Consider the following 56,913-nt stretch of genomic DNA (forward strand, 5'->3'; position numbering starts at 1 on the left):
CGGCGAACGCGTGACCGACGGTGCCGAGCATGGGGGCGTCCGTGATCGAGTCCGAGTAGGCGTAGCTGGCGTCGAGGTCGTATCCCTCCTCCTGGGCGAGCTCGCGGATGGCCGACGCCTTGTTCTCCCCGTAGGCGTAGAAGTCGATCTCGCCGGTGTACCGGCCGTCGAGCACGTTCATCCGGGTGGCGATGACGTGGTCCGCGCCGAGGATCGCGGCGATCGGCTCGACCACCTCGGCACCCGATGCCGACACCACCACCACGTCCCGGCCGGCCGCGTGGTGCTCCTCGATGAGTGCGACCGCCTCCGCGTACACCGTCGGGTCGATCGACTCGTGCAGCGTCTCGGCGACGATCGCCGACACCTGCGACACGTCCCAGCCGGCGACCATCCGTGACAGCTGTGCGCGCAGGCGCTCGGTCTGGTCCTCGTCGGCACCGCCGAGCAGGTAGAGCAGCTGCGCGTAGGCGGTCCGCACGACGGAACGGCGCGTGAGCAGGCCCTCGGCGAGGAACGGGCGGGAGAAGGCCGTGGCCGACGAGGTCGCGATGATCGTCTTGTCGAGGTCGAAGAACGCGGCCTCGCGCGACCGATCCTCGTGCGGCGGATCCACGTCCATGCTGCTCCGGGCGGTCGTCGTCGGGGTGCCGTGCGGCTCGCGGCGAGCCTAGTGGCCGACGCCCACACGATGGCGAGCCGCCCCCAGCCCAGCAATCCTCGGTCGGTTTCCCCAGATCCACTCCGCGCAGCCGGCCGGCCCGTCGGTCGCAGCCATATTCGTCGTGCGCCGGCGGCCAGGTCGGACCCCGACGGAAGGTGACCCGATGACCCCCCTCACGGGCGCTCCCTCCGCCTCATCGACCTGGCCGTCGGTTGCCACCGCCCCTCGCCGCGCGCTCGTGCTCGGCGTGGTGGCGGGGCGGGGAGGCGGCGGTGCCTCGACGCTCGCGGCCGCGCTCGCCCGCCAGCTCGCGCGCCGGACCGCGACCGCCCTGGTGGACCTCGACCGCGCCTCGGGCGGCATCGACGTCCTGCTGGGGCTCGAGGGTGCCGACGGGGTGCGGTGGCCGGACCTCGCAGACGCGCGCGGGGAGGTCTCGGGGGTGGACGTGCTGGCGCTGCTGCCCCGGTGGGGATCGTGCGCGGTGCTCAGCGCCGACCGTTCCCGCCCCGGGCCGCCCGAGCCCGCCGTCGTCGCCGACGTCCTGCACGCCCTGACCCTGGCAGCCGGCGCGCTCGTGCTGGACCTGGACCGCGCCGCGGTCGTCGCGGGTGAGTCGCTCGTGGAGGCGTGCGACGCGGTTCTCGTCGTGGCACCGCGGGACCTGCGCACGGTCGCCGGGATCCTCGCGATGCGCCCGCACCTCGGTGACGGGGTGGCGGCGTCGCTGGTCGTGCGCGGTCCGGCCCCGGGTGGACTCGGCTCCGCCGAGCTGGCCGAGGCGGTCGACCTGCCCGTCCTGGCCAGGCTGCCCACGGACCGGCGGGTGCTCGCCGCCCTGGAACGAGGTGGAGTGCCCACCGGCGGCCGGACCAGCCGTGCGGCCGCCCGGATCGTCGCGACCCTTGAGCGGGGCGTGCGGTGACGGCGCTCGTGCGGGGCGTCGGCCCGGACTTCCTCGACGCCGTCCGGACGAGGCTGGGCGCGTCAGGGTCCGGGGAGGGGCTCGGGGTCGTCGTCGAGGCGGCGGCTCGAGACGTCGGCGCAGTGCTCGGGTCCAGCGCGCTCAGCGCGGTGACCAGGACGGTGCGCGACGAGCTCTTCGGTGCGGGTCGGCTGCAGGCGTTCCTCGACGACCCCGAGGTCACCGACGTCCTGGTCAACGGGCCGCGCGACGTGTGGGTGGAGCGGGCCGGACGGCTGACCCGGGCAGACGTGGACCTGGGCGGAGTCGACGACGTCCGCGCGCTCGCGGTCCGGCTGGCGGCAGCGGGGGGCCAACGCCTGGACGACGCCTCGCCCGCGGTCGACGCCCGGCTGCCGGACGGGACCCGATTGCACGCCGTGCTCCCGCCGCTCGCGGAGAGCTGTGCCCTGATCAGCCTGCGGGTGGTGCGGTCGCGCGCGTTCACCATCGAGCAGCTGGTGGCGTCCGGCACCCTCGCGCCCGCCCTCGTGCCCGTGGTCCGGGCGCTGGTGTCCACGCGGGCCAACCTGCTGATCTCGGGCGCCACGGGGTCGGGCAAGACCACTCTGCTGGCGGCGCTGCTGTCGCTGGTCCCGCCCGACGAACGGCTCGTGGTGGTCGAGGAGGCGGGTGAGCTCGCACCGGCGCACCCGCACGTCGTCCGGCTGCTGGCGCGGCATGCGAACGTCGACGGTGCGGGGCGGGTGGACCTGGCGGCCCTGGTGCGGCACGCCCTGCGGATGCGCCCCGACCGGATCGTCCTCGGCGAGTGCCGCGGCGCCGAGGTGCGCGAGGTCCTCGCCGCCCTGAACACCGGGCACGACGGCGGGTGCGCGACCGTGCACGCGAACGCGGCCGCCGACGTGCCCGCCCGGCTCGAGGCGCTGGCGGCGTTGGCGGGGATGAGTCGTGAGGCCGTCGCCGCGCAGGCCTCGAGCGCGTTCGACGCGGTCCTGCACCTGCGCAGGGCCGACCGCCGGTACGTGGCGGAGGTCGGGGTCGTCCGCCGGGCGGGCTCCGGTGACCTCGAGGTGGCGTGCGCGCTGCGGGTCGAACCGACGGGTGTGACGACGGCGGGACCGGCGTGGCCGGTGCTGGCCGCCCGCCTCGGGTTGCCCGTGGGGCCTGCGGTGACCGGAGGAGGCCGATGAACGCGCCCGTCCGGGTGGCGGTCCGGCGCACCCGTGCCGGGGCGGGCCGATGACCGTGGCGGTGGGTGTGCTCGTCGCGCTGGCCGTTGCTGTGGTGGCGGGTCAGGGCGGTCGTCGGACTCGCGCGCGGGGTCAGCCCGGCACCCGGGGCGCGTGGGTGGGTGCGCCTCGGTCGGGCGGCACCCTGTCGGAGCTGCTCCTGGGCGTCTCGGCGCAGCTGCGCGCGGGAGCGGCCCCGGCGCAGGCCTGGTCGCGCGCGCTCGGCACGGTCGCGGACGGTCCGGTGCCGACCGTCGGAGCGCTCCTGACGGTCGCCTCCCGACCGCGCCGGTGGTCGTTCCGTGGCCGTGCACCCGACGGGGACGTCCAGCGGGTGCACGCCGTGGTCGCGGCGGCGCGCCTGTCCGACGAGCTGGGGGCGCCGCTGGCCGGAGTGCTCGACCGCATCGCGTCCGCCGTCGCTGCGGACGAGGAGGCCGAGGGGGCGCGGCGGGCGGCTCTTGCCGGACCGCGGTCGACCGCGCAGGTCCTCGCGTGGCTCCCGCTGCTCGGCGTGGTGCTCGGCGCGCTGCTGGGAGGCGACCCGGTGGGCGTGATGCTCTCGGGCGGGCTCGGCACCACCTCGGCGCTGCTCGGCGTGGTGCTCCTGCTCGTGGGGCGCTGGTGGACGTCCGCGCTGCTGTCCCGAGCCGGCCGAGCGGGAGAGGCACAGCCTGCCAGGGGCCGCGCGCGGGTGGCCTGCCGGTGACGCCGCTGGTGCTCGGCGTGGTCGTCGCGGTGGCGGTCGGTGCCGCGACGAGCCCGTGGCGGTGGAGCCGGACCCGGCTGGCGTCGAGGACTCCCCGACGCGCGCCCCGGGCGGCGGAGCACGCCGCCCCGCTGGACGCGGTGCTGCTGCTCGACCTGGTCGACGTCGCGATCGGCACCGGGGCCTCCGTGCCGCGTGCCCTCGGCGCGGTCGGCGCCGCCGTCGGCGGGGACCGGGGCGACGCCCTGACGCGCGGTTCGACTGCCCTCCTGCTCGGGGCGTCGTGGGAGTCGGCGTGGTCGGGCTCGCCCGTCGACGACCTCGTCGGTGTGCTCGAGCCCAGCTGGAGCACGGGGTCCGCGCCCGGTCCTGCGCTGCGCGGCCGGGCTGACCAGCGTCGGCGGGACCGGCGCGCTCGCACCGCGGCCGCCGCGGGTTCGCTGGGCGTGCAGCTCGTCCTCCCGCTCGGGCTCTGCTTCCTGCCGGCGTTCGTCCTGCTCGGCCTGGTGCCGCTGCTCCTGAGCCTGGCCGGGGACCTGCTCGGCTGACGGCCGCGGCGCACCTCCTCGTCGACGCGTCCACAACCCATCGGGTCGGAGTCGACGTCCACGGATCAGCAACCGGCCGCCCCGCAGCCGCCGGGCGGCGCCGAGGCTGGCGTGGCGCCGCACAGCTCGCGGCGCTCCCGGAGAGGAGAGGTCATGACCGACGACACCACCACCGCCACGAGGCCCCCGCACCCGCACGACGAGGACGACCCGACGCCCGGGGGTGCAGCAGTGGGGCCGGTCCCCGCGCCGGTGATCGACGGGTGCGGGGCTCCGCCGCCGGCGGACCTGATCGCGTCGGTGCGCCGGCCGGCGGTGCTCCCGCGCTCGGTCGTCGCCTGGCACGCCCGCGGCCGGCACGCTCGCGCGGAGCTGGCCGAGGCCGGGATGGCGACCGCCGAGTACGCGATCGCGACGCTCGCGGCCGTCGGCTTCGCGGGTCTGCTCGTGGTCATCCTCAAGGGGAACGAGGTGAAGGGCCTGCTGATGGGCATCATCCGGCAGGCGCTGTCGCTGTGACGTCCGCGGGCCAGCGCGACCGGGGGAGCGTCACGGCCGAGCTCGCGGTCGGGCTGCCCGCGGTCGTCGTCCTGCTGGTCGCACTGCTCACGGTCGCCTCGGCGGCGGTCGAGCAGACCCGGTGCACCGACGCGGCACGCGCAGGTGCCCGCTCGGCGGCGCTCGGGGAGCCCGATGGGAACGTTGTGGCGACCGCGCGGCGGCTCGCCGGTGACGGTGCCGCGGTGGCGGTGAGCCGGTCGGAGGGCTGGGTGACGGTGACGGTCTCGGACGCGGTCGGGTCCTGGCAGGGCACACCGCTGCGGGCGCACGCGACCGCGGTCTCGCGTGCCGAACCGTGACGCGGCCACGCACTCACCCGGAGCGGAGAACGTGCCTCGCGCCGGCCCTGGCTCGTGTGCACCGAACTGTGAGGCTGCCACGCAGGTGGCTGGCGTCGGCGGTGCCCCGTGCGCGCCGAGGCGGTGACCGCGGGTCGGGGACGGTCCTGCTGCTGGCGCTCGTCGCGGTGCTGCTGGTCGTGGCGGCCCTGCTCGGACTGCTGGCCGCCGCGCAGCTGGCCCGGGGGCGTGCACAGACCGCCGCGGACCTGGGTGCGCTCGCGGGTGCGACGCAGCTGCTGGCAGGCGGGACCGTCGACCCGTGCGCGGTGGCCGGTCAGGCGGTGCGCCGGAACGGGGGGACGCTCGCTGCATGCACCGACGACGGGCAGGGCGTGCTGACCGTGGGTGTCGTCGTGCGGTCCGCGACCGGGACCGCCTCCGCCTGGGCTCGCGCTGGTCCGGCGTCCGCCCGGTCGTGACGGATCACGGCCGTCTCGGCGGGAACGGGTCGGCGCGGCGACCCAAGGCCGCCGTCAGAGGGGAGTGGCGACCCAGGGCCGCCATCAGAGGGAGTGGCGACCTGGGCGGTGCGACTCGCCGTCAGGCCGCCGGGGCGTGGGAGAGGACCACGTCGAGCAGCCGGACCGCCGCGGCCTTGTCCAGGGGGTTGTTGGCGTTGCCGCACTTCGGCGACTGCACGCAGGCGGGGCAGCCGGTGAGGCACCGGCAGGCGGCGATCGCGTCGCGCGTGGCCCGCAGCCAGGTCGCGCCGAGCGTGAAGCCGCGCTCCGCGAAGCCGGCACCGCCGGGGTAGGCGTCGTGCACGAACACGGTGGCGTGCTCGGTGTCCACGTGCAGCGCGGTCGACAGGCCGCCGAGGTCCCACCGGTCGCACGTCGCGAGCAGGGGCAGGAGGCCGATCGACGCGTGCTCGGCGGCGTGCAGGGCGCCGGGCGTGGCCTCCACGGTGACGCCGGCCGCCAAGAGCACCTCCGCGGGGGCCGTCCACCAGACGGCGGTGGTGCGCAGCGTGCGGGCGGGCAGGTCCAGCTCTTCGGTGCCGAGCACCTGCAGGTCGGGGATCCGCTTGCGCTGGTAGCCGAGCACCTGGGTGGTCACGTCGACCGACCCGAACCCCCAGGTCACGGGACCCCAGGGCACCTCGGCGTCGACCGACTGGATCTCGGTCGTCGTGACCCAGCGCGCCCAGGTGCCGTAGTCCACGTCGCGACGGGTCACCAGGGCGATGCCGTCCTCGAGCTGGAGCTCGTCGACGACGAACGTGGCGCCCTGGTGCACGTAGACCGCGCCGTCGTGCACGGTGGAGTCCGCGGAGGCGGCGTCGACCGTGCCCAGCAGCCGCCCGGTGACCGACTCGACCACGCGGACGGGGTCACCGCCGGACCCGCGCAGGTCGGTGAGGCGGCTGGCCGGCTCGTTGTGCGTCCAGTACCACCCGGACGGCCGGCGGCGCAGGGTCCCGCGCTCGACCAGCTCGCCCAGCAGGTCGGCGGTGCGCGGCCCGAACAGGTCCAGCTCCTCGGTGCGCAGGGGCAGCTCGGCCGCGGCGGCGCACAGGTGCGGGGCCAGGACGTAGGGATTGGTGGTGTCGAAGACCGTGGCCTCGACCGGGGTGTCGAAGATCGCCTCGGCGTGGTGCACCAGGAACGTGTCCAGGGGGTCCTCGCGGGCCACCAGGACCACCAGCCCGTCCGTGCCGGCGCGCCCCGCGCGTCCCGCCTGCTGCCAGAGCGACACCCGGGTGCCCGGCCAGCCGGCGATGAGCACGGCGTCGAGCCCCGAGATGTCGACGCCGAGCTCGAGGGCGTTCGTCGTCGCCAGTGCGCGCAGCGCGCCCGACCGGATGGCGGACTCGAGCGCGCGCCGCTCCTCGGGCAGGTAGCCGCCGCGGTACGCGGACACCGACGCCGCCAGCGTGGGGTCGATCTCCAGCAGGTGGGCGCGGGTGGTGGCCGCCACCGACTCGGCTCCCCGGCGCGAGCGGGTGAACGCCAGAGAGCGCGCCCCGGCGGCGGTGAGGTCGGCGAGCAGGTCCGCGATCTCCGCGGTCGCGGTCCGCCGCGGACGGTCGGACTGCTCCGCGACGATCCGGTCTCCGGTGCCGAGGGGGCCGGACCCCTCGCCCGGCGCGGGGTTGCCGATGCCGGGGAGGACGGCGGAGAGCAGCTCCGACAGCACGACCGGCTCCGCACCACCCGGACCAGATGGGACGGCTAAGGGATCCATGGCGCTGTCCGTGGTCCTCCCGGGTGACGCGGGCGACCCGTCCCCCCAGACGTCGTCGGGCGCTGGGACGCTCAGGTCGTCCGGCCCGCGGGTCACGTGCCGGGGCAGCGCCAGCGGCGTTGCCCACGGGTCGTCCTCCGGCAGCAGCGCGGACCACGGGGCCTCCGTGCCGGGCAGCTCCGGCGGCTGCCACAGGACGAACGTCTTGCGGCCGGCGGGGGAGGCGTCGTCGGTCACGGCGGTGACCTCGGACGGGTCCACGCCGATGAGCCGTGCGGCGCTCGCGGCCGGGTCGGAGGTGGTCGCGGACGCCAGCAGGAAGGTCGGCGTCGCGCCGTAGGAGGCGGCGAGCCGGCGCAGCCGTCGCAGGACCAGCCCGACGTGTGCGCCGAAGACGCCACGGAACGCGTGGCACTCGTCGACCACCACGTACCGCAGCGACCCGAGCAGGCGCGCCCACCGGCGGTGCTGGGGGAGCAGGGCGAAGTGCAGGAAGTCGGGGTTGGTGAGCACGACGTCGGCGTGCTCCTGCACCCAGCGGCGCTCCTCCAGCGAGGTGTCGCCGTCACAGGTGGCCACCCGGAGGTCGCGGGTGCGCGCGGCGACGAGCAGCCGGTCGAGCGCGGCGAGCTGGTCGGCGGCCAGGGCCTTGGTCGGGCAGAGGTAGAGCGTGGTCGCGCGGCGGGTCACCGACTCGATGCGGCCCGGGTCGAGCAGGGAGCCCGCGGCGGCGGACCGGGCCGTCGACAGGGCGGGCAGCCAGAACGCGAGGGACTTGCCCGAGCCGGTCGACGTGGCCAGGACCGTGTGCCGGCCGGACCATGCGGCGTCGGCCGCCTCGGCCTGGTGCAGCCAGGGCCGGTCCACCCCGAGCGAGCGGTAGCCGTGGACCAGGTCGGCGTCGGCCCAGGACGGCCAGTCCGCCTGCACACCCGGGCGGGACGGGAGGTGCCGCACGTGCGTCATGCGGTCGGTGCGGCGTCCCGCGGCGAGCAGCACGTCGAGCAGCTCACCGGGTTCCACCACCTCACCATCCTCGCACCGGGCGCAGGTCGGGCAGGATCGGGGGCATGGCGGCGCGGATCGACCTCAACTGCGACCTCGGCGAGGAGCTCGATGCCTGGGAGGCGGGTGTCGACGGCCTCGACGCGCTCCTGCTCGACGTGGTGACCAGCGCGAACGTCGCGTGCGGCTTCCACGCGGGCGACGAGCGGATCATGGCCGCCGTCTGCCGGGCGGCGGCCGCGCGCGGGGTCGCGGTCGGTGCGCACGTGTCCTACCTGGACCGCGAGAACTTCGGCCGCCGCTTCGTGGACGTGCCGGCCGAGGTGCTGCTGGAGCAGGTGTCGGAGCAGGTCGAGCTGCTGCGGGCGATCGCACGTCGCGAAGGGACGCGCGTGGCCTACGTCAAGCCGCACGGCGCGCTCTACAACGCGGTCGTCCACCACGAGGAGCACGCCCGGTCGGTCGTCGAGGCGCTCGGGGACCTGCCGGTGCTGGGCCTGCCCGGGTCCGCGGTCCTGGACATCGCCGCCCGGGCCGGTCGACGCGCGGTCGCGGAGGCCTTCGCGGACCGCGGCTACCGCGCGGACGGGACGCTGGTGCCTCGGTCCGAGCCGGGGGCGCTGGTGACCGACGCCGACGAGGTCGCCGCCCGGGTGGTCCGGCTGGCGCAGGACGGGGTGGTGCGCGCGGTCGACGGGTCGGACGTGCGGGTGGTCGCGGAGTCGGTGTGCGTGCACTCCGACACCCCCGGGGCCGCCGTGCTGGCGCGGAGGGTCAGGGCGGAGCTGCGGGCCAACGGGGTGACGGTCGCACCGTTCGCCGGATGAGCACCCAACGAATCGGGCCCCCCGTCCGTCATGGTCGATGTCGGGCCGATCGACCGACGCACCTCGAGCACTGAGAGCGGGCGCCGCGCGTGGACTGGCAGGACGTGCTGGAGGAGCTGGTCCGTGAGCGCGGACCGGCGCTGCTGCGGTACGGCTACCTGCTGACCGGGGACGCTGCGGACGCCCAGGAGCTGGTGCAGGACGCCCTCGTGTCGGTGCTCGCCCGCAAGGCCACGCTCCGGGTGCCCGCAGCGGTGGAGGGCTACGTCCGCCAGACGATGCTCTCGTCCTACATCGACGGGTACCGCCGCCGGCGGAGATGGCTGAGCGTCCGGCACCTGCTGGCGTCGCCGGAGGTCGCCGACGACCCCCGGCACGGCGTCGACACGCGGCGGGACGTCGTCGCCGCGCTGGCCGGGCTGCCTCCGCGCGTCCGCGCGTGCGTGGTGCTCCGCTACTTCGAGGACCTCACGGTCGCGGAGATCGCCGACCGGCTGCAGATCTCCGACGGCGCCGTGAAGCGCTACCTCAGCGACGGCGTGCACGGGCTCGAGCGCGTGCTCGGCCCGGTCGCCCCCGACGCACCCTCCGAGTCCCACCTGATCGCCACCAGGAGCACCCGATGAGCCTCGACCTGTCCTCCGCGCTGCGCGAGGCCGCCGACCACGCCCCGCTGGGCACGCTCGAGCCGTCGGTGCTCGGTCGCCGGATCCGCCGCCGTCGCGTGACGCGCACCGCGGCACGGACCGCCGGCGGCGTCGGACTGGCGGGCGTGCTCGCTGTCACGGCGACGCAGGCGCCCGGCCTGCTCGACCGGTACTCGCGGGCGGTGCCCGGTCACGCGGAGGCGACGGGTCTTCCCGCCGACCAGGTGGCGGTCAGCCTGCCGGGCGCCGACCCGGACGCGGCACCGGGCACCTGCGGCTGGACCGTGCACGCACCCATCACCGCCTCGCCCTACGAGCTGGGCGTGGCGCTCGGGAGCTACCCGCAGCAGACCTTCTCGTCGATGCCGGTGTACGTCTCGCTGCGGATCACCGAGGCCGTGGCGGAGCCGAGCGCCGTTCGGCTGGTGGCGGCTCGCGACGGCGTCGTCGTGGCAGCGGCGCTCGACACGATCATGTGGGGATCGGACCGGCTCGGTCCGTCGTCGGTCTCGGGCGGAGACTTCCTGAGCCTCCTGTCCTGCGGCGGTCCGGACGGGGGCAAGGCGCTGCCGGACGGCGACTACGAGGTGTACGCGGTCTCCGCCGATCCCGACAGCGGCACTGTGGTCGCGCTCAGCCCGGCTGAGCCGCTGGTCGTCGCCGGCAACGCCCGGGAGCCGTGGTGCGGCGCCGACGAGTCGGTGGTCCCCGGCAGCGACGGGCCGGTCGACCTCTCGGGTTCCGTCACCGCCGACGGGGCCGTGGACCTCCGGGTGACGTGGTCAGGAGCGGGGGAGGCGCAGCTGCTCGACCAGCGGATCCTGCTCGTCGACGAGGCGACCCGGCGGATCGTCGCAGACTCTCGCGCTCCCGCCGACGAGGAGTCCCGGGTGGGGGCCACGCTCGCGCGCGGCGAGCCGGCTGCGTTCTCCGTGTCGGACGGCCCGGACGGTTGCGGCGACGGTCCGCCGCCGTCGGGGACCTATCGCGCGGTCGCCGTCGTGACCGTCGCGCCGCCCGCCGCGACGGAGCTGACGACGAACGCGGTCGCGGTGACGGAGCTGGTCGGGACCGTCATCGTCCCGTAGGTCCGGCAAGATCGGGCGCATGACCGACGCGCGCGGGCCGCGGGTGCTCCCCTACGGGGACGACGCCGTCCTGGTCGAGCTCGCGGATCTCGCCGAGGTCCGGGCGCTGGACGACGCGGTGCGCGCCGCACGGACCACCGACGCGGACGCGGCAGCGATCGTGGACCAGGTGCCGGCAGCACGCACGCTCCTGCTGCGGGTCCGCGACGGCGCCGACCCCGGGAGCCTGCCGGTCGAGCGCTGGTGGGCCGGGCGCTCCGAGACCGCGAAGGAGACGGCGATCGTCGAGGTCGTCCTCGACGTGGTCTACGACGGCGCCGACCTTGCCGACGTCGCACGACTGACGGGCCTGACGGTCGAGGACGTGGTCGCGCGGCACACCGGCGTGCGGTACACCGTGGCGTTCGGCGGGTTCATGCCGGGCTTCGCGTACCTGGTCGGGCTCGACCCGCTGCTGCGGGTGCCACGGCTGGACAGCCCGCGCGAGCGCGTCCCGGCCGGCTCGGTGGCCATCGCCGACGAGTTCAGCGCGGTGTACCCGGCCGCGACCCCCGGCGGGTGGCGGTTGCTGGGCCGGTGCGAGGTCGAGCTGTTCGACGTGGCGCGCGAGATCCCGGCCCTGCTGCAGCCCGGCACGCGCGTGCGGTTCGTGGCGTCATGACGAGTGCGCTGGAGGTCGTCGAGCCGGGACTGCTCACGCTCGTCGAGGACCTGGGGCGGCCCGGCTGGGCGCACATCGGCGTCGGCCGGTCCGGGGCGGCCGACGCGGGCGCGCTGCGGCTGGCCAACCGGCTCGTCGCCAACGACGAGGGTGCAGCCGGGCTCGAGGTCCTGCTGGGTGGGCTGCGGGTGCGCGCCCGCGGGGACCTGACCGTGGCGCTGACCGGCGGGCGCGGGCCCGCGTGGGTCGACGGTCGGCCCGTCGGGCACGAGGCCGTGCTCGAGCTGCGCGACGGGTCGGAGCTGCGGCTCGGCACGGTGGAGCTCGGGCTGCGGACGTACGTGGCCGTGCGCGGCGGGATCGACGTGCCGCCCGTGCTGGGGTCGCGCAGCGCCGACCAGCTGGCCGGCCTCGGGCCCGCGCCGCTGGCCGCCGGGGTCGTGCTGCCGGTGGGACCCGCGCCCCGGGAGTGGCCGCTGGTCGACGTCGCCCCGGTCCGCCCGGAACGGCTGGTGCTCCCGATCGTGGCGGGACCGCACGCCGACTGGTTCGACGACGCGCTGGCCCGCCTGTGCGGGTCGCACGAGTACCGCGTGACGCCGGCGACGAACCGCGTGGCCGTGCGGCTCGACGGGCCGGCCATCCGGCGGACCCACCAGTACGACGGACGCGAGCTCCCGTCCGAGGGGCTGGTGGTCGGCGCCGTGCAGGTTCCGCCCGACGGCCGGCCCGTCGTGTTCGGCGTCGACCACCCCGTGACGGGGGGCTACCCGGTGGTCGCGGTGGTCCGTCGGCACGCCCACGGCAGGCTCGGACAGCTGCGTCCCGGCGACCCGGTGCGCTTCGTCAGAGGCTGACGCGAGACCGACGGGAGCGACACGCCGAGACTTCGCCCGGCCGACCGCGATCACCGCACGGGGCCGCTCCGGCGACTGGGACCAAAGGCCCACCCCGAGCCCGGCCGCGGGCATAGAAATCTCTACATCTAGTCCTCAACGACCACCTCGACCACAGCATGTTGTGGTGGCGGTCGGAGGCGCCTCATCGTGGAGTCGGGAGCAGGGCATGTCGGAGAAGGTCGTCGTGGACGTCGGTTCGTCGATCGAGGAGTACCTCGACCGCAGTGACTGGCGCGTGTCCGCCAACGCGAACCAGGGCTACTCGCTGGGCGGTCTGATCCTGCAGACGAGCGGCAAGGTCGTCGCCAACTACTGGCTCAGCCACGTCTACCCGCCCGAGGTCGGCACGGCGCACCGCGAGGGCGACATCCACGTGCACGACCTCGACATGCTCTCCGGCTACTGCGCCGGCTGGTCGCTGCGGAACCTGCTCCAGGAGGGCCTCAACGGCGTCCCGGGCAAGGTCGACGCGCGCCCGCCGCGCCACTTCAGCGCCGCGGTCGGCCAGATCGTCAACTTCCTGGGCACCATGCAGAACGAGTGGGCGGGAGCGCAGGCGTTCAGCTCGTTCGACACCTACCTCGCGCCGTACGTGCGGCTCGACGGCCTGACCTACGCGCAGGTGCTCCAGTGCATCCAGGAGCTGGTCTACAACCTCAACGTGCCGTCGCGGTGGGGCACGCAGACGCCGTTCACCAACCTCACGTTCGACTGGGTGTGCCCGGACGACCTGCGCGACGAGGTCCCGTTCGTCGCCGAGCAGCCGTGCGACTTCACGTACGGCGACCTGCAGGTCGAGATGGACATGATCAACCGCGCGTACATCGAGATCATGACCACGGGGGACGCGTCGGGCCGCGTGTTCACGTTCCCGATCCCCACGTACAACATCACGAAGGACTTCGACTGGGACAGCGAGAACGCCGAGGCGCTGTTCGCGATGACCGCCAAGTACGGACTGCCGTACTTCCAGAACTTCCTCAACTCCGAGCTGAACCCCGGCGACGTCCGCTCGATGTGCTGCCGGCTGCAGCTGGACCTGCGCGAGCTGCTCAAGCGGGGCAACGGCCTGTTCGGCTCGGCGGAGCAGACCGGCTCCATCGGCGTCGTGACCATCAACTGCGGCCGGCTCGGCTACGTGCACAAGGGCGACGAGGCCGGCCTGCTCGCGCAGCTCGACCGCCTGATCGACCTGGCGTGCACGTCCCTGGAGCTCAAGCGCGAGCTCATCCAGCGCCTGATCGACGACGGCCTGTTCCCGTACACCCGCCGCTACCTCGGCACCCTCGAGAACCATTTCTCGACGATCGGCGTCAACGGCCTGCACGAGATGGTCCGGAACTTCACGGGCGACGAGTACGGCATCGTCGACCCTCGCGGCCACGAGCTGGTCATCCGCCTGCTCGACCACGTCCGCACGCGGATGGTGGAGCTGCAGGAGGCGACCGGGCACCTCTACAACCTGGAGGCGACGCCCGCGGAGGGCGCCACCTACCGGTTCGCCAAGGAGGACCGCCGCCGGTTCCCCGGGATCCTGCAGGCCGGAACCGACAGCCACCCGTACTACACGAACTCCTCGCAGCTGCCGGTCGGGTTCACCGACGACCCGTTCGAGGCGCTGACCCGCCAGGACGAGCTGCAGACCAAGTACACGGGCGGCACGGTGCTGCACCTCTACATGGCCGAGCGGCTCTCCACCGCCGACGCCTGCCGCGAGCTGGTCAAGCGCGCGCTGTCGACCTTCCGCCTGCCGTACCTGACGGTGACGCCGACGTTCTCGATCTGCCCGAACCACGGGTACCTCGCGGGCGAGCACCAGACGTGCACCACGTGCGGGATGACGTGCGAGGTGTGGACCCGCGTCATGGGCTACCACCGGCCGGTGAGCTCGTTCAACATCGGCAAGCAGGGCGAGCACGCCGAGCGCACGCCGTTCCGAGAGCCGGCGCTCGTGTGAAGGAGATCGCCGTCGCCGGTCTGGTCCCGCTGTCGTCGTGCGACTGGCCGGGAAAGCTCGTCGCGACCGTCTTCCTGCAGGGCTGCCCGTGGCGGTGCACCTACTGCCACAACGCGTCGATCCTCGATCCGCGCGAGCCCGGCCAGGTCCCGTGGGAGGACGTGCTCGACCTGCTGAGCCGGCGGCACGGGCTGCTCGACGGCCTGGTGTTCTCGGGCGGGGAGCCGACGATGCAGTTCGCGCTGCGCGACGCCGCGGTGCAGGTCCACGACGCCGGGTTCGGCGTGGGCCTGCACACGTCCGGCGCCTACCCGCGACGGCTCGAGGCCGTGCTCCCGCACGTCGACTGGGTGGGGCTGGACGTGAAGGCACCCGCGCGGCTGTACCGAGCGATCACGCAGGTCGGCGGGCCGCGGACCAGCGCGGATGCCGCGTTCGCCTCGCTGCGGCTGGTGCTGGGCGCGGGGGTCGACGTGCAGGTGCGCACCACGGTCGACCCGACGGTCCTGAGCGACGCCGACGTGGCGGAGCTCGGGGCCGTCCTGGCCGACCTCGGGGTGCGCGACCACGTGCTCCAGGAGGTCCGGCCGGACGGGACGACGAGCGAGTACCGGGAAGCCCTCGCGGCGACGCGCTGAACGCACCTCGTCGCGAGGGCGGTCTCTCTGTTTGAATGCGCTCAGAGGGAGGGGCCCGATGGATGTGCGTGTGACCAGCCGGGACATCGGTCCCCGGACAGTCGTCGAGGTGGACGGCGAGATCGACGTGTCCTCGGCCGACGTGCTGCGCGACCAGGTCGCCGAGCTGCTCGACCGCGACCGCACCGACCTCGTGATCGACCTGCGCGCGGTGCGGTTCATGGACTCGACCGGGCTCGGCGTGCTCGTCGGCACCCTGAAGAAGGTCCGGCTGGCCGGCGGTCAGCTGCAGCTGGTGATCGACTCCGAACGGCTGCTCAAGGTCTTCCGGATCACCGCGCTGCTCCAGGTGTTCACCGTGCACGAGACGATCGAGGCAGCTCTCGCCGACTGACCGGATCAGTCCCTCTGGAAGTCGTAGACGAGGGACGGCTCATCGTCTGCGGTCGTGGCCGAGGCGATGCGGACCGACCACCCGTCGACCGTGCCGGACAGCGGGCCCTGCTGCGGAGGCGCGCCCACACCGAGACTGTGGCTCTCGGTGGTGTCGAGCCCGAGCATTCCCGCGGCTGTCGACACCTTGTCGTCGGCGCCGGCGACGACCTCGACGACCCAGCGGTCCGACGACTCGTGGTGCGCGGCGACCAGCCGATCGCCGAGCAGACCGGCCTCGATCGGGAAGTCCCCCGGAAGGCCCGCCACCGGGGCTGGGTCGTCGAGGGAGAGCATCGCCGGACCGACCGCCGTGGCCGGCTGGTCGGCCGTCCCCCGGTAGGTGAGGTAGACGGAGTAGACACCGGTCGGCAGCGGGACGCCGCCGGGTGTGCCGGGCACTGCGCACGTCACCAGGTCGAGCCCGAGGTAGCGCACGGTGGCCGCGCCGAGCAGGAGCGACATCTCGGCGTCCGGCTCCAGCTCGCTCGTGGCCACCACGGTGGATCCGGACGCGACGAGGACCTGGAGGTCGAGGGCGTCCGGAGAGTCGGCACGAGACGCGCGATCGGCGTCGATCTGCGCCGTGAGCGCCGCCATCTGCTCGCGCAGGGCATCGATCTCCGCGGGGTCCGACTGCGGGGTCCCGTCGCCTCCCTGCTCGGCCGTGGCAAGGAGCGTCTTGAGGGTCGACAGCTGGACCTGCGTGAAGGATCCGTCACCTGGCAGCTCCAGCTCCTCCGCGGTCGCCGGGGTGACGGCGCCGAGCGTGAAGTGCCGACCGAGAAGCGTGCCGAGCCGGCCGCCCGAGGACGGCGTGATCACGCCGTCCTCGATCTGGGTACTGTCCGCGAACCCGACCGGCGAGTCCGTGACGTGCGCGAGCGCCTCGATGTCCGACCCGCAGGTACCGGGCGCCGCGTCCGCCCGTGCGGCGGGCAGCACCGACGGCGCCGGGCGGCCGATCCAGGTCGCACCGAGCGCCACCGCCCCGGCCGCTCCGACGGCGACGCCGCTGCGCACCCCGGCGCGGACGGTCCGGCGACGGCGGATCCGCCCGGTGAGCGAGGAGACGTCGAAGGGCGCGTCGTCGGGGCCGGTGTCGACGGCGTCGTGCAGGGCACGGGAGAGGTCGGGGCTCATCGGGTCACTCCTGTCGGGACCAGCTGGATGTCGAGGGTGTGCGCGTCGGGCATCGGCCCCAGCAGGGACTCGAGCTGCCGGATCGCGTCGAAGAGGTAGCGCTTGACGGTCCCGTCGGAGACCTCCAGGCGGCGGGCGATCTCCGGCACGGTGAGGTCGTCGTAGAACCGCAGCACCACGCAGGCGCGCAGCCGCGGGCGCAGGGTCAGCAGGGCGGTCTGCACGTCGAGCCGGGCGGTGCTCGCCGGGGTGTGGTCGGCGGTGTCGTCGTCGCGGGCGAGCAGGTGGCGCACCGCGGTCCAGCGGGCCGTGCGGCGGTGGCCGTCGAGGAAGATGGTCAGCACCGCCCGGCGCACGTAGGCCTCGGCGGCCGCCCGCTCCCGCAGCGGACGACCCTGGCTGAAGCACCGCACCAGCGCGTCCTGGACCAGGTCCTCACCCTCGCGCTCGTCGCCCGTGAGCAGGGTGGCGTAGCGCACCAGCGCACGCCCCCGAGCCCGCACGAGCTCGTCCAGAACCTGTTCCCAGGCCGTCATGCCACCTCCCTGTGGTGCCGTCATCTTCCTGGACGACCGGGGGGTGTGAACCGTTGGTCAGCTGAGGGTCAGGACGAACGGCGTGCCGATGACGGCGGGCTGGGTGCCGTGCTCGCCGGACGTGCCGCGCAGCTCGCCGCCGGCGCTCCGCAGCTCGACCCCGGTGACGGCGATCCGCGGATAGACCTGGTACGTGCCCGGAGGGAGAGGGCGTCCGTCGCACCCCTGTCCGAGAGACGCGGCGCCGTCGACGACGAGGCCCGCGGCATGGCTGAGGTCGACCGGCGGCGAGAAGTAGTCGGTGTACGGGTCGGCAGCGACGGCGATGCCGTCGCGCACGACGATCAGGTCGAGGGAGTCGCGGACACCGGCCAGCGCGTGGCCGGGGCCTGAGTAGACGAGGGTGCCGGCCAGCTGGACGGGCTCGCCGACGGCGACGGTGGACGACGCGGGGGTGGCTGTGAGCCTTAGCTGCGGCGAGCCGCCGAGATCGGCGGGCATGGGCGCACCGCACGCCACCTCCGGGTTCGCGCTGCTCAGGGCGGCCAGGGGTGCGTCGGAGGAGGGGCGAGGACTCGGGGTCTGGGCGGAGCCGACCACCTCGAACGCGACCGGGTCGCCGACCACGGCCGCATGGTGGGCGTCCGCGCTCGCGTCCAGGTCCTCGAGGGTCTGCGTGGACCCGAGGTCGGGCGTCGCGACGTCGATCGTCGACACCTCGGCCCACGGCCGGACCTCGTAGCTGCCACCGGGCAGAGCCCGCCCGGAGCTCGTGCCGCCGTCGCCCGGGTCGCACACCGAGAGCTCCAGCCAGCCTGCGTACGTCACGGGTGCCGACTCGCCGCCGAAGTCCTGGTGGTCCAGGCCGACGTCCTCGCCGTCGTAGACGTTCCCGACGGCGACGACGACGCCGTCGCGGCTCACCACGAGACGCGGCCCGGTGGCCGGGCTGATCAGGCTCACGTCCCTCACGAAGCTGAGACCGACCTCCGCCTGCACGCCGAGCGGTTCGCCGGCGCCGATCGCCGGCACGGGGACGACGACCGAGGTCTGGGCCGCGTCCGTGAGAGGCAGCGACGTCGGCGAGCTCACGAGCGAGCCGCAGACCCCGAACGGCAACCCCGGGTCCCCCGTCGGCATCACCACCTGTGCCGTGGTCGGTGTCGGGGTGGTCGTCGGCGAGACCGGGTGCGCCGGCGGCTCAGGGGTCCGGTCCGGCAGGACCGCGAACGCCGCGCCGGCGAGGAGGACGATCCCGGCGGCGGCGCCCCCGGAGACGAGTGCGGCGCGGGTACGGCGGCGGTGCCGGACGCGGGTGACGATCTGCTCGACCGGGAGCCGGGTGGACGACCGGTGCGAGGCCTCCACGCGGGCGGCGAGCTCGTCGAGCGCGGTCTGCAGGTCGTGGGTCATCGCCGTCCTCCGTTCGCGATGGTGGCGACGTCCTCGGTCAGCAACCCCGGCTGCGGCCCGAGCAGGGGTTCCAGCCTGTGCCGGGCGTCGGACAGGTACCGCTTCACGGCGCCGCCGGAGATGCCGAGGCGGTGGGCGATCTCGGGGAGCGTGAGGTCGTCGTAGAACCGCAGGACGACGCAGGCTCGCTCACGCGGGGACAGCACGGCCAGTGCGCGGGCGACGTCGGCGCGGTCACCGGCGGCGGCGTGCTCGTCGCTGTCCCGGGTGTCCGCCAGCAGGTGGGTGACCTTCGTCAGCCGCGCCTTCGAGCGGTACCCGTCCAGGTAGGTGTTCAGGATGACCCGTCGGACGTAGGCCTCGACCCACTCGACCTCGTGCGGTCGGCGTCGGGTGTAGCAGTTGACCAAGCCGTCCTGCACCAGGTCCTCGGCGGCGTGCGCGTCCCCTGTCAGCAGGTACGCGTACGCGACCAGCGCCGACCCGCGCGACGCCACCAGTGCGCCGAGCTCCGACTCCCAGCTCACCCGTGCTCCCGTCCCGTGTCACCGTCGCCCGTCGCCCACCCAGACGCCTGTCACATCGGAACGGTTGGGGGTGAACATGATGCCCCCGGACGGAGGGCGCCAGGACTAGGTGAGCGTGACCGTGAACGGTGCTCCCAGCGTGACCGCGTACCCCGAGCTGGTGTCCTGCAGCGGCACGGTCTCGGACGGCAGCCGGACGACGGGGGCGGAGAAGATCCAGCCCGGGTACACCTGGTAGACGCCGGCCGGCAGGGGGTTCCCGTCGCTCAGCGGCTGCTCGACGCCGGAGATGCAGGAGGTCAGCACCCGCTCCTCCTCCGAGAAGGCGAGAGGTGCACCCGCGCCCAGGTCGACCACGGAGAACGCGTCGTTCGCCTGGACGGTGGTACCCACCACGATCCCGTCGCGCACGACCCAGTACTCGATCGCGTAGTAGCCGAACGCGCGCAGCCGGCCCGGTCCGGTGTACTGCACGGTGCCGCTGGCGCGCAGCGGGGACCCGGCGGCGAACGTCGTCGCCTGCGGGGTGACCTGGAGGTCGAGCATCGCCGTGCGGACGGGGGCAGCGGGCGCCGGGCCGTCGCACGCGGGCCGAGCCGCGGTGGTCGTCGCGTCGAGCGGGACGTCCGAGCCGGGCGCCGCGAGCTGCTCGTCGGCCTCACCTGTCACGGTGACGGTCGCCGGCTCGCCGAGGGCCGTCGCGCGGGCAGCGCCGTCGAGAGCCGCAGCCTGCTCGAGCGGGAGGGTCGCCTGCGCCAGCTCCTGGGGGATGTCCGCGAAGCCGTCGAAGGTGACGACCGCGGCCCAGGGCCGCAGCTCGTAGGTGCCCGCCGGCAGCGGACGTCCCGGGGTCGCCGTACCGCCGTCCGCGGGATCGCAGACCGTGAGGTCGAGCGCGCCGCGGAACCAGGCAGTCTCGCCCTGGTTGCCGCTGCGGCCGGACATGGCGTCGTACGTCCCGGCGTAGAAGCCCGCGGTGCCGACGACGACGCCGTCGCGCACGACGGCGACCCGTGGTCCGCCGTCGGGCACGGCGAGCACCAAGGACGCGCCGAGCTCGGGGTTGCGTTCGACCTCGCCGCCGACCGCCAGGTGCCCGCCGGACGGCATCGAGGACGCGTCCGGCGCCACGCGCGCGACGACGCGGGTGTCCACCGGGTCGGCCGGTGCCGACGTCGCCAGCGAGCCGCAGGTGCCGAAGGGCAGGGCCGGGTTGCCGACCGGCAGGACCACCGGCGCGACGGTCGGCGTCGTGGTCGGCGAGGGCGCAGGGGTCGTCGTCGTGACCGACGGGGACGGGGTGATCGCCGGGGGAGCCGGACTCGTGCGGTCCGGGAGGAGCGCGAACGCGGTCCCGGCGACGATGACGACCGCGGCGGCCGCGCCACCGATCGCCACGGCGGCACGGGTGCGTCGGCGGGTACGGGCACGTGCGGCGATCCGGGCAACGGGCAGCGGCGCGCGCCCGAGGCGGTGGCTCTGCTCGGCGCGGTCGGCCAGCTCGCCCAGGGCCGACTCGAGGTCGTGGTTCATCGTCCGGCTCCCTTCGCGATCGTGGTGACGTCCTCGGAGGACAGGCCAGGTTGGGGACCAAGGAGCGGTTCGAGCTTGTGGCGGGCGTCGGACAGGTACCGCTTGACCGCCCCCGGGGACACCCCGAGCCGGCGGCCGATCTCGGGCAGGGTGAGGTCGTCGGAGAACCGCAGGACGACGCAGGCGCGCTCGCGGGGGGACAGGACGGTGAGTGCTCGCGCGACGTCGGCGCGGTCTCCGGCGGCGGCGAGCTCGTCGTCCGCGGCCTCGGGCGTCGCGATCAGGTGGGTCACTGCGGCGAAGCGACGTCGTGCCCGGTAGGCGTCGAGGTAGGTGTTCAGGATGACTCGTCGGACGTAGGCCTCGACCCACGTGACGTCGTCCGGCCGGCGGCGGGCGTAGGTCCGCACGAGCCCGTCCTGCACCAGGTCCTCCGCCGCCGACATGTCCCCGGTCAGCAGGTAGGCGTACGCGACGAGTGCCGACCCCCGCTCGGCGACGAGCCGGTCCAGATCGTCCTCCCAGCTCATGGTCGACCTCCTTGGTCGGGGCAGCGCTGCCCTCACCTGTCCAGACGCCCTCACCGCCCGAACGGTTGGGGGTGAAGCCGATCGTCCCGCCGTTCGAGGTCCCGGTCACCCGTCTGCGCCCTGGTGCGATCCACGTCACATCTCGTGGCTAGACTCGCCCAGTCGCGCAGCAACGGGGCTGTGGGACAGGCGTGGTCAGGGGGGCCTCGCTGAGTCCGAGGAGGATGCATGGTCGAGCTCGGGTCAACGAGCATCACGATCGTCAGTGTCATCGCGGCCGTCGCGGTCGCGTCCCTGCTCATCGCCGTCGTCCTGCGTCGTCAGGTGCTCGCGGCCGGTGAGGGGACCGAGTCCATGCGCGAGATCGCGCGCGCGGTCCAGGAAGGGGCATCGGCGTACCTGAGCCGGCAGTTCCGCACCCTGGCCCTCTTCGCGGTCGTCGTCTGCGCCCTGCTGTTCCTGCTGCCGGGCGACAGCGGTGTCAAGATCGGTCGCTCGGTGTTCTTCCTGATCGGCGCCGGGTTCTCCGCGGCGATCGGGTACCTGGGCATGTGGCTGGCCACGCGGGCGAACGTCCGGGTGGCGGCGGCTGCGTCGGAGGTCGGTGGGCGTGCGGAGGGCGCGCGCATCGCGTTCCGGACCGGCGGGTTCGTCGGCATGAGCGTCGTGGGCCTCGGTCTGCTCGGCGCCGCGTCCGTCGTGCTGATCTACCGGGCGGAGGCACCGGCCGTGCTCGAGGGCTTCGGCTTCGGTGCCGCGCTCCTCGCCATGTTCATGCGCGTCGGCGGCGGCATCTTCACCAAGGCGGCGGACGTCGGCGCCGACCTGGTGGGCAAGGTCGAGCAGGGCATCCCCGAGGACGACCCGCGCAACGCGGCCACGATCGCCGACAACGTCGGCGACAACGTGGGCGACTGCGCCGGCATGGCCGCGGACCTGTTCGAGTCCTACGCCGTCACGCTCGTCGCGGCGCTCATCCTGGGCAAGGCGGCGTTCGGCGAGCAGGGGCTCGTGTTCCCGCTGGTCGTCACCGCGATGGGTGCCCTGGTCGCCGTCCTCGGCGTGTTCATCACGCGGGTGCGCGGCGCGGAGAGCGGCCTCAAGGCCATCAACCGCGGCTTCTACACCTCCGCCCTGGTCGGCGTCCTGCTCTCCGCGGTGGCGGCGTTCATCTACCTGCCGTCGTCGTTCTCGGAGCTCACGGGCGGCACGGCCGGCCTCGAGTCCCACCCGGGCGACCCGCGGCTGATCGCATCGGTGGCCGTGGCCATCGGCGTCGTGCTGGCGGGCGTCATCCTCTGGGTCACCGGCTACTTCACCGGCACCACCAGCAAGCCCACCCTGCACGTCGCGCGCACCACGCTCACGGGCGCGGCCACCGTGGTCCTGTCCGGCATCGGGGTCGGCTTCGAGTCGGCCGTATACACCGCGGGCATCATCGCGGCGGCCATCTGCGGCGTCTTCCTGCTGGCCGGTGGCTCCGTGTCGCTGTCCCTGTTCCTCATCGCGCTCGCGGGCTGCGGTCTGCTGACCACGGTCGGCGTCATCGTCGCCATGGACACGTTCGGGCCCGTGAGCGACAACGCGCAGGGCATCGCGGAGATGTCCGGCGACGTCACGCCCGAGGGCGCACAGATCCTCACAGACCTCGACGCCGTGGGCAACACCACCAAGGCCGTCACCAAGGGCATCGCGATCGCGACGGCCGTCCTGGCCGCGACCGCCCTGTTCGGGTCCTATGCGGACGCGGTGCAGAACGCCTTGCGGACGGCGGGTCAGGCGGGCGACGAGCTCACCGCGGCGATGCTGAACTACAGCATCATCAGCCCGGTCACCCTGGTCGGCGTGATCCTCGGCGGCGCGACCGTGTTCCTGTTCTCGGGCCTGGCGATCGACGCCGTGACCCGGGCCGCGGGGGCCATCGTGTTCGAGGTGCGTCGCCAGTTCCGCGAGCACCCCGGGATCATGACGTACGAGGAGCGACCCGAGTACGGCAAGGTCGTCGACATCTGCACCCGCGACTCGCTGCGCGAGCTGGCGACACCCGGTCTGCTCGCGGCCTTCGCACCCATCGCGGTCGGGTTCGGCCTCGGCGTCGGCCCGCTCGCCGGGTTCCTCGGCGGGGCCATCGCGACCGGCGTGCTCATGGCGGTCTTCCTGGCCAACTCGGGCGGCGCCTGGGACAACGCGAAGAAGATCGTCGAGGACGGCAACTTCGGCGGCAAGGGGTCCGACGCCCACGCGGCGGCGGTCATCGGCGACACCGTGGGCGACCCGTTCAAGGACACCGCCGGTCCGGCCATCAACCCGCTGATCAAGGTGATGAACCTCGTAGCGCTGCTGATCGCGCCGGCCGTGGTCGCCATCTCGGTGGGGACCGACGCCAACCAGACGGCGCGCCTGTCGATCGCCATCGCGGCCGCGCTCGTGGCGGGCGGGGCCGTCGTGATGTCCCGCTTTCGCGCCGCGCGAGCCGACCGGGAGGACCTGACCCGCGAGGCTGAGAAGGCGCTCGCACGCTGACGCACGACGACGATGCCTCCGGCCCCGGCCGGGGGCATCGTCGTGCGTGCAGGAGGAGGACCGATGCCCCACGCGCTCGTGCTCGCCGGCCACGGCCGTTACGAGGACCCGTGGCACGACGCCGCGGCGGTCGCCCACCGGCTGGCCGGGCTGCTGGCGCAGGACGGGGTGGACTGCACGATCCGCGGCACCCTCCCGTCCGCGCTGGACGACGTGGACCCCGACCTGGTGATCGTCGCCGCAGGCCGGGGCCGGCCGGATCCCGACTTCGACGGCACCGACGACGACTGGACGCCGTTCCACGACCGGCTCGCCGCGCTGGTCGCCTCGGGTGTCCCCGTGCTCGGGCTGCACCAGGCGGCGAACGCGTTCCTCGACCGGCCCTCGTGGGCGTCGACGCTGGGCGGGCGGTGGGTCGAGGGGACGTCCTGGCACCCGCCGCTCGGGCCATCGGTCTTCCGCGTGGTCGAGCCGTCGCACCCGGTCACCGCCGGGCTGTCCGTGGTGGAGGCGCCGGACGAGCGGTACCTGTCTCTGGAGGTGTCCCCGGACGTGCACGTGCTCGTCGTCGCCGACCATGACGGCACCGCGCACCCGGTCGTCTGGGTGGCCCCCGGCCCAGGTCGCGTGGTCTACGACGCCCTCGGCCACGACGCCCGGTCGTACGGCTCGCCGTCCCGCGCGCAGCTGTTCCGGAACGAGGTCCGCTGGTTGCTCGGCCGCTGAGTCCGACAGGATGACCCGGTGACGACGAGCCCCGACGCCGGCCGCCTGCGGGTCATGACGTACAACCTGAAGGGTCTGCAGCTGTCCCGAGCGGACGCCGTCGCGGTGGTGCGCATCGCGGCGCCCGACGTGCTCGGCGTGCAGGAACCCCCTCGGGGGCTGCTCGGCCGGTGGCGGATGTGGCGGTTCGCCCGCGACGTGGGCCTGCGGACGGTGGTGAACGGCCGCGGCGCCCGGACGACGGCTCTGCTGGTCGCGTCGGGTCGCTCGGTGTCGGACGCGCGCGCGCTCAAGCTGGTCAACCTCGCCGGCCGCACCCGACGCGGCGTGGCCATGGCCACGGTCGGCGGCGTCCGGTTCGTCGTCGTGCACCTGTCGCTCGTCCGCGACGAGCGGTCCGCGCACCTGTCCGACATCCTGCTCGCCCACGTCCCCGCCACGCGGACGGTCGTGCTCGGCGACCTCAACGAGCGTCCGGGCGGGCCCACGTGGAAGCGCCTGTCCAGCGTGCTGGTCGACTCCGACCCGGCCGGTGACCCCACGTTCCCCGCGGTCGACCCGCTGCACCGGATCGACGCGGTCTTCGCGTCCCCCGACCTCGGCATCGAGGCCGCGCGCGTCCCCTCCGGCCCGCCCGTCCTGCGCGGCAGCGACCACCGCCCGCTCGTCGTCGACCTGCTCCTGGACCCGGGAGCCGGGACGGTGCAGGGATGATGGCGGGGTGGTCCTGCAGCCCGCGCCCGGTGCGCCCCTGACCGATGCCGCCCTCGTCGCGGCGCTCCGTGACGACCTGACCGCCGCCGGGTACGGCGTGGCCCGCGTGGAGGACGTGCTCGGGCCGGTCGCCGCGGACGCCCTGCACCGCGAGGAGCCGGTTCCCGCGCTGCGTGCCACGGCAGCGTCTGACGACGTCGTCGCGGCGCTGGTCCGCACGTTCCTGCTCGGGTCCACCACGCCGCGGCGGCTGCTCGAGCGAGCGCTGCCCACGCTCACGGTCGCGGGCGCCGAGCGCCTGGGCATGGTGGAGTCCGACGGCGACGACGTGCGTGCGCGGGTCGACCTGCGTCCGTACGCGGCGGTCGACGGCGGCGGCGAGGTCGACTGGTGGATCGCGTCGGACCTCGGCGAGCTGGCGACCGGGTCGGCCCTGCGCACCGACCATGTGCTCGGCGTCGGCGGGGCGTCGACCACGCTGGCGCAGGTCACCGTGCGCGACGACCGCGACCACGTGCTGGACCTCGGCACCGGCTGCGGCATCCAGGCCCTGCACGCGTCGCGGCACTCGCGCCGGGTGGTCGGCACCGACATCTCCCGGCGCGCGCTCGCGTTCGCGCGGTTCAACGCGACGCTCGCCGGGGTGGAGCTCGATCTCCGCAAGGGGTCGATGCTCGAGCCGGTCGCCGACGAGCGGTTCGACCTCGTCGTGAGCAACCCGCCGTTCGTCATCACGCCGCGGACCCCGGGGATGCCGTCGTACGAGTACCGCGACGGCGGGCGTTCCGGCGACGCGATCGTGCGCGAGCTCGTCGAGGGCGTCGGCGCGGTGCTGGCGCCCGGGGGAGTGGCGCAGCTGCTGGGCAACTGGGAGGTGCGCCGCGGCGAGGAGTGGCACGAGCGCGTCGGGTCGTGGCTCGACGCCAGCGGGCTGGACGGGTGGGTGGTCCAGCGCGAGCTGCAGGACCCCGCGCAGTACGCCGAGACGTGGATCCGCGACGGCGGCACGACACCCGACCGCGACCGTTCCGCGTGGGCGGAGCGCTACGGGCAGTGGCTGGACGACTTCGCGTCGCGGGACGTCGAGGGGATCGGGTTCGGCATCGTGACCCTGCGCAAGCCGCTCGGGGCTGCGTCGCTGCGGCGACTCGAGGAGGTCACGGGCTCGGTCCGGCAGCCGCTGGGGCCCGCGATCGCCGAGTCGCTGGCCGCAGACGACTGGCTGCAGTCGATGACCGACGACGACCTCGCCGCCCAGCGCCTCGTCGTCGCGCCCGACGTCACCGAGGAGCGGTACCTGACGCCGGGCGACCCCGACCCGCAGGTGGTCCTGCTGCGCCAGGGCGGCGGGTTCGGCCGGGCCGTGCAGGCCGGGACCGCGCTCGCGGGGTTCGTCGGGGTGTGCGACGGCGAGCTCACGGTCGGCCAGATCGTCAACGCCCTGGGCGCCCTGCTGGAGGTCGGCGCCGACGCGGTCGCGGCGGACGTCCTCCCGTCGGCCCGCGGCCTGATCCGCGACGGCCTCCTGCTGCCTGCCGCCTGAGTCATCACGTCCGCACTGAGGTGGGTGGGAACCCACTCGAGTGCGGACGTTGCCGCTTCCCACACCGCAACGTCCGCACTCGAGCGGGTTCAGACCCACCCGAGTGCGGACGTCAGCGAGGGTCAGTCAGTGGAGCACCACGTCGTCGAGCACGTGGGTGCCGGCGTTGAAGTACAGGTTCACCTTCTTCACGTCGGCCAGCTGCGCGCCGCAGTCGGCGGTCAGGGTCTCCAGGTCGACGACCACGTCGGCGGTCGGCCCGGAGATCCAGCCCACCTGCGCGGTCTCGCACCAGGTCCACGACGAGCCCACCTGCAGGGCCGCCTTGGTGTCGAACCCGGTGGTGGACACCACGTCGAACGTCACCTGGGTGCGCCCGGTCCAGTCGCCGACCGCTGGGCCGAACCCGAACCAGCCGCCGTCGGGTGACGACGCGCTGACGGTGAGCGACCCGCCGGTCGCCGAGACGGTCCCCTCGCCGACCGGTCCCCAGCCCTGGGCGCCGTCGGTGAAGTCGGAGAGCACCACGGGTTCCAGCGGGCTCGGCCGGTGGTCGTACCGGTCGAGGTACCCGGCCATGTCACCGCGGGTGACGACCTTGAGCACGCCGTACCTGGTGGCCGACGACGGCACGACGATGCCGGTCTCGGTCGCCCACGCGATCGCGGAACCGTACGGGTGCCACGACGGGACGTCGGTGAACGCCTCGGGTGCCGCCGGCTCCGGTGATCCCGCGAGCCGCCAGAGCAGCTCGGCCGCGTACGAGCGGTCGAGGGGTGCCTTGGGCAGGAACAGCGGGATCCGGGTGTCGACGAGCTTTTCGTGCGCGAGCCACTCGATCTCCTTGAAGAAGGCGTGCTTCTTGGGGACGTCGAGGAACGTCGGCCACTTCGCCGTGGGGACGAAGGTGGCCTCCGAGTACCGGTAGAGCAGTGACGCCACGGCCTCACGTGTCTCCGGCCTGGTCGGGCGGAACGTGCCGTCCGCGTAGCCGTCGTCGAGACCCTGGTCGTGCAGCCAGAGGATGCTCTCGAAGTTCGGCGAGCCCGGGAGCACGTCGGAGAACAGCGGCGGCGGCTCGACACCCGGCAGGGCGGCGATGTCGTCGACCACGATGCTTCCCGACGAGGCGCCGGTACCGTCGTCGGCCGCGTTGACGTAGATGTTGAACTGCGAGATCGCCTTGAGGTCCGCGTCGGTGATCCGCCGGTTCGCGTTGGCGGTGTCCCAGGGGGCCGGTCGCCAGTCGACGAACGGGATGGTCACCACGGAGGGGTCGGTGCCCGCCAGCGACGGGTACGCCTCGTAGGAGACCCCGCCGGCGACGAGCTGGAGGACCATCTTGTTGCCGGAGCCGTCGGGGTCGACGCGAAGCGACAGCTCGTTGAACGCCGACCAGTCGCCGCTGATCTGCCGGCCGAACCCGGTGTAGGTCTGGGTGGCGAAGTCGTAGTCCATCCGCAGCCCCTGGGACGGGCCGCTGCTGTCCAGGGAGAGCGTGTTGGCGCCGTAGGAGACGTACTCGGCCCGCAGGGCGGTGTCGTCGCCGTAGCCCTCGTAGTTGTCGACGATGCCGGGCCCGAACGTCGGTCGCGGTCCGAGGACCACCGACGCGCTGTCGGTCAGCATCTCGACGCCGTCGACGATCACGTGGACCTCGAGCGTCTGCGTGCTGTTGTCCAGCTGCTCTGCGGGGATGTCCCACGGCGCCGACCACCAGAGGCCGTCACCGGGGGAGAGCTCGATCTCGGTGCCGCCGACGGTGGCGTAGACGCGGTCGGCGTCGACGTTCTGGACGGTCGCGCGGACGGTCGTCGGTGACGTGGCCACCCGGGCGCTGTCCGCGGGGGACGCGATGTGCAGGACCGGACCGGTAGGCGTCGTCTCCACGGGCCGGTCGAACGCCCCGGTGACCTCGTCGGCGAACAGCGTGTACGGGTCGGCCGCGTACTCCTGGAAGTCCGGCAGGAGGGCGTCGCCGGTCACGGGGACGTAGTGCTGACCCGCGTCGAAGTTGGCCCACGTCAGCATGTACGCGTTGCGGCTGGCCTTCGGGTCGGCCTTGATGGCGGCCAGCACCTTGGTGAACCACTTCTCGGGGCTGGAGCCCGTGGTGCCGACGCCGTTGGTCACGCCGAACTCGGTGAACGCGGAGACCTTGCCCTTGGAGTCCGCGAGGTCGGCGATCATCCCGAGGTCCGCCACCAGCCCGTCGAGGAACGCCTCGGAGCCGGTGTTGTCGTACGCGTCGAGGCCGAAGACGTCGACGAACTCGTCACCCGGGTACGTGCGCAGGTACGTCTCGGCGTTCCCGCCGAAGCCGCTGCCGGGTCCGAACGCGTAGAGGAAGTTGGAGACGCCCTTGACGTCTCGCAGGTACTCGACCGTGTACCGGAACAGCTCCTTGTACTCGCCGGGGGAGCCGAACGCGGCACCCCACCAGAACCAGGAGCCCGCGTTCTCGTGCCACGGCCGGAAGATGATCGGGATGAGGTTCCCGTCGGCGTCGCGCGCCCCGTCGGCCGTCGCCGCGATGGTGTCGAGGTACGCGGTGAGCTCGGCGTTCTTCGGTCCGCCGGGCAGCACCGCGCGCAGGGTGTCGCCCGTGGTGTCGTAGAAGCTGCCGCCGGTGACGAAGTTCTCGATGTGCGCGGACAGGGTGTTGATCCCACCGAGCTCGTGGGCCTTGACGAGGTGGCCGTCGAGCGCGGCGATGTTCTGCTCGGTCGTGTTGCTCGCGGAGCCCGGGGCCTCGTCGCCCTGCAGGATCAGCGTGTCCCAGCCGAAGACCGCGGGGTGGTCGCCGGTCATGTTCGCGACGTCGGACTTGATGCCGTCGGCGCCGGTGAACGTCAGGCCGTAGGACGTCGTGTGCTGGTGGCCGAACAGGATGCCGTCGCCGCGGACGTCGTCCAGGTAGCTGAACAGGGAGCGGGTCGCGGCGCTGGCGTCCGGGTCGACGATCGTGACGGTCTCGGCGGCCAGCGCGGGGATCGAGACGATCCCGCTGAGGGCCGCGGCGGTGATCCCGGCGGCGAGGGCGCGCGACAGATGACGGTTCTTCATTGAACCTCCTGGGTCGTCCCGCCCCCGGAGCCGGCATCCGTGGACGAGCACTGGAACAGACTTAGTCAAGTTACCAAAGAAAGGATCTATCGGACAGGTCCGAAACGATTGCGTGCCCGCTCCCGGCGGCGATCCACAGGTGGGGCACAGGTCAGTGCTACGGGCGGCCCAGCGCGCGTCCCTACGTTCGGCCCAGGTCACAGGACCGGTCGACGTGAGGACGGACATGCAGCACGTGTGGAGGCGGACGACACCGCTGACGAGGACGGTCACCGCCGCGGTCGTCATCGGGCTCGTCGCAGCGGGAGTCTGGTGGTTCGGGATCAGGGACGCAGCAGCCGCGTCGGGGGAGCCGGTCGCGCGGACCGTGGCGACGAGCCTGACGACGATGCAGAAGTCGGTCAGCGGCAGCGGGACGCTGACGCCGTCGGTGCAGCAGGACGTGAGCTTCGAGGTCAGCGGCACCGTGACCAGCGTGCCCGTCGCGGTCGGGCAGACCGTGACGGCCGGGCAGACGCTCGCCACGGTCGACACCCTGCAGCTGAACGCGGACCTGCTCCAGGCGAAGGCGACGCTGGCGGGCGCGCAGGCCAAGCTGGACGACGCGAGCGGCTCGGCCCAGGTCGCCGCCGCCCAGGCCCAGGTCGACGTGGCGCAGTCCGGCGTCGACACCGCGCAGACCGCGATGGACGGCGCGACCCTGACGGCGCCGGTCGCCGGGCTGCTCACCGCGGTCACCCTCGAGGTCGGTGACGCGGTGGGCAGCAGCTCCGTCCCGTCGGCCGGCGGCGACACCGCGTCCGCGCAGTTCACCATCGTGGGCACCGAGGGGTGGCAGGTGGACGTGACGGTCTCCGACGCCGACATCGCGCTCATCGAGGTCGGAGACCAGGCCGAGGTGACGCTCGACGGCGCCACGGAGCCGGTGTTCGGCACCATCAGCGAGATCGGCCTGCTGTCCACCAGCGACTCCGGCGTGGCGGCCTACCCGGTCACCGTGGCGGTCACGGGGGACCAGGAGGGCCTGCACGACGGCGTCGCCGCCGAGGTCGAGCTGGTCTACGAGCGCCGCACGGACGTGCTCACGGTGCCCAGCCTGGCCGTCACCACGGCGGCCGACGGGACGACCACGGTCGAGCAGGTGGGTGCCGACGGCGAGACCGTCGACGTGCCCGTGACGGTCGGCGAGACATCCGGGAGCGTCACGGAGATCACCGAGGGACTGGCCGAGGGCGACGAGGTCGTGCTGGCCACGTTCACCCCGGGGTCGGGCGGCAGCGGTCGCCAGGGCCAGGGCGGCACCGTGCCGGAGGGCTTCCCGGAGGGCTTCCCCGAGGGCGGCTTCCCCGAGGGCGGCTTCCCCGCAGGTCCGCAGCAGCAGGGCGGTTCGACGAATGGCTGAGCTCACGATGTCGATCGCCGCGCCGGCCCGGGCCGACAGCAACGAGCCGGTCATCGACCTCGTCGGCGTCACCAAGACCTACACGTCCGGCAGCATCGAGTTCGAGGCCCTGCGGGGCGTCGACCTGCGGATCGACCAGGGCGAGTACGTCGCGGTCATGGGGCCGTCCGGGTCGGGCAAGTCGACGCTGATGAACATCCTGGGCTGCCTGGACACCCTGACCAGCGGCTCGTACCACCTGGCCGGCGAGGACGTGGGGGAGCTCGACGAGATCGACCTGGCCGACATCCGCAACCGCCGCATCGGGTTCGTGTTCCAGCAGTTCCACCTGCTGCCGTCGCTCTCGGCGTGGCGCAACGTCGAGCTCCCGCTGGTCTACGGCCGCGTGCACGCACCGGTCCGCCGGGACCGGGCCGCCGCGGCGCTGACCCGGGTCGGGCTCGGCGACCGGATGGACAACCGTCCCGGCGAGCTCTCCGGCGGGCAGCAGCAGCGCGTCGCGGTCGCCCGCGCCCTCGTCGGCGAACCCGCCCTGCTGCTGGCCGACGAGCCGACGGGCAACCTCGACTCGACCTCCACCCGGGACGTCCTGGGGCTCTTCGACGAGCTGCACGCGCAAGGTCGCACGATCGTCCTGATCACCCACGAGGCCGAGGTGGCCGAGCGCGCCGAGCGGATCGTCCGCGTCCACGACGGGCTCATCGTGTCGGACGGTGCCCGATGACCTGGACCGAGACCCTGCGCACCGGCTGGTCGGCGGTGACCTCGCACGCGATGCGCTCGATCCTCACCGTGCTCGGCATCCTCATCGGCATCGCCGCGGTCATCCTCACGGTCGGCCTCGGGCTCGGCACGCAGAAGGACGTCAGCGAGCAGATCAGCCAGCTGGGCAGCAACCTGCTCATCGTCAAGCCCGGCAGCAGCACCAGCACCGAGGGCGTGCGCGGGGGCTTCGGCTCGCGCACCACGCTCACCACCGCCGACGCCGAGGCGCTCGACTCGTCGGTCAACGCGCCCGACATCGGCAAGGTCGCCGCCGAGAAGACGACGTCCACCTCGCTCGAGGCCAACGACACCAACTGGACCACCGGCGTGGTCGGCACCAGCACGGACTGGCTCGACGTCCGCGGCCGCACGCTCGCCACCGGGTCGTTCTTCACGGCCGACGACGAGGCCGACCGGGCCGCGGTCGTCGTGCTCGGACCGTCCACCGCGGAGGAGCTGTTCGGCTCCACGCGGGTGGTCGGCCAGACGGTGACCATCGGCGACACCGACCTGCGGGTCGTCGGCGTGCTCGAGGCGGAGGGCGCCAGCGGCGACAACGACCTCGACGACGTGGCCGTCATCCCGATGTCCACGGCGGCGGACACGGTCGTCGGCGGCCAGGACCGCAACGCGGTGTCGACGATCTACGTCCAGGCGGCATCGACCGACCAGCTGAACGCGGCGTACCAGGAGGCGGAGGCGCTGCTGCTCAACCTGCACGGGATCACCGACGCCGACAGCGCCGACTTCACCATCAACAGCCAGGACGCCCTGGTGTCCACGGCGACCGCCGTCTACAAGACCCTGACCGTCCTGCTCACCGGCATCGCGGCCCTGTCGCTGCTGGTCGGGGGCATCGGGGTCATGAACATCATGCTCGTCTCGGTCACCGAGCGGACCCGCGAGATCGGTCTGCGCAAGGCGCTCGGCGCCCCGCCGTGGGCCATCCGGCGGCAGTTCCTGGTCGAGGCCACGGTGCTCGGCCTGGCCGGCGGAGTGCTCGGCGCGGTCCTCGGGATCGCCGCGGCGCAGATCCTGCCCGGCCTGCTGGACACCTCCGTCGTCGTCTCGGGCGCGGCCGTGGCCGGGTCCGTGGTGATCGCCATGGGCATCGGCCTGGTGTTCGGCGTCTACCCCGCCACGCGTGCCGCGCGCCTGGCCCCCATCGACGCGCTGCGCGCCGAATGACCTCCCCCTTCCTGAAGGAGCCCTCCATGTCCACCCTGACCACGCGACTGCTTCCCGCGCTCGCTGCGGCCTCGGTCCTCGTCCTCGCCGGCTGCTCGGCCGGCCCCTCCGAGGCGGCCGCACCGACCACCTCGGCCGCACCTCAGCAGCAAGGCGCAGACGACGCCCAGCGACCCGGGCCCGGCGGGGGTGCGTCCGGCGAGATCGCCTCGGTGAACGGGACCGTCATGCAGGTGCGGTCCACCGACGCCCAGACCGCGGTGACCTGGACCGACACGACGACGTTCTCCGCGACGGTCGCCGGGTCGCTCGCCGACGTCACGGTCGGCGCGTGCGTGGTGGCCGTCTCGACCGCGACCAGCGGCGACGCGACCGACACGTCCGCTCCGCTGGAGGCCGCCAGCGTCCAGCTCACCGAGCCGGCCGACGACGGCACCTGCACCGGCGGCTTCGGTGGCTTCGGCGGCGGCGGACCCGGCGGCGGTGGCCGTCCCGACGGCATGCCGACGGACATGCCGTCGATGCCGGCAGGCGAGCTGCCCGACGGTGCTCCGACCGACCTGCCGTCCGGAGGCCCCGGCGGCTTCGCCGGCTTCGGCGGCCTCGCCACCGGCAAGGTCACCGCCACCGACGGCAGCACCCTGACCGTCGAGGCGACCGGCCTGGACGACGCCACGACGACGCGGACGGTCACCGTCACCGACGCCACCACCTACACGACGACGGTCGCGGCCGACGCGTCCGCGATCGTCGTCGGACAGTGCGCCACCGCCCGCGGCGAGTCCGACGACAGCGGCAAGGTGACCGCGACGAGCGTCACGGTCTCCGCGCCGACCGACGGCGAGTGCTCGACGGGCATGCTCGGTCGCGGCTTCCCCGGTGCGGGCGCACAGGGCGACGGTTCCGATGCCTGAGCGCGCCGTACGCCCGTCCGTCGCGCTCCGCCGGCGGGCTCGTCGGCGCCGGATCGTCGGGTTCGGCGCCGCGGGCGCCCTGGTCCTCGTGGCCGGCGGCGGCGGCGTCGCCCTCGCTGTCGGGGGTTCCGCCGACGAGCGGTACCGCACCGCCACCGCCGAGCTGTCGAGCGTCGAGCAGGTCATCGACACCGTCGGGACGGTCGCGTCCGCCAGCCGCCGGGACGCGGCGTTCTCCGTGGACGGCACGGTGGCCACCGTGAGCGTGTCGGTCGGCCAGGTCGTCGCTGCCGGCGAGGTGCTGGCCACGCTGGACACCGAGGCGTTGCAGGACGCCGTCCAGAAGGCCGAGGCGGACCTCGCGGACGCCCAGCAGCAGCTGAGCGACGACCTGGACTCGCAGACGGCATCGAGCTCGACGTCGACGTCCTCGACCTCCTCGTCCTCGACCTCGTCGTCGGCCCCGACCGCTGCGCCGACGACCGAGCCGACCCCCGGGGCGGACCCGCGTGGCGACTCGTCGGATCCGGCGGTCGCGAAGGCCGTGGCCGACGTCCAGCAGGCGCAGAAGGCGCTGCTCGACCAGTACCAGGTCACCGCCGACGCGCTGGCGAGCAGCGGCGAGAGCGTCACGGCGTCGCAGGCCTCGTGCGCGGCGTTCCTCGCGGTCGTCGCCGGCGACGTCGACAGCCCCGACCCGGAGCCGTCCCCGGAGCCGACCGATCCGCCCGCCGACGAGGCTCCGGCCGAGGACCCCGACGCCACGGCCGATCCCGACGCCACCGCCGATCCCGACACCTCCGCCGTCGAGCAGGCGCTCGCCGACTGCCAGGCCGCCCTGACCGGTGCTCTGGACGCGCAGACCGCGACCGATGCCGAGCAGCAGGCGCTCATGACCCTCGCGAGCGCGCTGGACCAGGCGGTGCAGGCGTTGCAGAGCGCGGTGGCGGCGTCCTCCTCGTCGAGCACGAGCCCGTCGACGAGCACCCCGTCCGCCAGCAACCCGTCGACGAGCACGCCGTCGACGAGCACCCCGTCGACGAGCGCGCCCTCCACCAGCACCCCGTCGACGAGCGCGCCGTCGACCAGCACGCCGTCCTCCTCGTCGGGAGCCACCACGTCCGTGGCCTCCGCGGCGACGATCGTGGCCGACCAGGCGGCCATCGACCTCGCGCAGGCGAACGTCGCGCTCGCGCAGAGCCGGCTCCCGTTCGCGACCCTGACCAGCCCGATCGCCGGCACGGTCGCTGCCGTCTCGCTGGCCCCGGGTGACTCGGTCACCGCCTCGTCGACCACCTCCGTCATCACGGTCCTCGGCCCCGACGGCTACACGGTCACCACCAGCGTCCCGCTCACGAAGATCGACATCGTCACGGTCGGCCAGACCGCCCAGGTGACCACGCCGAGCACCGACGCGACGCTCACGGCCACGGTCAGCAGCATCGGCGTCCTCGACACGTCGACCACCGCCGACCCGGCCTACACCGTCGAGCTCGCCGTCGACCCGACCGAGGAGACGCTGTACGACGGCGCCTCCGCCCAGGTCCGGATCACGGTCGCCGGCGCCGACCAGGTGCTCACCGTGCCGACGTCTGCGGTCCACGTCGACGGCGCCACGGCCACGGTCCAGGTGCTCGAGGGCGGCGTGCCGACGGAGGTCACGGTCACGCGCGGCGCGGTCGGCACGGAGCGCACCGAGATCACCGACGGTCTGTCCGCCGGCGACGAGGTGGTCCTCGCGGACCTCGACGAGCCGATCGAGACCGGGACGTCGACGACGACCGGGCTGTCGGGCCTGGGCGACGACGCGACCGAGATGACCGGCCCTCCGGGCGGCTTCGTGATGGACGGCAGCGGCGGGCCGCCGGCCGGCTTCGCACCGCCCGGGAACGGCTGAGACAGGCCCCAGGGATCCGGGTGGGCTCGGATCCCTGGGCGTCGGCCCCGGCGTCCGTCCGGCGTGGATAGGCTCGCGGCGTCGCCCTCCGGCGGCACGGACGGGAGGACCACGATGACCGACGAGCCCACCGCCGACACGCCGCGCGTCGCGGTGCTGGGCGGCGGTGTGATGGGGGAGACCCTGCTCAGCGCGCTGCTGACCGCAGGCTGGACTGCCGAGCAGGTCGAGGTCACCGAGCGGTACGCGCCGCGGGCCGAGGAGCTCGCCGCCCGCTACGGGGTCCGCACCGGCTCGTCGAACGCGGAGGCCGCGGCCCGCGCCGTCGTCGTGCTCCTCGCCGTCAAGCCCAACGTCGTCGCCTCGGTCCTGGACGAGATCAAGGACGCCCTGCGCGGCGGCGAGCTGGTGGTCAGCGTGGCCGCCGGCCTGCCGATCGCCACCTACGAGAAGCGGCTCAACCCTGCACAGCCGGTCGTGCGGGTCATGCCCAACACGCCCGCGGTGGTCGGCAAGGGGGCCAGCGCCATCGCCCCGGGCACGCACGCGAGCGAGGGGCACCTGGCTCTCGTCGAGAAGATGCTCGGTGCCACCGGGCTCGTGGTCCGGGTGGAGGAGAAGGACCTCGACGCGGTCACCGCCATCTCCGGCTCCGGGCCCGCGTACGCGTTCTACCTGATCGACGCGATGGCCGAGGCCGGCGTGCTGCTCGGCCTCACCCGCGACCTGGCGACGAAGCTCGCCATCGCGACGGTCGAGGGCTCCGCGGCGCTCGCGGCCCAGTCCGGCGACCACCCGGCGGTGCTGCGCGAGCGGGTGTCCTCCCCGGGCGGGACCACGGTCGCCGCGGTCCAGGTGCTCGACGCCCACGGCGTCCGCGCCGGGGTCGTCGCGGCAGCCGAGGCCGCGCGCGACCGCTCGCGTGAGCTCGGCAAGCAGTACTGATGAACGCGTCCGCGCGTCCGCCGGCGATGAGCGACGTCGCCGCGCTCGCGGGCGTCTCGCACCAGACCGTGTCGAGGGTGCTCAACGACCATCCGAGCGTCCGCCCCGAGACGCGCGAGCGGGTCAACGCGGCCATCGTCCGGCTGGGCTACCGCCGCAACAGCGCGGCGCGCACCCTGGTCACCCGCCGCTCCGGGACCCTCGGCGTGGTCACCCCGGCCACTGCGCTGTACGGGCCGACTAGCACGCTCGTCGGGCTCGAGGAGGCCGCGCGGGTGGTCGGCTGGTACGTGTCGGTGGCGACCATCCGCCAGTTCGACGGCGACACGATGCACACCGCGATCGAGCACTTCCTGGGCCAGGGCGTCGACGGCATCGCGATCATCGCGCCCACCACCGAGGTCGCCCAGGCGATCGCCGCCCTCGCGTCCCCGGTGCCGGTGGTGCTCATCTCGTCGGCGTCCGACGTCCCGCCCGTCGCGCACCTGCACGCGGTCGGTGTCGACCAGCGGCACGGCGCCCGGCTGGCCACCCAGCACCTGCTCGACCAGGGTCACACCGAGGTCGTCCACGTGGCCGGCCCGCAGGACTGGTTCGACGCGCAGGACCGGCTCGCCGGGTGGCGCGAGGTGTCCGGGCCGGGCGCCCCGGAGCACATCGAGGCCGGCTGGGACGCGGCCGACGGGTACGAGCTCGGGCTCCGGATGGCCCGTGAGGGGGTGCCGTCGGCGATCTTCGCGGCGAACGACCAGCTGGCCCTCGGGCTGCTGCACGCGTTCTGGGAGACGGGCGTCAGCGTGCCGTCGGACGTCGCCGTGGTGGGGTTCGACGACGAGGTCGGCGCCGCGCACTACACGCCCCCGCTGACCACGGTCCGGCAGGACTTCGGCGCGCTCGGGCGGCTGGCCGTCAGCTCCCTGCAGTCCGCGTTCGCAGGCGAGGTCGTGGCGCGCCGGCAGATCCCGGCGGAGCTGGTGGTGCGCGCGAGCTCGGTGCGACCGGCGTAGTCCTACGCTCGGGTCATGATCGACATCGCCGACCTCGCCGAGCAGCACCTGGACGCGGCCCGCTCCGACCCGCACGGCCGCTCGGCCGGGATCGTGGCGCACGACGGCGAGCTGCGGCAGACGATCCTCGCGCTGACCGCCGGTTCGAGCCTCGGCGAGCACAACTCCCCGAACGCGGCGACGCTGCAGGTCCTGCGCGGACGGGTGCGGGTCGAGTCTCCCGACGGGGACGTCGAGGCGAGCACCGGCCACCTGTGGGTGCTCACGCACGAGCGGCACTCGGTGCACGCGGTCGAGGACAGCGTCTTCCTGCTCACGACGCTCACCGGGGTCGGTCGCGCGTCCCACGGCTGAGCCTGGGCGGGTGGACGGCGCGCTCGATGTTAGCGCTAACATGTGTTCCGGCCGCTGGCGTCCGCCGCGGTCCTCGTCGCAAGAGCGGAGCCGCGTGATGACGGTCGATCCCCCCGGAACCGACCCCCGGACGGCCATCGAGTCCGGCGCGACGACGCTCGGCATCGAGCTGGGCTCCACCCGCATCAAGGCCGTCCTCATCGGTCCCGACCACGCTCCGCTGGCCAGCGGCAGCCACGACTGGGAGAACCAGTTCGTCGACCGCGTGTGGACGTACTCGCTGGATGCCGTCTGGACCGGGCTGCAGGAGTCCGTCGCCGCGCTGCTGGCCGAGACCGAGCAGAGGTACGGGGTGCGTCCGGCGCGGCTGCAGGCCATCGGCATCTCCGCGATGATGCACGGCTATCTCGCGTTCGACGAGGCCGACGAGCTGCTGGTCCCGTTCCGCACCTGGCGCAACACGACCACGGGCCGCGCCGCCGAGGAGCTGACCGGGCTGTTCGGCCACAACATCCCGCTGCGCTGGTCGATCGCGCACTTCCGCCAGGCCGAGCTCGACGCCGAGCCGCACGTGCCGCAGGTCCGCTTCCTCACCACGCTGGCCGGCTATGTGCACTGGAGGCTGACCGGCCGCAAGGTGCTGGGCGTCGGCGACGCCTCGGGCATGTTCCCGATCGACACGGCCACGAACGCCTACGACGCGACGATGCTCGCCACCTACCCGGGCGCGGACCTCGCGCCGCTGCTGCCCGAGATCCTGCTCGCCGGCCAGGAGGCCGGTCGGCTGACCGAGGCCGGCGCCGCGCTGCTCGACCCGACGGGCACGCTGCAGCCGGGCATCCCGCTGTGCCCGCCCGAGGGCGACGCGGGCACGGGCATGGTCGCGACGAACTCCGTCRCACCCCGCACCGGCAACGTGAGCGTCGGCACGAGCATCTTCGCGATGGTCGTGCTGGAGAAGCCGCTCACGCAGGTGCACCACGAGCTCGACCTGGTCACCACGCCCGGCGGCGACCTGGTCGCGATGGTGCACTGCAACAACGGCGCCAGCGAGCTCGGCGCGTGGGCCGAGCTGTTCGGCCAGTTCGCCACCGCGCTGGGGCAGCCGACCGGCCCGGACGAGGTGTTCGGGGCCCTGCTGCGCGAGGCGCTGGCGGGCGACGCCGACGGCGGCGGGCTGCTGGCCTACAACTACCTGTCGGGCGAGCCGATCACGGGCCTGTCCGAGGGGCGGCCGCTGTTCGTGCGCACCCCCGACAGCCGGCTGACCCTGGCCAACTTCATGCGCACCCAGGTCTACAGCGCCTTCGGCACGCTCAGCCTGGGCATGCGCGTGCTGCGGGGCGAGGGCGTCGAGCTCGACGCGATGTACGCGCACGGCGGTCTGTTCCGCACCGCCGGAGTGGCGCAGCGGCTGCTCGCCGCGGCGGTCGGCGCACCGGTCACCGTGGGCAGCACCGCGGGCGAGGGCGGCGCGTGGGGGATCGCGGTGCTCGCCGCGTACCTGAGCGCGGCCGACGAGCAGGACCTGAGCACGCACCTGACCACCCGCGTGTTCGGCGACGCCGTCTCGGAGACGGTCGCGCCGGGCCAGGACGACGTCCGCGGCTTCGACGCGTACCTCGAGCGCTACAGCGCCGGGCTGGCGATCGAGCAGGCCGCGGTGGAGGCGCTGTGAGCACCGAGGACCTGGTCCAGCAGACGCGGACCGTCGTCGCGCAGCTGCACGCCGAGCTGCCGCGCTGGGGACTGGTGGTGTGGACCGCCGGGAACGTGTCGCAGCGGGTGGTCGTCGGCTCCGCTCCCGGTCCTGCCGACCTGTTCGTCATCAAGCCCTCCGGGGTCACGTACGACGAGCTCACCCCGGAGGCGATGGTCGTCTGCGACCTCGACGGGAACCTGGTCGACGGCACCCGCGCACCGTCCAGCGACACCGCCGCGCACGCCTACGTGTACCGGCACATGCCGTCCGTCGGCGGCGTCGTGCACACCCACTCCACGTACGCCACCGCCTGGGCCGCCCGCGGCGAGCCGGTCCCGTGCGTGCTCACGATGATGGCCGACGAGTTCGGCGGTGACGTGCCGATCGGCCCGTTCGCGCTCATCGGCGACGACTCGATCGGCCGCGGCATCGTCGAGACCCTGCAGGGTTCCCGCAGCCCCGCGGTCCTCATGCGCAACCACGGGCCGTTCACCATCGGCCGCGACGCCAAGGCCGCCGTCAAGGCGGCCGTGATGGTCGAGGAGGTCGCCCGCACCGTGCACATCGCACGGCAGCTGGGCGACACGATCCCGATCGCGCAGTCGGACATCGACTCCCTCTACGCGCGTTACCAGAACGTCTACGGACAGCAGCCCACCCACACCCCGGAGAGCGACTCATGACCAAGCCCTACGCCGACCGCGAGATCTGGTTCCTCACCGGGAGCCAGGGCCTGTACGGCGAGGAGACGCTCCGCCAGGTGGCCACGCAGTCGCAGGAGATCGCCCGCGTCCTGGGCGACACGCTCCCGGCGAAGCTCGTCTGGAAGCCGGTGCTCACCGACTCCGACGCGATCCGCCGCGCCGCGCTCGAGGCCAACGCCGACGACTCCGTGATCGGGGTCATCGCGTGGATGCACACGTTCTCGCCGGCCAAGATGTGGATCGCGGGGCTCGACGCGCTGCGCACCCCGCTGCTGCACCTGCACACCCAGGCGAACGTCGAGCTGCCGTGGGACACCATCGACTTCGACTTCATGAACCTCAACCAGGCCGCGCACGGCGACCGCGAGTTCGGGTACATCGCGACCCGGCTCGGCGCCGCGCGCAAGACGGTCGCGGGGCACGTGTCCAACCCGGCCGTCGTCGCGTCGATCGACACCTGGGTGCGCGCGTGCGCGGGCTGGGCCGCCACGCACGAGCTGAAGCTCGCCCGGTTCGGCGACAACATGCGCAACGTCGCCGTGACCGAGGGTGACAAGACCGAGGCGGAGCTGCGGTTCGGCGTCTCGGTGAACACGTGGGGTGTCAACGACCTCGTGGCGGCCGTGGACGCGGTGGCGTCGGAAGACGTCGACGCGCTCGTCGCCGAGTACGAGGAGCTCTACGACGTCGTCCCCGAGCTGCGGGCGGACGGCGACCGGCACGAGTCCCTGCGCTACGGCGCCCGCCAAGAGATCGCGCTGCGCACCCTCCTCGAGTCGCTGGGGGCCAAGGCGTTCACGACGAACTTCGAGGACCTCGGTGACCTCCGCCAGCTCCCGGGCCTGGCCGTCCAGCGGCTCATGGCCGACGGCTACGGGTTCGGCGCCGAGGGTGACTGGAAGACGGCCATCCTCGTCCGCGCCGCCAAGGTGATGGGCGCGGGCCTGCCCGGTGGCGCGTCGCTCATGGAGGACTACACCTACGACCTGACTCCCGGCTCGGAGCGGATCCTCGGCGCCCACATGCTCGAGATCTGCCCGACGCTGACCACGTCGAAGCCGACCCTGGAGATCCACCCGCTCGGCATCGGCGGCAAGGAGGACCCGGTCCGCCTGGTGTTCAACGCCGATCCCGGCGTGGGCGTCGTCGTCTCGCTGGCCGACATGCGCGACCGCTTCCGGCTCACCGCCAACGTGGTCGACGTCGTCCCGCCCACCGCCGACCTGCCGCACCTGCCGGTCGCGCGGGCCGTCTGGGAGCCCCGCCCCGACTTCCGCACGTCCGCGGAGTCCTGGCTGACCGCCGGGGGAGCGCACCACACCGTGCTCACGACCGCGGTCGGTGTCGAGGCGTTCGAGGACTTCGCGGAGATCGCCCGCACCGAGCTGCTCGTCATCGACGAGGACACCACCCGGCGCGGCTTCCGCGACCAGGTGCGCTGGAACCAGGTCTACTTCCGCCTGGCGCAGGGGTTCTGACCGATTCCTCCGAACGGGTGAGGAAATCCCCAGTTATTGCCGCGCGCAACTCTGGTGCTTAGCGTCATGACATCGCACGACGACGGGGGACCACGGTGGACGTGCAGGGGGTGTCGGGGAGGACCTGGCTGCTCCGTGCGCTCCTCGCGGTCGGCGCGGGCCTCCTCGTGACTCTCGGCTCGGCGCTGTGGTCCGCGGAGCCCGCACATGCGGAGACGCCGGCGGAGGGCGACGTCGCGACGGTCACCGGCCTGCTGACGGTCGTCGCCGACCGCGCACCCGTGGCGGACCTCGTGGGCGGGGTCGCTGCACCCGTCGCCGACGCGGCCGACGTCCTCGGCGTGGTCGCCGTACCGGTCGCCGGTGCCGTGGCGCCCGTGGCCGACGCCGTGGGCGTGGTCGCCGCCCCGGCGGCTCCGGTGCTCGCGCACGTGGCCGAGGTCGCGGCTCCGGTGGTCGCCGGCGCCCGGCCGACCGCGGACGCGCTCACCCCCGTGACGTCGGCGCTCGCGCCGGTGGCGGACGCGCTCACCCCCGTGACGTCGGCGCTCGCGCCGGTGGCGGACGCGCTCACCCCCGTGACGGCCGCGCTCGCACCGGTGGCGGGTTCGCTCCGGCCGGTGACGCAGGCCCTCGACCCGGCGACGAGGGCGCTCGGGCCGGTGACCAGAGCGCTCGAGCCGGTACGGCAGACGCTCCACCCGGTCACGAAGGCGCTCGACCCCGTGACCCGAGCTCTCCGGCCGGTGACCGGTGCGCTGGTGCCCCCCGACGGCCCCGCTCGCGGCACGGACGCCGAGTATCCGGTGACGGCCGTGCCCACCCCTGCGACCAGCGCGGTCGCGCCCGCCGCGGTCGAGCCGACCCCGGTGAGCCCGGGTGCCGGCGTGACCTCCGCGGTGACCGGCGCGGGCAGCACCTCCGAGCGTGGCGCCGAGCTCGACGATGCCGGAGTGGCCGCCGCCGAGGTCGCCCCCGCGCGCGGTCCGCACCGACCCACCCACCTCCCCGGCGGCGAGGGCGCTGGACTGCCGGTCTCCGGCAGCGCCTCGCCGGGCGCCGGTCGGGGTGGCATCGACGGTGACGTCCCGGCCGGCGTCGAGCCGCCCGCGCTGCGCGGAACGACCACCCGCGACAGCCCCTGTCCCGCACCCCCGTCCGCCCCCGGCCCGGAGGTCCCTGACTCCCCGGCGTGAGCGGGTTCGTCGCGCTGCTGCGCGATCACCCCCGCATCCGTCCGCACCTCGCTGAGGAGTCCGCCATGCGTTCCTTCGTCCGTCGTTCCCTGCAGACCGCGCTCGTCACCGGCGGTCTGGCAGCCACCGTCCTCCAGCTCGCCGGCACGGCCGCCGCTGTCGCCGTCGCGATGGTGTCCGCGGTCGCGTCGCCCGTCATCGCCCACCAGCAGCGCTGGGCAGCCGGCCGCCACCGGTCGACGCTCACCGAGGTGCCGACCCAGCGCAGCGCACCTCCGGAGTCCTGACGCGGCTCCGTACGCTGGGGCCATGTCCACCGACACCGACGACGGCACCTCGAGCCTGGGGCGCCGCCGCGGTCGTCGGCCCGCGGGCGAGGACACCCGCGGTGCCATCCTGGCCGCCGCGCGCGACGAGTTCGCCGAGCGCGGGTTCGAGGGTGCCAGCATCCGCTCGGTGGCGCGCCGCGCCGAGGTCGACCCTGCCCTCGTGCGGCACTACTTCCGCGACAAGTCGGAGCTGCTGGCCGCGGGCATGATCCCTGCTGGCGCCGACCCCGCGGTCATCGTCGCCGGCCTGACGGCGTCGGGCGTCGACGGTCTGGGTGCACGGCTGCTGACCGCCGTGCTCGGGGTCTGGGAGGCGGACGGCGGTGTGGCGTTCCGGGTCGCGTTCGCCGGGATGACGGCGGGCGAGCTGCAGGCGGAGGCGCTCGTCGGCTACGTCGGTCGTGAGGTGTTCGGCCAGGTGGCACGGGTGCTGGCACCGCCGGACCAGCAGCTGCGCGTCTCCTTGGTCGCGTCGCAGGTGGTCGGCGTCCTCATGACCCGGCACGTGCTGGAGCTGGAGCCGCTCGCCTCGATGCCCGTCGACGAGGTGGTCGCGCTCGTCGGGCCCACGCTGCAGCGCTACCTGTCCGGGCCGCTCACCTAGGCTGCCGGGCCACGGCGACCGCCCACGCGACCAGCGGCACCTGCAGCGGCAGGCGAGCCCAGGCGACCACCGGCCGGCCCGCCCAGCCGCGCGCGTCCGGCCGGGACCGGACCGCCATCGTCACGTTGCCGGGGAACACGCCCACCAGCAGGGCCGCGGACGCCAGCCCGCCGAGCCGTCGCGTCGCGGGCACGACCAGGGCGGTGGCGCAGGCGATCTCCGCCACCCCGGACCCGAGAACCCACGGGTCGGGGTTGCCCAGGGAGCGGGGGATCAGCGGCCGGAAGATGCCCGGCCGGCGCAGGTGCAGCACGCCGGAGGTGCCCAGCAGGGCGGCGAGCGCGATCGCGGGACCGTGGCGGCGGAGCATCGAGGTGAGCACGCGCCACGGTAGCCGGGAGGCCGTTGTCGGTGCCGGTCGATAGCGTGCGCGGCATGGACACCGTCGACCTCTCCTTCGACCACTACGAACGCGTGATCGGGCAGGAGTCGGCCCGCGCTGCGGACGCGCTCGAGAAGGCGCCGCTGTCCGCGCAGGTCCCGGCGTGCCCGGACTGGAGCACCGCCGACCTGGCCTACCACCTGGGGGAGGTGCAGGACTTCTGGTCGCAGATCGTCGGGAACGCCCCCGCGGGTCCCGACGACGCGCAGGACACGGAACGCCTGCCCGACGACGAGCTCGTGGCGTTCCTGCGCACCCGCACGGGCGCGCTGCTGACCGCGATCGCCGCGCACGACCCGGCGGACCCGTGCTGGTCCTGGTCGCCCGTCGGTGGGACGGTCGGCTGGGTGCTGCGGCGCCAGTCGCACGAGGCGCTCGTGCACCGGGTGGACGCCGAGCAGACCGCCGGGCTGCCCGTCACCGATCCGGGCGTCGTGCTCGCGGCCGACGGCGTGGACGAGATGCTCGGCGTCATGGTCAGCGGGCTGCCGGAGTGGGCGACGTTCACCCCCGACGGTCAGCGGGTCCGGCTGCACGCCACCGACGCCGGCCGCGAGTGGGTCATGGCGTTCGGGCGGTTCCACGGCACGTCTCCGGCCAGCGGCAAGCAGTACGACGACGAGTGCGCCGAGCTGGTCGGCGGTGCGCCGTGGGAGGGGGAGGACGAGGACGTCACGGCGACGGTGTCCGGCTCCGCCTGGGACCTGGAGCTGTGGCTCTGGGGGCGCGGCGGCATCGACGCGCTCGAGCGCGACGGTGACCCGGCGGCGATCGAGCGGCTTCGCGCGGTGATCGTCGAGTCGACGCAGTAGCGCCTTGTGCCGATCGTCCGGCGAGGAGCACAATTCCTCACATGGGGAATAGTGCGATCGAGGTCGTCGGGCTCCGCGTCGTGCGCGGTGGCACCCGCGTCATCGAGTCGCTGGACCTGACCGTCCCGGTCGGCCAGGTGGTCGGGCTGCTCGGTCCCAGCGGCAGCGGCAAGACGACGCTGATGCGGGCGATCGTCGGCGCGCAGATCGTGGACGGGGGGACCGTCATCGTGCTGGGCCAGCCGGCGGGGTCGGCTCCGCTGCGCCGCCGGATCGGGTACGTGACCCAGTCGCCCAGCGTGTACGGCGACCTCACCGTCACGGAGAACCTGCGGTACGCGGCGGCGATCCTCGGCGTCGACGCCGACGGGATCCGTCGGGCGTTGACCGAGGTCGACCTCGTGGAGCACGCCGACCAGTCGATCGGCACCCTGTCCGGCGGGGAGCGCTCGCGGGTGTCGCTCGCGATCGCCCTGCTCGGCCGGCCCGACCTGCTGGTGCTCGACGAGCCGACCGTCGGGCTCGACCCCGTCCTGCGCCGCGACCTGTGGAACCTGTTCCACCGGCTCGCGGACTCCGGTGTGAGCCTCCTGGTGTCCAGCCACGTGATGGACGAGGCGGCCCGCTGCGACCGGCTGATCCTGCTGCGCGGCGGCGCGGTGCTCTCCGACAGCACGCTGGACGAGCTGCTCGCGCGCACCGGCGCCGCTGATGCCGAGGGCGCGTTCCTCGCGCTCGTCGACGACGCCGTGGCCCGCGACGCAGCGAAGGGAGCGGTCGCATGAACGCCCACAGCGTCGCCACGGACACCCGGACGGCGACCCGTCAGGAGCACGGCCGCGGGATGACCGCTGCGCTCACCGCCGCGACCGCCCGCCGCGTGCTCACGCAGCTGCGCCACGACAAGCGCACGATCGCCCTGGTCATCCTGCTGCCCTGCGTGCTGATCGGCCTGATCGCCTGGATGTTCGACGACACGCCGGTGCTCGACCAGTTCGGTCCGCTGCTGGTCGGGCTGTTCCCGATGATGGTGATGTTCCTGGTGACCAGCGTCGCCACGCTGCGGGAGCGCATCTCCGGCACGCTCGAGCGCCTGATGACCCTGCCGATCGGGCGCGGCGACGTGGTCGTCGGCTACGCCCTGGCGTTCGCGGTGCTGGCCACCGTGCAGGCGCTGGTCATCGTGGGGTTCGCCGTGTGGGTGTGCGGCATGGACGTCGCGGGGCCGATCGGGCTGGTGGTCCTCGTCGCGGTGCTGGACGCGGTGCTCGGGTGCGCGCTCGGGCTGGGGGCGTCGGCGCTGGCGAGGACCGAGTTCCAGGCCGTGCAGCTGATGCCGCTGGTCCTCTTCCCGCAGCTGATCACCTGCGGCATCCTCATGCCGCGCGACGAGATGCCGGTCGTCCTGGAGTGGCTGTCGCGCGTGCTGCCCCTGACGTACGCGCTCGATGCGATGCAGCAGCTGGCGGCCGGCGGGGCCTGGGCCGACGTGCGCGGTGACGTCGGGGTGATCGCGGGGTTCATCGTGGGAGCCCTCCTCGTGGGCAGCGCCACGCTCCGCCGCCGCACACCCTGAGCCCCACACGCCGAGCCTGCGCCCCCGCCGCTGCGGCCGCGGTGCCGCCCGCCGGCGCCGACCTCCGCCGCCGCGGCCGCCGCTAGCCGCACGCGTCAGCGCCGCCTCCTCACCTGCGCCACCCGCAACCGCGCAGTGACTGTCGAGTTCGTGAGTTGCAACTCACGAACTCGCCTCAAACTCACGAACTCGCGCGCGCGACCCAGCGGGACCGCACGCGGACCGTGGCTGCGGTTGCGCTCGGGTCGCCGCGGCGGCACTAAGCCGTTGCACTCCGATGACCTGGCTCGCTTGACTACGTAGTCAGGCGTGGCGTTGACTGCGTAGTCATCCGACACCGCCGTCGCGAAGGGGACCTCGCCGTGACTGACCGCACCGTCACCAGCAAGCCCCGTCCGGTCGTGGCGATGGACGTGGCCCGCGCTGCCGGGGTGTCGCAGAAGACGGTGTCCCGGGTGATCAACGGGGACCCGCACGTGAGTGCCGAGGTCCGCGGCCGGGTGCACCAGGCGATCACCGCGTTGGGCTACCGGCCCAACCGCGCGGCCCGCAACCTCGTGCTCGGCCGCAGCCGGACCATCGGCGTCCTCTCGGTCGGATCCACCGACTACGGCCCGTCGGCGCTGATGGTCGCCGCGGAGCACGCCATCCGCAGCGCCCGCTACTCGATGTCGGTCATCAACACCCTCGAGGACGAGCCGGAGTCGATCACCAGGTCCCTGCACGAGCTCGTCGACCAGGGCGTGGACGGCATCGTGGTCAACGAGCCGGTCGGCCCGTTCAGCCTGGCGCCCGGTGCCATCGGAGACCTCCCGGTGCTCAGCCTGTCCGGCCGGTACGGCATCTCGGCCAACGAGGTCGTCGCCGACGCGGACCAGGCGTCGGGCGGTCGGCAGGCGGTGAAGCACCTGCTCGGCCTGGGCCACCGCACGGTGCACCACGTCTCCGGTCCCGCTGGCTGGCGGTCCAGCGGGCTGCGCACGGACGGCTGGCGCTCGATGCTCGAGTCTGCCGGCGCCCCGCAGCCGCCCGTGCTCCTGGGCGACTGGAGTGCGCGCTCGGGGTACGAGGCCGGCGTGCACCTGGCGGCCGACCCGACGGTCACCGCGGTGTTCGTCGCGAACGACCAGATGGCGATCGGCCTGCTGCGCGCGTTCATGGAGGCCGGCCGGGACGTGCCGGGGGACGTGAGCGTCGTCGGCTTCGACGACGTGCCCGAGGCCGCCTACCTGGCACGGGCGCTGACCACCATCCGCCAGGACCTCGGTCACCTGGCCACCTTCGGCGTCGGGATGCTCATCGACGCCATCGAGAACCCGCGGCGGCAGGACCGCCGCGAGAACGTCCCGGTCGAGCTCGTGGTCCGGGAGACGACGGCCGCACCACCCCCAGGGCGCTGACGGTCCCCACCAGCACAGCGAAGAGCCCGCACCACCACGGAGAGAGTCACATGGCTGCCCAGCACGATGGAGTCCGCTTCGGCGCCGCGTACTACTACGAGTACGCGGGGCCGGGCGACGACCCCCATCCCGAGACCCTGGAGCGCGACCTCGACCTGATGCAGGCGGCGGGGTTCTCGGTGATCCGCGTCGGGGAGTCGGTGTGGTCCACGTGGGAGCCCGACGAGGGCCGGTTCGAGCTCGACTGGCTCGAGCCCGTCCTCGACGGGGCGCACGCGCGCGGCATCGACGTGGTGCTGGGCACGCCCACGTACGCGCTCCCGATGTGGCTGGTCCGCCGGTACCCGGAGGTCGCGGGCGAGCTCCGCACGGGTCAGCCGATGGGCTGGGGCGCCCGGCAGGAGACCGACATCACGCACCCCGCGTTCCGGTTCCACGCCGAGCGGATCCTCACCCGGATCGTCGAGCGGTACCGGGACCACCCCGCGGTCGTCGGGTTCCAGGTGGACAACGAGCCGGGGCTGCACCTGCTGCACAACCGGGGGGTGTTCCAGCGCTTCGTCGACCACCTGCGGCACACGTACGGGGACGTGGAGACGCTGAACCGGGAGTGGGGGCTCGTGTACTGGTCGCACCGGCTGTCCACGTGGGCGGACCTGTGGACCCCCGACGGGAACGTGCAGCCGCAGTACGACCTGGCGTGGCGCCGGTTCCAGGCGTCGCTGACCACCGAGATGATCGACTGGCAGGCGAAGGCTGTCCGCGCGCTGGCCCGGCCCGATCAGTGGGTGACCACGTGCATCGCGTACGACCGCCCGGCGCTGGAGGACGTCGACCTGGCCTCCGTCCTGGACGTGACCAGCGGGAACGCGTACTACGGGATGCAGGACTCGCTGGCGCACCCGAGCACGTCGACCGTGCCGCAGTTCTGGACCGCGCACGGCACGTGGGCGCTGTTCCAGGTGGGCGACGCCATGTTCTCCAGCCGCGGCGAGCCGTTCCTGGTCACGGAGACCAATGCGCAGTCCATCGGCGGCCCCAGCACCAACAACCCCGCCTACCCCGGCCAGTGGCGGCAGTCGGCCTGGGCGCTCGTCGCGCGCGGTGCCCGGATGGTCGAGTACTGGCACTGGCACACGCTGCACTACGGCGCCGAGACCTACTGGGGCGGCGTCCTGCCGCACAGCGGGGTGCCCGGCCGGCCGTACCGGGAGCTCGCGCTGCTGGGCGCGGAGCTCGCTCGCGTGGGCGGGGAGCTGGCGGACGCCGTCCCCGACTCCGACATCGCGATCCTGTCGTCCACCGAGTCGCGCTTCGCGCTCGCCGCCCAGCCGCCGCTGCAGAAGCCCGACGGCACGGCGGACCCGAACAGCTACCCCCGGATCGTCAGCGCGTTCTACCGGGGCGCGTTCGACGCGGGCCTGCAGGTGCGCGTGGTCCGGCCGCGCTACCTGTTCGCGGAGGACCCGGCGGCCGTCGTCGGCGCCCACCCGGTGCTCGTCGCGGCCGGCTACTACCCCGCGTCCGACGCGGACCTCGCGTGGCTGCTCCGGTACGCCGAGGCCGGCGGCCACCTGGTCGTCGGACCCCGCACCGGCTACGCCGACCACGAGGGCCGCGCCCGCGCCGAGGTGCAGCCCGCGCGCCTGTCCACCGCGGCGGGCGCCTGGTACGAGGAGTTCAGCAACCTCGCCGAGCCGGTGCCGGTCACCGGGGCGCTCGCGGGTGAGGCGACCGCGTGGGCCGAGTGCCTGGTCGCCGACGGCGCCGACGTGCTCGCCACCTACGAGCACCCGCACCTGGGCGCCTGGGCGGCGGCCACGACGCGGTCCCACGGCGCCGGTCGGATCACGGTCGTCGGCACCGTGCCCGGCCTGGAGCTCGCCCGGTCGCTGGCCGACTGGCTGGTGCCCGCCCCGCTCGCCGGCTGGGAGGACCTGCCCCCGAGCGTCACCGTCCACAGCTCCACCCGACCGGACGGCACCCGCGTCCACGTCGTGCACAACTGGTCCTGGGAGGCCGCCACCGTGACTGCTCCGACCGATCTCGACGTCCTCGTCGCCCCCCGGGGTGCCGCACCCGCCGACCCGCCGCCGTCGGACGCCGCCGGGCCGTCGGTCGCGCAGGGGTCCACGCTGAGCCTCGGCTCGTGGGACGTGCTCGTGGCGGTGGCCCGATGAGCCGCTGGACGGGCCCGTGGCCCACGGACGGCATCGCGTTCGGCGCCGACTACAACCCGGAGCAGTGGCCGCAGGAGGTGTGGGCCGACGACGTCGCGCTCATGCGGGAGGCCGGCGTCACGCTGGTGAGCCTCGGCATCTTCTCCTGGGGGCAGCTGGAGCCGGCGGAGGGCCAGTTCGACTTCGGCTGGCTGGACCGCATCCTCGACCTGCTGCACGAGGCCGGGATCCGCGTGGACCTGGCCACGCCGAGCGCCGCGCCCCCGGTCTGGCTGCACCTCGCGCACCCCGAGATGCTGCCGGTCGACGCCGACGGCCTGCGGTACACCCACGGCAGCCGCGAGTCGTGGTGCGTCTCCTCGCCCGTGATCCGGGAGCACGCCACCCGGATCGCCCGCGTGCTCGCCGAGCGCTACGGGCACCACCCCGCGGTGGCCATGTGGCACATCTCCAACGAGCTGGCCTGCCACAACGGCCGCTGCTACTGCGACGTGTCCGCCGCGGCGTTCCGCGACTGGCTGGGCAAGGAGTACGCCGACGTCGACGCGCTCAACCTCGCCTGGGGCACCGCGTTCTGGGGCCAGCGGTACGCGAGCCTCGACCAGGTGCTGCCGCCGCGCCGCACGACCACCATCCCCAACCCGGGCCAGCGGCTGGACTTCGAGCGGTTCTCCTCCGACGCCTTCGTCGCGCACCTCGACGCCGAGGCCGCCGTGCTGCGCGAGGTCACGCCGCACCTGCCGGTGACCACCAACTACATGGTCATGGGCGACTTTCACCAGATCGACTACACGCAGGCCACGCCGCTGATCGACATCGTGTCCAACGACCACTACCTGGGTGCCGAGGACCCGCGCGGCTGGGCGGAGCTGGCGTTCAGCGCCGACCGCGCGCGCGGGCTGGCGGGCGGCGACCCGTGGGTGCTCATGGAGCACTCGACGAGCGCGGTGAACTGGCAGCCCCGCAACCTGGCCAAGGAGCCGGGCCAGCTGCTGCGCAACTCCCTGCAGCACGTGGCCCGCGGCGCCGACGGCGTCCTGTTCTTCCAGTGGCGCCAGTCCCGTGCGGGTGCCGAGAAGTACCACTCGGGGATGGTGCCGCACGCCGGCGCCGACTCGGAGCTGTTCCGCGAGGTGGCCCACCTGGGCGCCACGCTCGGGCGGCTGGCCGAGGTGCGGGGCAGCGTCGTCGAGAAGGCCCGCGTCGCCCTGCTCTGGGACACCCAGGCCTGGTGGGCCAGCGAGCTCGAGGCGCACCCGACCGTCGACCTGCGGTACCTCGACCTGCCCCGGGCGCTGCACGGAGCGCTGCTCGACGCCGGGGTCGCGGTCGACGTGGTCCCCGCGACGTCGGACCTCGACGGCTACGACGTGGTCCTGGTCCCGACGCTCTATCTCGCGCCGGCGGACCTGTCCGACCGGCTGTCGGCGGTGGTCGAGCGCGGCGGCCAGGTGCTCGTCTCCTACTTCTCCGGCATCGTCGACGAGCACGACCGCGTCCTGCTCGGCGGCTACCCGGGCGCGTTCCGGGACCTGCTCGGCGTCCGGGTCGAGGAGTTCGCTCCGCTGCGCGAGGGCGGGTCCGTGCGGCTCAGCGACGGCTCGTCCGGCGAGGTGTGGACCGAGCGGTTCACGGCCGACGACGCCGAGGTGCTGGCCACCTATACCGACGGCCCGTCCGCTGGCGGTCCCGCCCTGACCCGGCGGACCGTCGACGGCGGGGGAGCGGCCTGGTACCTGTCGACGCGGCTCGACGTGCCGTCGACCGCGGCGCTCGTGGCGCGGGTGCTGGACGCTGCCGGTGTCACGCCGCTGGCCGAGGCGCCGGGCGGGCTCGAGCTCGTCCGCCGTGTCGGGGCGTCGGGCAGCTGGCTGTTCGCGATCAACCACACCGACGAGGACCTGCCCCTGCACGCCGCGGGGCGGGACCTCGTCGGCGACGTCGAGCACGCCGTGGGCGACCGCGTGGCCGCGCGCGGGGTGGTCGTCCTGCGCGAGCGCCCCTGAGCTCGCCAGGAGCTGCCTCTCGCGTCACTCCGTCACCACGCGTCACGACTGCGCCTGGATCGGACGTGCCGCGCGGGCTTGACCGTGCACCCGTCAGCTGCGAAGCGTGACCGGAATGCAACCTGACAATCGCGACAACTGACGGAATGTGAGCGCTAACATCAGGCGAACCACCTACTGGACCTCGGTCCGGCAGGACTCGTGCCCCGGTGCCCCGGGTGCGCGACGTGGGCCGACCGGCGTGGGTCGGGTCCGCGAGCGAGTGCGTTTCTCGAGGAGGAGAAGCAGATGGTCAGCAAGATGTTCAGGACACGATCGATCGCCGCAGGCATCGCGGTGCTCGCACTCGGGCTCGCAGCATGCAGCGGCAGCGGAGACTCCGGCGACGGGGAGACCGCAGGCGGCGACGGCGGCGGCGACGGCGCGATCTCCGTCGGCTTCAGCCAGGTCGGTGCCGAGAGCGGCTGGCGTGCCGCCAACACCAAGTCGATCCAGGACGCACTCACGGAGGACGCAGGCTTCAAGCTCAGCTTCTCCGACGCCCAGCAGAAGCAGGAGAACCAGATCCAGGCGATCCGGTCCTACATCGCGCAGGGCGTCGACTACATCGCGTTCTCCCCGGTGGTCGAGTCCGGCTGGGACAGCGTGCTCGAAGAGGCAAAGGACGCCGGCATCCCGGTCATCCTCACCGACCGCGCGGTCGACTCCGAGGACACGTCGCTCTACGTGACGTTCATCGGCTCCGACTTCGTCGAGGAGGGCAAGCGCATCGGTGACTGGGTGTCCGAGAACCTCGGCACCGAGCCCATCAACGTCGTCGAGCTGCAGGGCACCACGGGCTCCGCGCCCGCGATCGACCGCAAGACCGGGTTCGAGGACGCCATCGCCGGCAACGACAACATCTCGGTGATCGCCTCGGAGACCGGCAACTTCACGCGCGCCGAGGGCAAGACGGTCATGGAGGGCTTCCTGCAGGCCTACCCCGACATCGACGTCGTGTACGCGCACAACGACGACATGGGCCTCGGCGCCATCGAGGCGATCAAGGCGGCCGGCAAGGTGCCCGGTCAGGACATCAAGGTCGTCACCATCGACGGCGTCAAGGACGGCATGACCGCCCTCGCCGCCGGCGAGATCAGCTACATCGTCGAGTGCAACCCGCTGCTCGGCCCGGACCTCGCCGACATCATCAAGACCCTCGACGAGGGCGGCACCGTCGAGCCGCGCATCGTCACCAAGGACGAGGCGTTCGACCAGGCAGGTGCCCAGGCAGTACTGGCCGACCGGCAGTACTGACCCGACCCGCCCCCGCTGCCCGGGGGGACGTCCACGTCCCCCCGGGCAGCACCGCCCTGCCGGTACCGTGGGACCGGCTCGGACGAAAGGTCGACGATGACCGACGACACTGCTGTGAGCACCCCGGACGCCGCCCCGATCGTGGCGATGTCGGGGATCTCCATCACCTTCCCCGGGGTCAAGGCGCTGGACGGCGTCGACTTCCGGCTGTTCCCCGGCGAGGTGCACGCCCTGATGGGCGAGAACGGCGCCGGCAAGTCCACCCTGATCAAGGCCCTCACCGGCGTGTACACGATCGACTCCGGCCAGATCGTCATCGACGGCCAGGAGCGCACCTTCGCCGGTCCCGCGCAGGCGCAGGCCGCGGGGATCAGCACCGTCTACCAAGAGGTCAACCTCTGCGACAACCTGTCCGTGGCGGAGAACATCATGCTCGGCCACGAGGTGCGCCGGGCCGGCGTCGTCGACTGGCGGCGCACCCGCGCGGCCGCCCGCGAGCACCTGCGGACCATGAACCTCGACATCGACCCGAAGTCGTCGCTGTCTGCTCACTCGCTGGCCGTGCAGCAGCTGGTCGCGATCTCGCGCGCGATGGTCGTCGACGCCCGTGTGCTCATCCTCGACGAGCCGACGTCCAGCCTCGACGCCGACGAGGTGGCCCGGCTGTTCCGCGTGGTGCGCGACCTGCGCCGCCGCGGCGTCGCCATCCTGTTCGTCTCGCACTTCCTCGACCAGGTGTACGAGATCAGCGACCGCATGACGGTCCTGCGCAACGGCGCGCTCGTCGGGGAGTACCTGACGGCGGAGCTGCCCCGCGTCGAGCTCGTGCAGAAGATGATCGGCCGGGCGCTCGAGGTGCTCGAGCAGCTCGAGGAGGCACCCAAGCGCTCGGTCGCCGAGCGCGCGGACACCCAGCCGTACGTGCAGGCCATCGGCCTCGGCCGCAAGGGCACGATCGAGCCGTTCGACCTCGACGTCTATGCCGGCGAGGTCGTCGGGCTCGCGGGTCTGCTCGGTTCGGGCCGCACGGAGCTCGCTCGCCTGCTCTACGGCGCCGACCACGCGGACACCGGCGAGATCCGCGTGGAGGGGACGCCCACGAAGATGCGGACCCCGCGCACGGCCCTGTCGCGCGGCATCGTCTACTCCTCGGAGAGCCGCAAGACCGAGGGCATCGTCGGCGACCTGACCGTGCGGGAGAACATCGTGCTCGGCCTCCAGGCCGACCGCGGCTGGCTGCGCCGGATCTCGAAGCGCAAGTCCGACGAGGTGGTGAACCGCTACATCGAGGCCCTCGGCATCCGGCCCGCCAACCCCGACGCGATCGCGGGCAACCTGTCCGGCGGCAACCAGCAGAAGGTGCTGCTCGCGCGCTGGCTGGCCACGGCCCCGAAGCTCCTGCTGCTCGACGAGCCCACCCGCGGCATCGACGTCGGCGCCAAGGCCGAGATCCAGCGGCTCGTCGCGGACCTGGCGGCGCAGGGCATGGCGGTCGTGTTCATCTCCGCCGAGCTCGAGGAGGTGCTGCGCCTCTCGCACCGCATCGCCGTGCTGCGCGACCGCAGGCTCGTCGCCCAGATCACCAACTCCGACGACGTCACCACCGACGACGTCGTCCACCTCATCGCGAGCGGAGGGCAGTCATGAGCGCCGTCGGAGCCGTCACCCGGCACCGGTTGTTCTGGCCCGTCGTCGCGCTGGCCGTGCTGCTGCTGGCCTGCGTGCTCAAGTCGAACACGTTCCTGGACATCGCCGTGCGCGACGGGCACCTGTACGGGGGGCCGATCGACATCCTGCGGCGGTCCAGCGTGCTGCTGCTGGTGGCGCTGGGCATGACGCTCGTCATCGCCACGCGGGGCATCGACCTGTCCGTCGGCGCCGTGATGGCGATCGCCGGCGCGGTCGCGCTGTCCCAGATCGCCGCGTCCGACGACCCGGGGTCGCTGGCCGTCGTCCTGTCCGCGATCGGCAGTGCCGTGCTCGTGTGCCTGCTCATCGGCGTGTTCAACGGGTTCCTCGTCGCCGTCGTCGGGATCCAGCCGATCATCGCGACCCTCGTGATCATGACGGCCGGCCGGGGCATCGCGATGCTCATCACCGGCGGTCAGATCACCACCGTGACCAGCGCGCCCTACAAGACGATCGCCACCGGCTACTGGCTGGGGCTGCCCGTCGCCGCGCTGATCGCCGGGTTCTTCTTCCTCGTCACCGCGCTGATCACCCGGCGCACGGCGCTCGGCGTGCTCATCGAGTCGGTCGGCATCAACCCGGTCGCCTCGCGGCTGGCGGGCGTGCGCGCGCGGACGATCATCTGGACCGTCTACATCCTGTGCGCGTTCTTCGCGTGCGTCGCCGGGTTCATCCGCAGCTCCGACATCATGGCGGCCGACGCCAACAACGCCGGGCTGTTCATCGAGCTCGACGCGATCCTCGCGGTCGTCATCGGCGGCACCTCGCTGGCCGGCGGCAAGTTCTCGCTGGTCGGCACGCTCGTCGGCGTCCTCGTGATCACCACGCTGACCTTCTCGGTGACCATCCTGGGCATCCCCGCCAACGCGGTGTCCCTGTTCAAGGCGCTCGTCGTCATCCTGGTCTGCCTGCTGCAGTCGCCGGTGGTCAGGCACAAGATGCGGGCCCGCAGACGAGCTGTCGCCCCTGCTCCTGTGGAGGTCCCGGCCTGATGACCACCGACCAGCTCACCCGGCCCGCCGACGCCCCGCCGTCCCTGGGCTCCCGCGTCCGGCGGTTCCGCGTCGACGAGCGCTACCTGCCGGTCATCGGCACCGTGGTCGTCCTGATCATCATGCTGGCCATCGGCGGCTCGCGGTACGAGAACTTCCTCACCGGCCGCGTGATGGCCAACGTGCTCATCAACAACTCGTTCCTCGTGGTGATCGCCGTCGGCATGACGTTCGTGATCCTCACCGGGGGCATCGACCTGTCCGTCGGCGCCGTCGTCGCGCTGTCGGGGTGCGTCGCCGCGTGGATGTTCTCGCACGGCTACGGCGCCGCCGTGGCGATCCCGCTGGTCATCCTCGTCGGCACGGTCATCGGCCTGGCCGTCGGGGTGATGGTCCACGTGTTCGAGATACAACCCTTCATCGCCACCCTGGCGGCGATGTTCCTGGCGCGGGGTCTGTG

Annotated in this window: 53 protein-coding genes (2 of these 53 running past the window's edge); 43 read left to right on the forward strand and 10 right to left on the reverse strand. The window is 73.5% G+C overall.

The window, feature by feature from the left end:
* A protein-coding gene (locus AC1DXT_RS10100) for an HAD family hydrolase (protein WP_477061223.1) crosses the window boundary here: on the reverse strand, positions 1-622 show its 5' portion. The gene continues 185 nt to the left of window position 1, outside the view; 622 of the gene's 807 nt are visible here — the first part of the coding sequence; the start codon lies at positions 620-622; its stop codon lies beyond the left edge, outside the window.
* A 205-nt stretch (positions 623-827) separates the two neighbouring features.
* Between AC1DXT_RS10100 and ssd the strand changes: the two genes are divergently transcribed.
* The 7 genes from ssd (at position 828) to AC1DXT_RS10135 (ending at position 5,399) form a co-directional block, all read left to right on the forward strand.
* Complete coding sequence (gene ssd / locus AC1DXT_RS10105) at positions 828-1,589, forward strand: septum site-determining protein Ssd (protein WP_477061224.1); 762 nt, start codon at positions 828-830, stop codon at positions 1,587-1,589.
* A complete protein-coding gene (locus AC1DXT_RS10110; RefSeq protein WP_477061225.1) occupies positions 1,586-2,782 on the forward strand; it encodes a TadA family conjugal transfer-associated ATPase in 1,197 nt (398 codons plus the stop codon). Before ssd ends, AC1DXT_RS10110 begins: the two co-directional genes overlap by 4 nt.
* Positions 2,783-2,831: 49 nt before the next feature.
* On the forward strand, positions 2,832-3,530 hold the full coding sequence (locus tag AC1DXT_RS10115; protein WP_477061226.1) for a type II secretion system F family protein: 699 nt from the start codon (positions 2,832-2,834) through the stop codon (positions 3,528-3,530).
* A complete protein-coding gene (locus tag AC1DXT_RS10120) occupies positions 3,527-4,078 on the forward strand; it encodes a type II secretion system F family protein (RefSeq protein WP_477061227.1) in 552 nt (183 codons plus the stop codon). Before AC1DXT_RS10115 ends, AC1DXT_RS10120 begins: the two co-directional genes overlap by 4 nt.
* Before the next feature lie 153 nt (positions 4,079-4,231).
* Positions 4,232-4,597 carry a DUF4244 domain-containing protein gene (locus AC1DXT_RS10125; RefSeq protein ID WP_477061228.1) on the forward strand — a complete coding sequence of 122 codons (366 nt, stop codon included), beginning with the start codon at positions 4,232-4,234 and terminating at the stop codon, positions 4,595-4,597.
* On the forward strand, positions 4,594-4,938 hold the full coding sequence (locus AC1DXT_RS10130; protein ID WP_477061229.1) for a TadE family type IV pilus minor pilin: 345 nt from the start codon (positions 4,594-4,596) through the stop codon (positions 4,936-4,938). The genes AC1DXT_RS10125 and AC1DXT_RS10130 overlap by 4 nt, the downstream gene beginning before the upstream one ends.
* A gap of 101 nt (positions 4,939-5,039) precedes the next feature.
* Positions 5,040-5,399, forward strand: coding sequence for an Rv3654c family TadE-like protein (locus tag AC1DXT_RS10135; RefSeq protein ID WP_477061230.1), 360 nt, complete (start codon positions 5,040-5,042; stop codon positions 5,397-5,399).
* 121 nt (positions 5,400-5,520) lie between these two features.
* Here AC1DXT_RS10135 and AC1DXT_RS10140 read toward each other — a convergent pair whose 3' ends face one another.
* Positions 5,521-8,133 carry a DEAD/DEAH box helicase gene (locus tag AC1DXT_RS10140; protein WP_477061629.1) on the reverse strand — a complete coding sequence of 871 codons (2,613 nt, stop codon included), beginning with the start codon at positions 8,131-8,133 and terminating at the stop codon, positions 5,521-5,523.
* 104 nt (positions 8,134-8,237) lie between these two features.
* Between AC1DXT_RS10140 and AC1DXT_RS10145 the strand changes: the two genes are divergently transcribed.
* The 8 genes from AC1DXT_RS10145 to AC1DXT_RS10180 all read left to right on the forward strand — a co-directional run bounded on the left by AC1DXT_RS10145 (position 8,238) and on the right by AC1DXT_RS10180 (position 15,283).
* Entirely contained in the window at positions 8,238-8,999 is a 762-nt protein-coding gene (locus AC1DXT_RS10145) for a LamB/YcsF family protein (protein WP_477061231.1), read from the forward strand.
* 89 nt (positions 9,000-9,088) lie between these two features.
* On the forward strand, positions 9,089-9,625 hold the full coding sequence (locus AC1DXT_RS10150) for a sigma-70 family RNA polymerase sigma factor (RefSeq protein ID WP_477061232.1): 537 nt from the start codon (positions 9,089-9,091) through the stop codon (positions 9,623-9,625).
* Positions 9,622-10,734 (forward strand): hypothetical protein, encoded by a 1,113-nt coding sequence (locus AC1DXT_RS10155; protein WP_477061233.1) that lies wholly within the window; start codon positions 9,622-9,624, stop codon positions 10,732-10,734. The genes AC1DXT_RS10150 and AC1DXT_RS10155 overlap by 4 nt, the downstream gene beginning before the upstream one ends.
* 19 nt (positions 10,735-10,753) lie before the next feature.
* The gene (locus AC1DXT_RS10160; protein ID WP_477061234.1) at positions 10,754-11,395 is read left to right on the forward strand and encodes a 5-oxoprolinase subunit B family protein; all 642 of its coding nucleotides are present in this window, start codon (positions 10,754-10,756) and stop codon (positions 11,393-11,395) included.
* Complete coding sequence (locus tag AC1DXT_RS10165) at positions 11,392-12,252, forward strand: 5-oxoprolinase subunit C family protein (RefSeq protein WP_477061235.1); 861 nt, start codon at positions 11,392-11,394, stop codon at positions 12,250-12,252. Before AC1DXT_RS10160 ends, AC1DXT_RS10165 begins: the two co-directional genes overlap by 4 nt.
* A 208-nt stretch (positions 12,253-12,460) precedes the next feature.
* Complete coding sequence (locus AC1DXT_RS10170) at positions 12,461-14,251, forward strand: ribonucleoside triphosphate reductase (protein WP_477061236.1); 1,791 nt, start codon at positions 12,461-12,463, stop codon at positions 14,249-14,251.
* Positions 14,248-14,889, forward strand: coding sequence for an anaerobic ribonucleoside-triphosphate reductase activating protein (locus tag AC1DXT_RS10175; protein WP_477061237.1), 642 nt, complete (start codon positions 14,248-14,250; stop codon positions 14,887-14,889). The genes AC1DXT_RS10170 and AC1DXT_RS10175 overlap by 4 nt, the downstream gene beginning before the upstream one ends.
* A 58-nt stretch (positions 14,890-14,947) precedes the next feature.
* Positions 14,948-15,283, forward strand: a complete 336-nt coding sequence (locus tag AC1DXT_RS10180; RefSeq protein WP_477061238.1) for an STAS domain-containing protein — start codon at positions 14,948-14,950, stop codon at positions 15,281-15,283.
* A 5-nt stretch (positions 15,284-15,288) separates the two neighbouring features.
* Here AC1DXT_RS10180 and AC1DXT_RS10185 read toward each other — a convergent pair whose 3' ends face one another.
* From AC1DXT_RS10185 to AC1DXT_RS10210, 6 genes are all read right to left on the reverse strand, one after another.
* Positions 15,289-16,464 (reverse strand): hypothetical protein, encoded by a 1,176-nt coding sequence (locus tag AC1DXT_RS10185; protein ID WP_477061239.1) that lies wholly within the window; start codon positions 16,462-16,464, stop codon positions 15,289-15,291.
* Complete coding sequence (locus AC1DXT_RS10190; RefSeq protein WP_477061240.1) at positions 16,461-17,000, reverse strand: RNA polymerase sigma factor; 540 nt, start codon at positions 16,998-17,000, stop codon at positions 16,461-16,463. The genes AC1DXT_RS10185 and AC1DXT_RS10190 overlap by 4 nt, the downstream gene beginning before the upstream one ends.
* A gap of 57 nt (positions 17,001-17,057) precedes the next feature.
* The gene (locus AC1DXT_RS10195; RefSeq protein ID WP_477061241.1) at positions 17,058-18,413 is read right to left on the reverse strand and encodes a hypothetical protein; all 1,356 of its coding nucleotides are present in this window, start codon (positions 18,411-18,413) and stop codon (positions 17,058-17,060) included.
* The gene (locus tag AC1DXT_RS10200) at positions 18,410-18,940 is read right to left on the reverse strand and encodes a SigE family RNA polymerase sigma factor (RefSeq protein WP_477061242.1); all 531 of its coding nucleotides are present in this window, start codon (positions 18,938-18,940) and stop codon (positions 18,410-18,412) included. The genes AC1DXT_RS10195 and AC1DXT_RS10200 overlap by 4 nt, the downstream gene beginning before the upstream one ends.
* 105 nt (positions 18,941-19,045) lie before the next feature.
* On the reverse strand, positions 19,046-20,473 hold the full coding sequence (locus AC1DXT_RS10205) for a hypothetical protein (protein WP_477061243.1): 1,428 nt from the start codon (positions 20,471-20,473) through the stop codon (positions 19,046-19,048).
* Positions 20,470-21,003, reverse strand: coding sequence for a sigma-70 family RNA polymerase sigma factor (locus AC1DXT_RS10210; protein ID WP_477061244.1), 534 nt, complete (start codon positions 21,001-21,003; stop codon positions 20,470-20,472). The genes AC1DXT_RS10205 and AC1DXT_RS10210 overlap by 4 nt, the downstream gene beginning before the upstream one ends.
* Before the next feature lie 228 nt (positions 21,004-21,231).
* Between AC1DXT_RS10210 and AC1DXT_RS10215 the strand changes: the two genes are divergently transcribed.
* From AC1DXT_RS10215 to AC1DXT_RS10230, 4 genes are all read left to right on the forward strand, one after another.
* Entirely contained in the window at positions 21,232-23,526 is a 2,295-nt protein-coding gene (locus AC1DXT_RS10215) for a sodium-translocating pyrophosphatase (protein WP_477061245.1), read from the forward strand.
* Positions 23,527-23,589: 63 nt separating this feature from the next.
* Positions 23,590-24,252: a ThuA domain-containing protein gene (locus AC1DXT_RS10220; protein WP_477061246.1), complete on the forward strand. Its 663-nt coding sequence runs from the start codon at positions 23,590-23,592 to the stop codon at positions 24,250-24,252.
* 18 nt (positions 24,253-24,270) lie between these two features.
* Entirely contained in the window at positions 24,271-24,966 is a 696-nt protein-coding gene (locus AC1DXT_RS10225; protein ID WP_477061247.1) for an endonuclease/exonuclease/phosphatase family protein, read from the forward strand.
* Between the two features lie 7 nt (positions 24,967-24,973).
* Positions 24,974-26,509 (forward strand): DUF7059 domain-containing protein, encoded by a 1,536-nt coding sequence (locus AC1DXT_RS10230; protein WP_477061248.1) that lies wholly within the window; start codon positions 24,974-24,976, stop codon positions 26,507-26,509.
* Positions 26,510-26,635: 126 nt separating this feature from the next.
* Here AC1DXT_RS10230 and AC1DXT_RS10235 read toward each other — a convergent pair whose 3' ends face one another.
* Positions 26,636-29,575 carry a glycosyl hydrolase gene (locus tag AC1DXT_RS10235; protein ID WP_477061249.1) on the reverse strand — a complete coding sequence of 980 codons (2,940 nt, stop codon included), beginning with the start codon at positions 29,573-29,575 and terminating at the stop codon, positions 26,636-26,638.
* Positions 29,576-29,789: 214 nt separating this feature from the next.
* On the opposite strand from AC1DXT_RS10235, the gene AC1DXT_RS10240 reads away from it, so the two are divergent.
* From AC1DXT_RS10240 to AC1DXT_RS10305, 14 genes are all read left to right on the forward strand, one after another.
* Complete coding sequence (locus AC1DXT_RS10240) at positions 29,790-30,977, forward strand: efflux RND transporter periplasmic adaptor subunit (RefSeq protein ID WP_477061250.1); 1,188 nt, start codon at positions 29,790-29,792, stop codon at positions 30,975-30,977.
* Positions 30,970-31,701 carry an ABC transporter ATP-binding protein gene (locus AC1DXT_RS10245; protein ID WP_477061251.1) on the forward strand — a complete coding sequence of 244 codons (732 nt, stop codon included), beginning with the start codon at positions 30,970-30,972 and terminating at the stop codon, positions 31,699-31,701. The genes AC1DXT_RS10240 and AC1DXT_RS10245 overlap by 8 nt, the downstream gene beginning before the upstream one ends.
* Positions 31,698-32,930, forward strand: a complete 1,233-nt coding sequence (locus AC1DXT_RS10250; protein WP_477061252.1) for an ABC transporter permease — start codon at positions 31,698-31,700, stop codon at positions 32,928-32,930. Before AC1DXT_RS10245 ends, AC1DXT_RS10250 begins: the two co-directional genes overlap by 4 nt.
* A gap of 26 nt (positions 32,931-32,956) precedes the next feature.
* Complete coding sequence (locus AC1DXT_RS10255) at positions 32,957-33,844, forward strand: hypothetical protein (protein ID WP_477061253.1); 888 nt, start codon at positions 32,957-32,959, stop codon at positions 33,842-33,844.
* A complete protein-coding gene (locus AC1DXT_RS10260) occupies positions 33,837-35,741 on the forward strand; it encodes an efflux RND transporter periplasmic adaptor subunit (protein WP_477061254.1) in 1,905 nt (634 codons plus the stop codon). The genes AC1DXT_RS10255 and AC1DXT_RS10260 overlap by 8 nt, the downstream gene beginning before the upstream one ends.
* A 114-nt stretch (positions 35,742-35,855) precedes the next feature.
* Positions 35,856-36,686, forward strand: a complete 831-nt coding sequence (proC, locus tag AC1DXT_RS10265) for a pyrroline-5-carboxylate reductase (RefSeq protein WP_477061255.1) — start codon at positions 35,856-35,858, stop codon at positions 36,684-36,686.
* The gene (locus tag AC1DXT_RS10270) at positions 36,686-37,693 is read left to right on the forward strand and encodes a LacI family DNA-binding transcriptional regulator (RefSeq protein WP_477061256.1); all 1,008 of its coding nucleotides are present in this window, start codon (positions 36,686-36,688) and stop codon (positions 37,691-37,693) included. The genes proC and AC1DXT_RS10270 overlap by 1 nt, the downstream gene beginning before the upstream one ends.
* A 15-nt stretch (positions 37,694-37,708) precedes the next feature.
* The gene (locus AC1DXT_RS10275) at positions 37,709-38,047 is read left to right on the forward strand and encodes a cupin domain-containing protein (protein WP_477061257.1); all 339 of its coding nucleotides are present in this window, start codon (positions 37,709-37,711) and stop codon (positions 38,045-38,047) included.
* A gap of 97 nt (positions 38,048-38,144) precedes the next feature.
* The gene (locus tag AC1DXT_RS10280) at positions 38,145-39,725 is read left to right on the forward strand and encodes a xylulokinase (RefSeq protein WP_477061258.1); all 1,581 of its coding nucleotides are present in this window, start codon (positions 38,145-38,147) and stop codon (positions 39,723-39,725) included.
* Complete coding sequence (locus AC1DXT_RS10285) at positions 39,722-40,432, forward strand: L-ribulose-5-phosphate 4-epimerase (protein ID WP_477061259.1); 711 nt, start codon at positions 39,722-39,724, stop codon at positions 40,430-40,432. The genes AC1DXT_RS10280 and AC1DXT_RS10285 overlap by 4 nt, the downstream gene beginning before the upstream one ends.
* On the forward strand, positions 40,429-41,931 hold the full coding sequence (gene araA, locus AC1DXT_RS10290; RefSeq protein ID WP_477061260.1) for an L-arabinose isomerase: 1,503 nt from the start codon (positions 40,429-40,431) through the stop codon (positions 41,929-41,931). The genes AC1DXT_RS10285 and araA overlap by 4 nt, the downstream gene beginning before the upstream one ends.
* 110 nt (positions 41,932-42,041) lie before the next feature.
* Complete coding sequence (locus AC1DXT_RS10295; RefSeq protein ID WP_477061261.1) at positions 42,042-43,127, forward strand: ribosomal eL19 family protein; 1,086 nt, start codon at positions 42,042-42,044, stop codon at positions 43,125-43,127.
* Positions 43,128-43,192: 65 nt separating this feature from the next.
* Positions 43,193-43,414, forward strand: coding sequence for a hypothetical protein (locus tag AC1DXT_RS10300; RefSeq protein ID WP_477061262.1), 222 nt, complete (start codon positions 43,193-43,195; stop codon positions 43,412-43,414).
* 22 nt (positions 43,415-43,436) lie between these two features.
* Positions 43,437-44,060, forward strand: coding sequence for a TetR/AcrR family transcriptional regulator (locus AC1DXT_RS10305; RefSeq protein WP_477061263.1), 624 nt, complete (start codon positions 43,437-43,439; stop codon positions 44,058-44,060).
* On the opposite strand, the gene AC1DXT_RS10310 is transcribed toward AC1DXT_RS10305, so the two are convergent.
* Positions 44,053-44,442, reverse strand: a complete 390-nt coding sequence (locus AC1DXT_RS10310; protein WP_477061264.1) for a DoxX family protein — start codon at positions 44,440-44,442, stop codon at positions 44,053-44,055. The genes AC1DXT_RS10305 and AC1DXT_RS10310 overlap by 8 nt on opposite strands.
* 53 nt (positions 44,443-44,495) lie before the next feature.
* On the opposite strand from AC1DXT_RS10310, the gene AC1DXT_RS10315 reads away from it, so the two are divergent.
* The 10 genes from AC1DXT_RS10315 to yjfF form a co-directional block, all read left to right on the forward strand.
* Positions 44,496-45,314 carry a maleylpyruvate isomerase family mycothiol-dependent enzyme gene (locus AC1DXT_RS10315; protein ID WP_477061265.1) on the forward strand — a complete coding sequence of 273 codons (819 nt, stop codon included), beginning with the start codon at positions 44,496-44,498 and terminating at the stop codon, positions 45,312-45,314.
* Positions 45,315-45,355: 41 nt separating this feature from the next.
* Positions 45,356-46,099, forward strand: a complete 744-nt coding sequence (locus AC1DXT_RS10320) for an ABC transporter ATP-binding protein (RefSeq protein ID WP_477061266.1) — start codon at positions 45,356-45,358, stop codon at positions 46,097-46,099.
* Between the two features lie 59 nt (positions 46,100-46,158).
* On the forward strand, positions 46,159-46,890 hold the full coding sequence (locus tag AC1DXT_RS10325) for an ABC transporter permease (RefSeq protein ID WP_477061630.1): 732 nt from the start codon (positions 46,159-46,161) through the stop codon (positions 46,888-46,890).
* A gap of 362 nt (positions 46,891-47,252) precedes the next feature.
* Entirely contained in the window at positions 47,253-48,290 is a 1,038-nt protein-coding gene (locus AC1DXT_RS10330; RefSeq protein ID WP_477061267.1) for a LacI family DNA-binding transcriptional regulator, read from the forward strand.
* 50 nt (positions 48,291-48,340) lie between these two features.
* Positions 48,341-50,470, forward strand: coding sequence for a beta-galactosidase (locus AC1DXT_RS10335; RefSeq protein ID WP_477061268.1), 2,130 nt, complete (start codon positions 48,341-48,343; stop codon positions 50,468-50,470).
* Complete coding sequence (locus AC1DXT_RS10340) at positions 50,467-52,476, forward strand: beta-galactosidase (RefSeq protein ID WP_477061269.1); 2,010 nt, start codon at positions 50,467-50,469, stop codon at positions 52,474-52,476. The genes AC1DXT_RS10335 and AC1DXT_RS10340 overlap by 4 nt, the downstream gene beginning before the upstream one ends.
* 300 nt (positions 52,477-52,776) lie before the next feature.
* The gene (locus tag AC1DXT_RS10345) at positions 52,777-53,772 is read left to right on the forward strand and encodes an ABC transporter substrate-binding protein (RefSeq protein ID WP_477061270.1); all 996 of its coding nucleotides are present in this window, start codon (positions 52,777-52,779) and stop codon (positions 53,770-53,772) included.
* A 96-nt stretch (positions 53,773-53,868) separates the two neighbouring features.
* Complete coding sequence (locus AC1DXT_RS10350) at positions 53,869-55,419, forward strand: sugar ABC transporter ATP-binding protein (protein WP_477061271.1); 1,551 nt, start codon at positions 53,869-53,871, stop codon at positions 55,417-55,419.
* Positions 55,416-56,453 (forward strand): ABC transporter permease, encoded by a 1,038-nt coding sequence (locus tag AC1DXT_RS10355; RefSeq protein ID WP_477061272.1) that lies wholly within the window; start codon positions 55,416-55,418, stop codon positions 56,451-56,453. Before AC1DXT_RS10350 ends, AC1DXT_RS10355 begins: the two co-directional genes overlap by 4 nt.
* Positions 56,453-56,913, forward strand: partial view of a galactofuranose ABC transporter, permease protein YjfF gene (yjfF, locus tag AC1DXT_RS10360; protein ID WP_477061273.1) — the start only. The gene runs 559 nt beyond the window's last position; 461 of the gene's 1,020 nt are visible here — the first part of the coding sequence; it begins with the start codon at positions 56,453-56,455; the stop codon falls past the right edge of the window. The genes AC1DXT_RS10355 and yjfF overlap by 1 nt, the downstream gene beginning before the upstream one ends.

This window comes from Cellulomonas sp. P1_G12_2 (genome assembly GCF_056405535.1).

Excerpts from the sequence above, each read along its gene's own strand:
- ssd (WP_477061224.1), top strand. The coding sequence starts at position 828 with ATGACCCCCCTCACGGGCGCTCCCTCCGCCTCATCGACCTGGCCGTCG.
- AC1DXT_RS10115 (WP_477061226.1), top strand. The coding sequence starts at position 2,832 with ATGACCGTGGCGGTGGGTGTGCTCGTCGCGCTGGCCGTTGCTGTGGTG.
- AC1DXT_RS10125 (WP_477061228.1), top strand. The coding sequence starts at position 4,232 with ATGACCGACGACACCACCACCGCCACGAGGCCCCCGCACCCGCACGAC.
- AC1DXT_RS10140 (WP_477061629.1), bottom strand. The coding sequence starts at position 8,133 with ATGACGCACGTGCGGCACCTCCCGTCCCGCCCGGGTGTGCAGGCGGAC.
- AC1DXT_RS10145 (WP_477061231.1), top strand. The coding sequence starts at position 8,238 with ATGGCGGCGCGGATCGACCTCAACTGCGACCTCGGCGAGGAGCTCGAT.
- AC1DXT_RS10155 (WP_477061233.1), top strand. The coding sequence starts at position 9,622 with ATGAGCCTCGACCTGTCCTCCGCGCTGCGCGAGGCCGCCGACCACGCC.
- AC1DXT_RS10160 (WP_477061234.1), top strand. The coding sequence starts at position 10,754 with ATGACCGACGCGCGCGGGCCGCGGGTGCTCCCCTACGGGGACGACGCC.
- AC1DXT_RS10165 (WP_477061235.1), top strand. The coding sequence starts at position 11,392 with ATGACGAGTGCGCTGGAGGTCGTCGAGCCGGGACTGCTCACGCTCGTC.
- AC1DXT_RS10170 (WP_477061236.1), top strand. The coding sequence starts at position 12,461 with ATGTCGGAGAAGGTCGTCGTGGACGTCGGTTCGTCGATCGAGGAGTAC.
- AC1DXT_RS10180 (WP_477061238.1), top strand. The coding sequence starts at position 14,948 with ATGGATGTGCGTGTGACCAGCCGGGACATCGGTCCCCGGACAGTCGTC.
- AC1DXT_RS10185 (WP_477061239.1), bottom strand. The coding sequence starts at position 16,464 with ATGAGCCCCGACCTCTCCCGTGCCCTGCACGACGCCGTCGACACCGGC.
- AC1DXT_RS10190 (WP_477061240.1), bottom strand. The coding sequence starts at position 17,000 with ATGACGGCCTGGGAACAGGTTCTGGACGAGCTCGTGCGGGCTCGGGGG.
- AC1DXT_RS10195 (WP_477061241.1), bottom strand. The coding sequence starts at position 18,413 with ATGACCCACGACCTGCAGACCGCGCTCGACGAGCTCGCCGCCCGCGTG.
- AC1DXT_RS10205 (WP_477061243.1), bottom strand. The coding sequence starts at position 20,473 with ATGAACCACGACCTCGAGTCGGCCCTGGGCGAGCTGGCCGACCGCGCC.
- AC1DXT_RS10210 (WP_477061244.1), bottom strand. The coding sequence starts at position 21,003 with ATGAGCTGGGAGGACGATCTGGACCGGCTCGTCGCCGAGCGGGGGTCG.
- AC1DXT_RS10215 (WP_477061245.1), top strand. The coding sequence starts at position 21,232 with ATGGTCGAGCTCGGGTCAACGAGCATCACGATCGTCAGTGTCATCGCG.
- AC1DXT_RS10220 (WP_477061246.1), top strand. The coding sequence starts at position 23,590 with ATGCCCCACGCGCTCGTGCTCGCCGGCCACGGCCGTTACGAGGACCCG.
- AC1DXT_RS10235 (WP_477061249.1), bottom strand. The coding sequence starts at position 29,575 with ATGAAGAACCGTCATCTGTCGCGCGCCCTCGCCGCCGGGATCACCGCC.
- AC1DXT_RS10245 (WP_477061251.1), top strand. The coding sequence starts at position 30,970 with ATGGCTGAGCTCACGATGTCGATCGCCGCGCCGGCCCGGGCCGACAGC.
- AC1DXT_RS10250 (WP_477061252.1), top strand. The coding sequence starts at position 31,698 with ATGACCTGGACCGAGACCCTGCGCACCGGCTGGTCGGCGGTGACCTCG.
- AC1DXT_RS10255 (WP_477061253.1), top strand. The coding sequence starts at position 32,957 with ATGTCCACCCTGACCACGCGACTGCTTCCCGCGCTCGCTGCGGCCTCG.
- AC1DXT_RS10260 (WP_477061254.1), top strand. The coding sequence starts at position 33,837 with ATGCCTGAGCGCGCCGTACGCCCGTCCGTCGCGCTCCGCCGGCGGGCT.
- proC (WP_477061255.1), top strand. The coding sequence starts at position 35,856 with ATGACCGACGAGCCCACCGCCGACACGCCGCGCGTCGCGGTGCTGGGC.
- AC1DXT_RS10270 (WP_477061256.1), top strand. The coding sequence starts at position 36,686 with ATGAACGCGTCCGCGCGTCCGCCGGCGATGAGCGACGTCGCCGCGCTC.
- AC1DXT_RS10275 (WP_477061257.1), top strand. The coding sequence starts at position 37,709 with ATGATCGACATCGCCGACCTCGCCGAGCAGCACCTGGACGCGGCCCGC.
- araA (WP_477061260.1), top strand. The coding sequence starts at position 40,429 with ATGACCAAGCCCTACGCCGACCGCGAGATCTGGTTCCTCACCGGGAGC.
- AC1DXT_RS10300 (WP_477061262.1), top strand. The coding sequence starts at position 43,193 with ATGCGTTCCTTCGTCCGTCGTTCCCTGCAGACCGCGCTCGTCACCGGC.
- AC1DXT_RS10305 (WP_477061263.1), top strand. The coding sequence starts at position 43,437 with ATGTCCACCGACACCGACGACGGCACCTCGAGCCTGGGGCGCCGCCGC.
- AC1DXT_RS10315 (WP_477061265.1), top strand. The coding sequence starts at position 44,496 with ATGGACACCGTCGACCTCTCCTTCGACCACTACGAACGCGTGATCGGG.
- AC1DXT_RS10320 (WP_477061266.1), top strand. The coding sequence starts at position 45,356 with ATGGGGAATAGTGCGATCGAGGTCGTCGGGCTCCGCGTCGTGCGCGGT.
- AC1DXT_RS10325 (WP_477061630.1), top strand. The coding sequence starts at position 46,159 with ATGACCGCTGCGCTCACCGCCGCGACCGCCCGCCGCGTGCTCACGCAG.
- AC1DXT_RS10335 (WP_477061268.1), top strand. The coding sequence starts at position 48,341 with ATGGCTGCCCAGCACGATGGAGTCCGCTTCGGCGCCGCGTACTACTAC.
- AC1DXT_RS10340 (WP_477061269.1), top strand. The coding sequence starts at position 50,467 with ATGAGCCGCTGGACGGGCCCGTGGCCCACGGACGGCATCGCGTTCGGC.
- AC1DXT_RS10345 (WP_477061270.1), top strand. The coding sequence starts at position 52,777 with ATGTTCAGGACACGATCGATCGCCGCAGGCATCGCGGTGCTCGCACTC.
- AC1DXT_RS10350 (WP_477061271.1), top strand. The coding sequence starts at position 53,869 with ATGACCGACGACACTGCTGTGAGCACCCCGGACGCCGCCCCGATCGTG.
- AC1DXT_RS10355 (WP_477061272.1), top strand. The coding sequence starts at position 55,416 with ATGAGCGCCGTCGGAGCCGTCACCCGGCACCGGTTGTTCTGGCCCGTC.